54 protein-coding genes (1 of these 54 running past the window's edge) are annotated in these 55,961 nt (G+C 60.3%); 21 read left to right on the forward strand and 33 right to left on the reverse strand.

Translation table 11 applies throughout. The annotated features are described in order from the left end of the window. Positions 1–161: 161 nt before the first annotated feature. The 6 genes from AC07N8_RS05785 to AC07N8_RS05810 all read right to left on the reverse strand — a co-directional run bounded on the left by AC07N8_RS05785 (position 162) and on the right by AC07N8_RS05810 (position 7,877). Entirely contained in the window at positions 162–1,742 is a 1,581-nt protein-coding gene (locus AC07N8_RS05785; protein WP_493142774.1) for an aldehyde dehydrogenase (NADP(+)), read from the reverse strand. A gap of 21 nt (positions 1,743–1,763) precedes the next feature. After that, the gene (gene araD1, locus AC07N8_RS05790) at positions 1,764–2,759 is read right to left on the reverse strand and encodes an AraD1 family protein (protein WP_493142772.1); all 996 of its coding nucleotides are present in this window, start codon (positions 2,757–2,759) and stop codon (positions 1,764–1,766) included. A gap of 52 nt (positions 2,760–2,811) precedes the next feature. Beyond that, complete coding sequence (locus AC07N8_RS05795) at positions 2,812–3,987, reverse strand: L-rhamnonate dehydratase (RefSeq protein WP_007943924.1); 1,176 nt, start codon at positions 3,985–3,987, stop codon at positions 2,812–2,814. A gap of 584 nt (positions 3,988–4,571) precedes the next feature. Then, a complete protein-coding gene (locus tag AC07N8_RS05800) occupies positions 4,572–5,576 on the reverse strand; it encodes a 4-hydroxythreonine-4-phosphate dehydrogenase PdxA (protein ID WP_493142770.1) in 1,005 nt (334 codons plus the stop codon). Beyond that, positions 5,573–6,529: an amidohydrolase family protein gene (locus AC07N8_RS05805; protein ID WP_493142768.1), complete on the reverse strand. Its 957-nt coding sequence runs from the start codon at positions 6,527–6,529 to the stop codon at positions 5,573–5,575. Before AC07N8_RS05805 ends, AC07N8_RS05800 begins: the two co-directional genes overlap by 4 nt. Next, positions 6,522–7,877 carry an MFS transporter gene (locus AC07N8_RS05810; RefSeq protein ID WP_493142766.1) on the reverse strand — a complete coding sequence of 452 codons (1,356 nt, stop codon included), beginning with the start codon at positions 7,875–7,877 and terminating at the stop codon, positions 6,522–6,524. The genes AC07N8_RS05805 and AC07N8_RS05810 overlap by 8 nt, the downstream gene beginning before the upstream one ends. A gap of 381 nt (positions 7,878–8,258) precedes the next feature. Here AC07N8_RS05810 and AC07N8_RS05815 point away from each other — a divergent pair, with 381 nt between their 5' ends. The 4 genes from AC07N8_RS05815 to AC07N8_RS05830 all read left to right on the forward strand — a co-directional run bounded on the left by AC07N8_RS05815 (position 8,259) and on the right by AC07N8_RS05830 (position 12,399). Continuing rightward, the gene (locus AC07N8_RS05815) at positions 8,259–9,275 is read left to right on the forward strand and encodes a Bug family tripartite tricarboxylate transporter substrate binding protein (protein ID WP_493142764.1); all 1,017 of its coding nucleotides are present in this window, start codon (positions 8,259–8,261) and stop codon (positions 9,273–9,275) included. A 52-nt stretch (positions 9,276–9,327) separates the two neighbouring features. After that, complete coding sequence (locus tag AC07N8_RS05820) at positions 9,328–9,861, forward strand: tripartite tricarboxylate transporter TctB family protein (protein ID WP_483840668.1); 534 nt, start codon at positions 9,328–9,330, stop codon at positions 9,859–9,861. Then, positions 9,858–11,387 (forward strand): tripartite tricarboxylate transporter permease, encoded by a 1,530-nt coding sequence (locus tag AC07N8_RS05825; RefSeq protein WP_483840667.1) that lies wholly within the window; start codon positions 9,858–9,860, stop codon positions 11,385–11,387. Before AC07N8_RS05820 ends, AC07N8_RS05825 begins: the two co-directional genes overlap by 4 nt. Before the next feature lie 70 nt (positions 11,388–11,457). Next, complete coding sequence (locus AC07N8_RS05830) at positions 11,458–12,399, forward strand: LysR family transcriptional regulator (RefSeq protein ID WP_123433932.1); 942 nt, start codon at positions 11,458–11,460, stop codon at positions 12,397–12,399. Positions 12,400–13,047: 648 nt separating this feature from the next. Here the strand turns inward: AC07N8_RS05830 and AC07N8_RS05835 are convergent. The 4 genes from AC07N8_RS05835 to cysK all read right to left on the reverse strand — a co-directional run bounded on the left by AC07N8_RS05835 (position 13,048) and on the right by cysK (position 16,670). Beyond that, positions 13,048–13,911, reverse strand: a complete 864-nt coding sequence (locus AC07N8_RS05835) for a DMT family transporter (protein ID WP_493142762.1) — start codon at positions 13,909–13,911, stop codon at positions 13,048–13,050. 96 nt (positions 13,912–14,007) lie between these two features. Then, positions 14,008–14,172, reverse strand: a complete 165-nt coding sequence (locus AC07N8_RS05840) for a hypothetical protein (RefSeq protein WP_483840665.1) — start codon at positions 14,170–14,172, stop codon at positions 14,008–14,010. A 382-nt stretch (positions 14,173–14,554) separates the two neighbouring features. Then, positions 14,555–15,493, reverse strand: a complete 939-nt coding sequence (locus tag AC07N8_RS05845; protein ID WP_483840663.1) for an aspartyl/asparaginyl beta-hydroxylase domain-containing protein — start codon at positions 15,491–15,493, stop codon at positions 14,555–14,557. A 202-nt stretch (positions 15,494–15,695) separates the two neighbouring features. Beyond that, complete coding sequence (cysK, locus tag AC07N8_RS05850) at positions 15,696–16,670, reverse strand: cysteine synthase A (RefSeq protein ID WP_483840662.1); 975 nt, start codon at positions 16,668–16,670, stop codon at positions 15,696–15,698. Positions 16,671–16,767: 97 nt separating this feature from the next. Between cysK and AC07N8_RS05855 the strand changes: the two genes are divergently transcribed. The 3 genes from AC07N8_RS05855 (at position 16,768) to AC07N8_RS05865 (ending at position 20,168) form a co-directional block, all read left to right on the forward strand. Then, positions 16,768–17,874, forward strand: a complete 1,107-nt coding sequence (locus tag AC07N8_RS05855; protein WP_493142760.1) for a DUF748 domain-containing protein — start codon at positions 16,768–16,770, stop codon at positions 17,872–17,874. Positions 17,875–18,131: 257 nt separating this feature from the next. Continuing rightward, on the forward strand, positions 18,132–18,977 hold the full coding sequence (locus AC07N8_RS05860; RefSeq protein ID WP_008035065.1) for an AAA family ATPase: 846 nt from the start codon (positions 18,132–18,134) through the stop codon (positions 18,975–18,977). A gap of 12 nt (positions 18,978–18,989) precedes the next feature. Next, positions 18,990–20,168 carry a vWA domain-containing protein gene (locus tag AC07N8_RS05865; RefSeq protein ID WP_027925858.1) on the forward strand — a complete coding sequence of 393 codons (1,179 nt, stop codon included), beginning with the start codon at positions 18,990–18,992 and terminating at the stop codon, positions 20,166–20,168. A 103-nt stretch (positions 20,169–20,271) separates the two neighbouring features. Here AC07N8_RS05865 and AC07N8_RS05870 read toward each other — a convergent pair whose 3' ends face one another. Genes AC07N8_RS05870 through AC07N8_RS05885 form a run of 4 tightly spaced genes read right to left on the reverse strand, consistent with a single transcriptional unit; the run spans position 20,272 to position 23,979 of the window. Continuing rightward, positions 20,272–21,198: a 5-oxoprolinase subunit C family protein gene (locus tag AC07N8_RS05870; RefSeq protein ID WP_493142757.1), complete on the reverse strand. Its 927-nt coding sequence runs from the start codon at positions 21,196–21,198 to the stop codon at positions 20,272–20,274. Beyond that, positions 21,195–21,899: a 5-oxoprolinase subunit B family protein gene (locus AC07N8_RS05875; RefSeq protein WP_493142755.1), complete on the reverse strand. Its 705-nt coding sequence runs from the start codon at positions 21,897–21,899 to the stop codon at positions 21,195–21,197. The genes AC07N8_RS05870 and AC07N8_RS05875 overlap by 4 nt, the downstream gene beginning before the upstream one ends. Beyond that, on the reverse strand, positions 21,896–22,648 hold the full coding sequence (locus AC07N8_RS05880) for a 5-oxoprolinase subunit PxpA (protein ID WP_493142754.1): 753 nt from the start codon (positions 22,646–22,648) through the stop codon (positions 21,896–21,898). The genes AC07N8_RS05875 and AC07N8_RS05880 overlap by 4 nt, the downstream gene beginning before the upstream one ends. 44 nt (positions 22,649–22,692) lie before the next feature. Next, the gene (locus AC07N8_RS05885) at positions 22,693–23,979 is read right to left on the reverse strand and encodes an MFS transporter (RefSeq protein ID WP_027925862.1); all 1,287 of its coding nucleotides are present in this window, start codon (positions 23,977–23,979) and stop codon (positions 22,693–22,695) included. A 148-nt stretch (positions 23,980–24,127) separates the two neighbouring features. Here AC07N8_RS05885 and AC07N8_RS05890 point away from each other — a divergent pair, with 148 nt between their 5' ends. The 4 genes from AC07N8_RS05890 (at position 24,128) to AC07N8_RS05905 (ending at position 30,421) form a co-directional block, all read left to right on the forward strand. After that, positions 24,128–25,057: a LysR family transcriptional regulator gene (locus tag AC07N8_RS05890; protein ID WP_483840657.1), complete on the forward strand. Its 930-nt coding sequence runs from the start codon at positions 24,128–24,130 to the stop codon at positions 25,055–25,057. A 111-nt stretch (positions 25,058–25,168) separates the two neighbouring features. Beyond that, positions 25,169–27,091 carry an IucA/IucC family protein gene (locus tag AC07N8_RS05895; protein ID WP_483840656.1) on the forward strand — a complete coding sequence of 641 codons (1,923 nt, stop codon included), beginning with the start codon at positions 25,169–25,171 and terminating at the stop codon, positions 27,089–27,091. After that, a complete protein-coding gene (locus AC07N8_RS05900) occupies positions 27,081–28,292 on the forward strand; it encodes an MFS transporter (RefSeq protein ID WP_483840655.1) in 1,212 nt (403 codons plus the stop codon). Before AC07N8_RS05895 ends, AC07N8_RS05900 begins: the two co-directional genes overlap by 11 nt. A 14-nt stretch (positions 28,293–28,306) precedes the next feature. Next, positions 28,307–30,421 carry a TonB-dependent receptor gene (locus AC07N8_RS05905; protein ID WP_483840654.1) on the forward strand — a complete coding sequence of 705 codons (2,115 nt, stop codon included), beginning with the start codon at positions 28,307–28,309 and terminating at the stop codon, positions 30,419–30,421. Positions 30,422–30,500: 79 nt separating this feature from the next. On the opposite strand, the gene AC07N8_RS05910 is transcribed toward AC07N8_RS05905, so the two are convergent. From AC07N8_RS05910 to AC07N8_RS05920, 3 genes are read right to left on the reverse strand one after another with little or no spacing between them, the layout of a single operon-like run. Further along, positions 30,501–31,043 carry a DUF2937 family protein gene (locus tag AC07N8_RS05910; RefSeq protein WP_027925864.1) on the reverse strand — a complete coding sequence of 181 codons (543 nt, stop codon included), beginning with the start codon at positions 31,041–31,043 and terminating at the stop codon, positions 30,501–30,503. Between the two features lie 12 nt (positions 31,044–31,055). After that, entirely contained in the window at positions 31,056–31,832 is a 777-nt protein-coding gene (locus AC07N8_RS05915; protein ID WP_123433917.1) for a class II glutamine amidotransferase, read from the reverse strand. Between the two features lie 33 nt (positions 31,833–31,865). After that, a complete protein-coding gene (locus AC07N8_RS05920; protein ID WP_493142751.1) occupies positions 31,866–32,363 on the reverse strand; it encodes an MFS transporter in 498 nt (165 codons plus the stop codon). A 247-nt stretch (positions 32,364–32,610) separates the two neighbouring features. On the opposite strand from AC07N8_RS05920, the gene AC07N8_RS05925 reads away from it, so the two are divergent. Then, positions 32,611–34,665: a S9 family peptidase gene (locus tag AC07N8_RS05925; protein WP_493142749.1), complete on the forward strand. Its 2,055-nt coding sequence runs from the start codon at positions 32,611–32,613 to the stop codon at positions 34,663–34,665. A 217-nt stretch (positions 34,666–34,882) separates the two neighbouring features. After that, positions 34,883–35,356 carry a cyclic nucleotide-binding domain-containing protein gene (locus tag AC07N8_RS05930; RefSeq protein WP_007944003.1) on the forward strand — a complete coding sequence of 158 codons (474 nt, stop codon included), beginning with the start codon at positions 34,883–34,885 and terminating at the stop codon, positions 35,354–35,356. Here the strand turns inward: AC07N8_RS05930 and AC07N8_RS05935 are convergent. Further along, positions 35,353–35,643 carry a hypothetical protein gene (locus AC07N8_RS05935; protein ID WP_483840651.1) on the reverse strand — a complete coding sequence of 97 codons (291 nt, stop codon included), beginning with the start codon at positions 35,641–35,643 and terminating at the stop codon, positions 35,353–35,355. The two genes, AC07N8_RS05930 and AC07N8_RS05935, sit on opposite strands and share 4 nt — an antisense overlap. A gap of 95 nt (positions 35,644–35,738) precedes the next feature. On the opposite strand from AC07N8_RS05935, the gene AC07N8_RS05940 reads away from it, so the two are divergent. The 4 genes from AC07N8_RS05940 (at position 35,739) to AC07N8_RS05955 (ending at position 37,949) form a co-directional block, all read left to right on the forward strand. After that, positions 35,739–36,425 carry a spermidine synthase gene (locus AC07N8_RS05940; protein WP_027925870.1) on the forward strand — a complete coding sequence of 229 codons (687 nt, stop codon included), beginning with the start codon at positions 35,739–35,741 and terminating at the stop codon, positions 36,423–36,425. Positions 36,426–36,474: 49 nt separating this feature from the next. Beyond that, a complete protein-coding gene (locus AC07N8_RS05945) occupies positions 36,475–36,846 on the forward strand; it encodes a YajD family HNH nuclease (RefSeq protein ID WP_007898702.1) in 372 nt (123 codons plus the stop codon). A 163-nt stretch (positions 36,847–37,009) separates the two neighbouring features. Beyond that, positions 37,010–37,480 (forward strand): RNA methyltransferase, encoded by a 471-nt coding sequence (locus tag AC07N8_RS05950; protein WP_008153126.1) that lies wholly within the window; start codon positions 37,010–37,012, stop codon positions 37,478–37,480. Positions 37,481–37,571: 91 nt separating this feature from the next. Continuing rightward, positions 37,572–37,949 carry a YgaP family membrane protein gene (locus tag AC07N8_RS05955; RefSeq protein WP_483840650.1) on the forward strand — a complete coding sequence of 126 codons (378 nt, stop codon included), beginning with the start codon at positions 37,572–37,574 and terminating at the stop codon, positions 37,947–37,949. 113 nt (positions 37,950–38,062) lie between these two features. Here the strand turns inward: AC07N8_RS05955 and AC07N8_RS05960 are convergent, their stop codons facing one another. Further along, positions 38,063–39,292, reverse strand: coding sequence for a hypothetical protein (locus tag AC07N8_RS05960; RefSeq protein ID WP_493142745.1), 1,230 nt, complete (start codon positions 39,290–39,292; stop codon positions 38,063–38,065). A 95-nt stretch (positions 39,293–39,387) separates the two neighbouring features. Continuing rightward, positions 39,388–39,837, reverse strand: a complete 450-nt coding sequence (locus tag AC07N8_RS05965) for a YcgN family cysteine cluster protein (protein WP_483840648.1) — start codon at positions 39,835–39,837, stop codon at positions 39,388–39,390. A gap of 165 nt (positions 39,838–40,002) precedes the next feature. Here AC07N8_RS05965 and AC07N8_RS05970 point away from each other — a divergent pair, with 165 nt between their 5' ends. Beyond that, positions 40,003–40,596: a nitroreductase family protein gene (locus AC07N8_RS05970; protein ID WP_483840647.1), complete on the forward strand. Its 594-nt coding sequence runs from the start codon at positions 40,003–40,005 to the stop codon at positions 40,594–40,596. Positions 40,597–40,737: 141 nt separating this feature from the next. Here the strand turns inward: AC07N8_RS05970 and AC07N8_RS05975 are convergent, their stop codons facing one another. The 7 genes from AC07N8_RS05975 to AC07N8_RS06005 all read right to left on the reverse strand — a co-directional run bounded on the left by AC07N8_RS05975 (position 40,738) and on the right by AC07N8_RS06005 (position 47,841). Further along, positions 40,738–41,670 (reverse strand): D-2-hydroxyacid dehydrogenase, encoded by a 933-nt coding sequence (locus AC07N8_RS05975; RefSeq protein ID WP_493142743.1) that lies wholly within the window; start codon positions 41,668–41,670, stop codon positions 40,738–40,740. Positions 41,671–41,791: 121 nt separating this feature from the next. After that, the gene (locus tag AC07N8_RS05980; protein WP_007898694.1) at positions 41,792–42,085 is read right to left on the reverse strand and encodes a YcgL domain-containing protein; all 294 of its coding nucleotides are present in this window, start codon (positions 42,083–42,085) and stop codon (positions 41,792–41,794) included. Next, positions 42,082–43,215, reverse strand: coding sequence for a ribonuclease D (rnd, locus tag AC07N8_RS05985; RefSeq protein ID WP_483840645.1), 1,134 nt, complete (start codon positions 43,213–43,215; stop codon positions 42,082–42,084). The genes AC07N8_RS05980 and rnd overlap by 4 nt, the downstream gene beginning before the upstream one ends. 122 nt (positions 43,216–43,337) lie before the next feature. Further along, positions 43,338–44,000, reverse strand: a complete 663-nt coding sequence (locus AC07N8_RS05990) for a class I SAM-dependent methyltransferase (RefSeq protein ID WP_493142741.1) — start codon at positions 43,998–44,000, stop codon at positions 43,338–43,340. A gap of 73 nt (positions 44,001–44,073) precedes the next feature. Continuing rightward, positions 44,074–45,723: a phosphoethanolamine transferase gene (locus AC07N8_RS05995; RefSeq protein ID WP_483840643.1), complete on the reverse strand. Its 1,650-nt coding sequence runs from the start codon at positions 45,721–45,723 to the stop codon at positions 44,074–44,076. Between the two features lie 168 nt (positions 45,724–45,891). Beyond that, on the reverse strand, positions 45,892–47,274 hold the full coding sequence (locus AC07N8_RS06000) for a glutamine synthetase family protein (protein ID WP_483840642.1): 1,383 nt from the start codon (positions 47,272–47,274) through the stop codon (positions 45,892–45,894). A gap of 363 nt (positions 47,275–47,637) precedes the next feature. Then, the gene (locus tag AC07N8_RS06005; RefSeq protein ID WP_493142784.1) at positions 47,638–47,841 is read right to left on the reverse strand and encodes a hypothetical protein; all 204 of its coding nucleotides are present in this window, start codon (positions 47,839–47,841) and stop codon (positions 47,638–47,640) included. Between AC07N8_RS06005 and AC07N8_RS06010 the strand changes: the two genes are divergently transcribed. Together AC07N8_RS06010 and AC07N8_RS06015 are read left to right on the forward strand one after the other, a co-directional pair. Further along, on the forward strand, positions 47,786–48,970 hold the full coding sequence (locus AC07N8_RS06010; protein WP_493142738.1) for a cyanate transporter: 1,185 nt from the start codon (positions 47,786–47,788) through the stop codon (positions 48,968–48,970). The two genes, AC07N8_RS06005 and AC07N8_RS06010, sit on opposite strands and share 56 nt — an antisense overlap. A gap of 109 nt (positions 48,971–49,079) precedes the next feature. After that, on the forward strand, positions 49,080–50,015 hold the full coding sequence (locus tag AC07N8_RS06015; protein WP_483840640.1) for a LysR family transcriptional regulator: 936 nt from the start codon (positions 49,080–49,082) through the stop codon (positions 50,013–50,015). Between the two features lie 3 nt (positions 50,016–50,018). On the opposite strand, the gene AC07N8_RS06020 is transcribed toward AC07N8_RS06015, so the two are convergent. The 6 genes from AC07N8_RS06020 to AC07N8_RS06045 form a co-directional block, all read right to left on the reverse strand. Then, complete coding sequence (locus AC07N8_RS06020; protein ID WP_493142736.1) at positions 50,019–50,384, reverse strand: 5-carboxymethyl-2-hydroxymuconate Delta-isomerase; 366 nt, start codon at positions 50,382–50,384, stop codon at positions 50,019–50,021. A 56-nt stretch (positions 50,385–50,440) separates the two neighbouring features. Next, entirely contained in the window at positions 50,441–51,367 is a 927-nt protein-coding gene (locus AC07N8_RS06025) for a LysR substrate-binding domain-containing protein (protein ID WP_483840638.1), read from the reverse strand. Between the two features lie 72 nt (positions 51,368–51,439). Next, the gene (locus tag AC07N8_RS06030) at positions 51,440–53,551 is read right to left on the reverse strand and encodes a DUF6311 domain-containing protein (protein WP_493142734.1); all 2,112 of its coding nucleotides are present in this window, start codon (positions 53,549–53,551) and stop codon (positions 51,440–51,442) included. After that, complete coding sequence (locus AC07N8_RS06035) at positions 53,548–53,934, reverse strand: GtrA family protein (protein ID WP_483840636.1); 387 nt, start codon at positions 53,932–53,934, stop codon at positions 53,548–53,550. Before AC07N8_RS06035 ends, AC07N8_RS06030 begins: the two co-directional genes overlap by 4 nt. After that, positions 53,931–54,641 carry a class I SAM-dependent methyltransferase gene (locus AC07N8_RS06040; RefSeq protein ID WP_493142732.1) on the reverse strand — a complete coding sequence of 237 codons (711 nt, stop codon included), beginning with the start codon at positions 54,639–54,641 and terminating at the stop codon, positions 53,931–53,933. The genes AC07N8_RS06035 and AC07N8_RS06040 overlap by 4 nt, the downstream gene beginning before the upstream one ends. 3 nt (positions 54,642–54,644) lie before the next feature. Next, the gene (locus tag AC07N8_RS06045) at positions 54,645–55,613 is read right to left on the reverse strand and encodes a glycosyltransferase family 2 protein (protein WP_493142730.1); all 969 of its coding nucleotides are present in this window, start codon (positions 55,611–55,613) and stop codon (positions 54,645–54,647) included. A 277-nt stretch (positions 55,614–55,890) separates the two neighbouring features. Here AC07N8_RS06045 and AC07N8_RS06050 point away from each other — a divergent pair, with 277 nt between their 5' ends. Further along, positions 55,891–55,961, forward strand: the 5' end (the start) of a protein-coding gene (locus AC07N8_RS06050) for a YegP family protein (RefSeq protein ID WP_123433895.1). Its footprint extends 121 nt past the window's final position; only the first 71 of its 192 coding nucleotides appear in the window; the start codon lies at positions 55,891–55,893; its stop codon lies off the right edge, out of view.

Genomic DNA, 55,961 nt, shown 5'->3' on the forward strand with positions numbered 1-55,961 from the left:
CGCCCTGCTGAACGGGCAGAGCGAATACCAATCGAAAACCAGTTGAGGGCTTCCCCTCAACCATAGAATCTCCCACAGTTAACCTCAGCGCTCACAGATGTTGTGTTCACAGGAGATCCAGTGTGGGAGCGAGCCTGCTCGCGATGGCGTCGGTTCAGACACTACAAGGCCGACTGACTCACTTCCCCATCCACCAACCGCCGAATCCCCAGCGGATTAGCGTTCTGCAACGCCTCGGGCAGCAACGCCTCCGGATAATTCTGGAAGCACACCGGGCGCAGGAACCGATCAATCGCCAGCGTCCCCACCGACGTCCCCCGCGAGTCGGACGTAGCGGGGTACGGCCCGCCATGCACCATCGCCTCGCACACCTCGACCCCGGTCGGATAGCCGTTGAGCAAAATCCGCCCGACCTTTTCCTGAAGCAACTCCGCCAGCCAGCGGTACTCCAGCAACTCCTCGGCCTCGCCAATCAGCGTCGCCGTCAATTGCCCGCGCAATCCGTGCAACGCCGCCGCCAACTGCGCCCGATCTGCAACTTCAATGACGATAGTCGTCGGCCCGAAGACTTCTTCCTGAAGCAATCCATCGCCCTTGAGCAACAGACTGACATCCGCCTTGAATATCTGCGGCTGCGCCTGATTGCCCTCTTGCGGTCGGCCCGCCAGATGCATCACCCCCGGATGTTCATGCAACTCTGCGAGCCCTCGGCTGTAGCTGACCAAGGCACCGGCATTGAGCATGGTCTGCGCCGGTTGCTGGTTCATGCTCGCGCAAAAGGTTTCCAGGAAGGTGCTGAACTGCGGCGAACGCAAGCCAATGACCAGGCCGGGATTGGTGCAGAACTGACCGCAACCCTGGGTCACCGAACCGGCGAGTTGTGCGGCGATTTGCTCGCCGCGTTCCGCCAGCGCTTCGGGCAACAGGAACACCGGGTTGATGCTCGACATCTCGGCAAACACCGGGATCGGTTGCGGGCGGGTCGCGGCCATATGGCTCAGGGCATTGCCGCCCTTGAGCGAGCCGGTGAAGCCCACCGCCTGAATCGCCGGGTGCTTGACCAGCCACTCGCCGACGCCCCCGCCGTAGATCATGTTGAACACGCCCGCTGGCATTTCCGTGCGTTCGGCGGCACGGATGATCGCGTCCGCCACCCACTCGGCCGTCGCCATGTGACCGCTGTGCGCCTTGAACACCACCGGGCAACCGGCGGCCAAGGCCGACGCGGTATCGCCGCCGGCCGTGGAGAACGCCAGGGGAAAGTTGCTCGCGCCAAACACCGCGACCGGCCCTAAACCGATGCGGTACTGACGCAGGTCCGGACGCGGCAACGGCTGGCGATCCGGCAGTGCCCGGTCAATCCGCGCACCATAGAAATCCCCGCGACGCAGGACCTTGGCGAACAAACGCATCTGCCCGCTAGTGCGCCCCCGCTCCCCCTGAATGCGCCCGGCCGGCAGCGCGGTTTCGCGGCACACGGTGGCGACGAAATCATCGCCGAGCGCATCGATTTCATCGGCGATGGCGTCGAGGAACCGGGCGCGCTTTTCAGCGCTCAGGTTGCGATAGACCGGGTAAGCGGCGGCCGCAGCGTTGGCGGCGGCGTCCACTTCGGCTTCGGATGCCTGAAAGAAGGTGCCCGGTAGCGGTTCGCCGGTGGTCGCGTCGAGGCTTTGCAGTTGCAACGTGCCGTTGGCGCTGCGGTGACCGCCGATGTAGTTGTGTCCCAGTGGCAATGTCATGAAGGGTTCCTTTTGAAAGGCTTAAAGCGCACGCACCTGACCGATGGCCAACGGCTGGGCGCTTTCGCCGATACCGTTCACCAGTGGCGCACCAAACTCATCGAGGCTGATCTGGAAGCGATCGCCCGGCTGGGTTTTCACCCCGTCGGCAAACGACAGCGTGGCGGTGCCGAAGTAGTGCACATGGACATCGCCGGGGCGCAAGAACTGCGCGTATTTGAAGTGGTGGAATTCGAGGTTGGCGAGGCTGTGGCACATGTTGTCTTCGCCACTGAGAAATTCCTTTTCCCAGATCGTTTCGCCATTGCGCGTGATGCGGCTGGTGCCGGCCAGATGCCTGGGCAATTCACCGACACGCAGTTCGGGGCCGTAGGAGCAATAGCGCAGTTTCGAATGCGCCAGGTACAAGTAATTGCGTCGTTCCATCACATGGTCGGAGAACTCGTTGCCCAAGGCATAACCGAGGCGATACGGCAGGCCGTCGTCGCCGATCACGTACAGGCCGGTCAACTCGGGTTCTTCACCGGCGTCTTCGGCAAACGGTGGCACCGGAAAGTCCGCACCGGGGCGCACGACGATGCTGCCGTCGCCCTTGTAGAACCATTCCGGTTGCGCACCGACCTGCCCGGCGGCGGGTTTTCCGCCTTCCAGGCCCCACTTGAAGATGCGCATGGTGTCAGTCATGCCGGCTTCGACGGCGCCGCCCTGCTGGTGCATCTTGTCCCGTGCCGAGGCGCTGCCAAGATGGGTCAGGCCGGTGCCGCTGATCAGGCAATGGGCCGGGTCTTCGTGGTCCAGCGGTGGCAGGACTTTGCCTTGCAGTAGCAGTTGCGCGTAATCGGGGCCCGGTTCGGTGCCGCGCCGGGCGACCTCTTCTTGCAGACTGCGCTGGGCGCGGATTGCCGCGAGCGCCAGTTCACGGGTGCTGCCGGTGCCGTTGAGCACCTGGACCTGTGCACCCTCGACGAGGCCGACCTGGCGCTCGCCGGTAGTGTTTTCAAATTGAATCAGGCGCATGACGGCCTCCAGAAAGTCGGGGATGGCGCCGCCCGCAGGCGACACCTCAAGGTCACTCGATGATGTTGAAGTCGCTCAGGTATTCATCGGAGATTTCCAGGCCCAGGCCCGGTGTGTTGTCGTCGAGCTGGATGTAGCCGTTGACCGGTTGTGGCTCGCCCTTGAACACGTAGTAGAACAGTTCGTTGCCGACCTCGACGTCGAACACCGGGAAGAACTCGGCCATTGGCGAGGCGGTGGTGGACATGGTCAGGTGGTAGTTGTGCATCTGCCCGGCGTGAGGGATCACCGGCACCGACCAGGCTTCGGCCATGGCGTTGATCTTGCGCGCGGCAGTGATGCCGCCGACGCGGTTGGTGTCGTACTGGATCACGTCGACGGCGCGGCGTTCCAGCAGGTCCTTGAAGCCGTAGGAAGTGAATTCATGCTCACCGCCGGAGATCGGCATGATCCCCATTTTTTTCAACTCGATGTAGCCTTCGATGTCATCCGCGATCACCGGTTCTTCGAGCCAGCGCGGTTCGAATTCGGCGAGTTTGGGCAACATGCGGCGGGCGTATTCCAAAGTCCAGCCCATGTAGCATTCGAGCATGATGTCGATGTCGGGGCCGGCCAGGTTACGCAATGCACGCACTTGTTCGATGTTCTTGCGCATGCCCGCCGGGCCGTCTTTCGGGCCGTAGCCGAAGCGCATTTTCAGTGCGGTGAAACCCTGGTTCAGATAACCCTGGGCTTCTTCGAGGAACAGGTCGAGGTTGTCGTTGGCGTAGAGTTTTGAGGCGTAGGTCCAGATCTTTTCCTTGGTGCGCCCGCCGAGCAATTTGAACACCGGTTTGTTCACGGCTTTGCCCATGATGTCCCAGATGGCGATGTCGATGGCCGAGATCGCCGCCATGCCAATGCCTTTACGGCCCCAGGCGTGGCTCTGGCGGTACATCTTCTGCCAGATGTATTCGTTATCGAAGGGGTCTTCGCCAATCGCAATCGGTGCCAGGTAGGTGTCGATGATTTCCTTGGCCACACGCGGCGCCAGGGCGCAGTTACCGATGCCGACGAGGCCGGTATCGGTCTCGACTTCCACCACCAGCCAGCCGTGAAAACGGAACGAGCCCATGGCGTCGCCACGCTCGAACAGGATGTCACTGGCGTTGGTGCAGAAGTGCGCTTGAGGCGGAACGACTTTGCCTTTCCACTCAAAAACGCGGGTACGGATGGCTTTGATTTTCATGAATACAATTCCTTGCGCTGCCGGCTTCTTGTAGTTGTTGGGTCGCTGCGAAGAACCGCTCGGGTAGCGGGTTCCAGGCATTCGATGGAGCGACTTTAGCCAGCGCTCGGGGGTGCGGATAATCACTTATGCGTATCCGGCGATAACCTGGGGTGATCGCAAAAACGAGTTATCCGCTAGATCGGGTTATCAGCCTTAATGCAAAAAAAATGTGGGAGCGAGCCTGCTCGCGAAAGCGGTAGTACAGACACCCATTCAGTGACCGTCAGACCGCCTTCGCGAGCAGGCTCGCTCCCACAGGGGATTTGGGTAGATCTCAAAAATCCAGCAACACCATCAATCAGTGTGGGAGCGAGCCTGCTCGCGAAAGCGGTAGTACAGGCACCTTTTTAGTGACTGTCAGTCAGCCTTCGCGAGCAAGCTCGCTTCCACAGGGGATTTGGGTGGATCTCAAAAATCCGGCAACACCCTCAATCAGTGTAGGAGCGAGCCTGCTCGCGATGGCGGTAAGCCAGACACTCATTCAGTGACCGTCAGACCGCCTTCGCGAGCAGGCTCGCTCCCACAGGGGGATCAGTGTTGTGTCAGTAGTTGTTGGTACCCATCCGGCACGCGATTTCGAACGCCTGGCGGATCGCCCCGACGTTCGCCTTGCCTTGCCCCGCAATGTCGAATGCGGTGCCATGGGCCGGCGTGGTAATCGGTATCGGCAAGCCGCCCTGCACCGTCACGCCGCGGGAGAAGCCCATCAACTTGATCGCGATCTGGCCCTGGTCGTGATACATCGTCACCACCGCGTCGAAGGCACTGGCATCGCCCTGCACCTTGAGGAAAATCGTGTCCCCAGGGTACGGCCCTTCCGCCGCAATCCCCAACGCCTGGGCGGAGCGCACGGCGGGGCCGATGATGTCCAGCTCTTCCCGGCCGAATGAGCCGTTGTCGCCGTTATGCGGGTTCAGCCCGCACACACCAATGCGCGGTCTGGCCAGGCCGTTGCGCTTGAGCGCGGTGTCGATCAACTGAATGGCTTCCACCACCCGCGCCTGCGTGAGCATGCCCGGCACTTCAGCCAGCGCCACATGGGAAGTCACCCGCGACGTCCACAGGTTATCGAGCACATTGAACTCGCAGAAAGGCCCGTGGAAATCCAGCAACTCGGCGAACCAGTGCAGCTCATCGTTATGCGCCATGCCCGCCATGTGCAGCGAGGTCTTGTTCAGCGGTCCGAACAGCACGGAGTCGGTGATGCCGGCCTCGGTCAGGCGCAGGGCTTTTTCCAGGGTGTCGAGGCTGTAGCGACCGCCGATGATGCTGGCTTCATTGCGCGCAAACTCGCCAATCGTGTCGCCGCGAAAGTCATAGAACAGCGGCGTGTCATCAACGAATGACAGGTGCTCCAGCGATTCGACGCGACGGTACGGAAATTCCGCTCCGGCAATGCGCATGCCGCGACGCATTTCCGCTTCGTCGGCAATCAAAATCACATTGGCCTGACGGCGCACCTCGGGCTCGGCGAGCAGGCGTGCGATCAGTTCCGGGCCGATGCCGGCCGGGTCGCCCAGGACCATCGCGATGGTGGTTTTGTTCATGCTTCACTCCTCAAGGATTCAGGCCGCACCCGGTCAATGGCGCAAGGCTCGCAGCGATAGACCCGCTGCGCGTTGCTGTAGAAAAGTCGTTCCTGATCGGCGCTCGGAAAATCGGCAACGATGGATTTGAAACCGCTGTAGATGTCGTCGAACGAGCCGCACAGGCTGTCCACGGGGAAGTTGCTGGCAAACATCGCCCGGTCGCAGCCGAACATGGCGATGACTTCGCGCACGATCCAGGCGTTGTCTTTGGCGCGCCAACGCTGACCGCCCTGGCCCAGGCCGGAGATCTTCACCCGCACGTTCGGCCACTGCGCCAGCCGCGCCATCGCCAGGCGCCAACCGGCCAGGCCTTCGGCACTGCGGTCGTTGGGCAAACCGGCATGGTTGAGAATCAGCGTGATGCCGGGGAAATCCCGGGCCAGGCGTTCGGCTTCGTGCAGATTCCACCAAGGCGTCTGCAAGTCGAAATGCAGGCCCAGGCCTTCCAGCGCGGCGTAACTGCGGCGCCAGTGTTCGTCGCTCATCAGGCTGCGCACGTGCCCAACCTGCTCCGGTGCGATAGGACCGCCGGGCTTGTGGCGCACACTGCGCACACACTTGAAACCCGCTTGCTCGGACAGCACCGCGATGGCGTCCGGATGGTCGAGCCAGGCTTGCGCGACGATCGCATTCGGCACGCCGTAGCGAGCGGCCAGCCCCTCGATGAAACGGGTTTCGCCAATCGGGTCTCGCGGGTTCCATTCGGTTTCGACGTACACCGTTTGCACGACGTTATGGGCACCGGCATCGGCGAAGTAGTCATCGGGAAAATAACGCCGTTTGATCGCGCTGTAGTCGCCGTAGCGAAACGGGATATTGGCCTCGGGCGCGAGCCACGGATGGTCATTGATCGCCGGGTCCCAGAAATGGTGATGAGCGTCTACGATCGGGCCGTCCCACACCTTAGTCATGACGCACCTCATCCAGGCTGATAAACAATGTGGCCAACACGAAGACCGCCGAGCACGCCGCAAAGAACCCCAGCACCGGCGCGAAACCGCCGGCCATTTGCACAATGACGCCCACCAGAATCGGCACCGCGATACCGCCCGTGCTGCCGGCCATGTTCATCACGCCGCCGATCAAACCGACTCGCGCCGGCGCCGCCAGCAACGCAGGGAAGCTCCAGTAGAGGCTGCCCCACATCAGGAAAAATGCGGTCATGGCCAACAACGCCACCGCCGCAAACGGATCGCTCAGGGTCGGCAGCAACAGGAACGCGCCCAACGCCACGACGCCGGAGAACGCCAGCAGACTCTTGACCGCCACACCGCGGCTGACACCTTTGCGAATCAGGCCGTCGCAAAGGAAACCACCGGTCAATGAACCCAGCGCACCGCAGATGAAAATCACGAAGGTCGCCGCGCCAATGCCCTTGATATCGAAGCCGCGCGCCTGCGCCAGGTAACTCGGACCCCAGGTCAGCAAACCGAAATAGACCATCGCCCAACTCGCACGGCCGATCAGCAAACCCGTCAATGAACGGGCCGCGATGCCCAGGCCCTTGACCGGCGCACGGGCGGCTTCGGCAGCCGGCGTCGCGCGTCCGGCGTTGATCTTCTCCAGCTCCTGGGCATTCACTTGCGGATGCGTGGCCGGGTCATCGCGCAGATAACGCCGCGCCAGCCATGCCAGAACAAGCGTTGCAATCCCGGCGATCACGAACGCCAGGCGCCACGAATCCAGCGAAGCAATCAGGTACGCAATGATCAACCCGCCCAGTGCCACGCCCAACGGGCTGCCACTGTCCATCAGCACCGCGCCGCGACTGCGCTCGCTCGGCGCCAGCCACAGGGAAATCAGCTTGCCGCCGGAGGGAAACAAGGGCGCCTCGGCGGCCCCCAGTGCGACACGAGCGAACAGCAGTGACACACCGCCCGTGGCAAAGGCAGCGATGACCTGAAAAGTCCCCCACAACCCCGTGGACCAACTGATCACCCGGTGCGGACCGAAACGGTCAATCAGCCAGCCGCCGGGAATCTGCAACAACGCATACGCCCAGAAAAAACTGCTGAGAATCAGCCCTTGCAGGCTCGGCGACAGGGAGAATTCATGGGCGATGGTCGGCATCGCAATCGACAGCGACACCCGATCGATCAGGTTGACCATGGTCAACGCAAAGACGATCGCGAAGATCCGCCAGCGTACGCTGCTGGCTTTGCTCGCACCGGAGAGCGGGACGGCCGCTGCCGATGATTGAACACCTGCCGATTGAGCACCCGAGTCATGCAGATGCAGGGAAGCACTGGGACGAGCCATGGTGCGTACCTCGATTTATTATTCTTGTGGTGACGACATTGCCGCGGCGTGGCGGCGTTGGTGAGCACTATCGAAGGCCCAGTGATAACCGTCTAATCAAAACTTGAAATCAGGCGATAGCCTCGAGTTATGGCATGCCCTGCTTTCAGGCAGCTTTCAACGGATAGCAGCCTTTTCGACTTTCCTCGAAAACCGCTCTGGCGCAAAGGCTGGAGCGTTAACGGCCACTTTCACTGCCCAGACCTATAACCCCAGGCTATCGGTGTATGTATTGTTTTGACTAGACGTGGAGCCGGCGGCTTCACACACTCAGGCCAGGCTTGCAGCAATCGAGCATCGACAAGCCACTCATAACAACTACAAAAACGAGGCCCTTCCATCATGCGAAATGCATTCGTCCGTCGCACCTCCCGTTTGTTTCTCGGCTGCACACTGATCGCCACTGGCGCCCTTCCCGCTCTCGCCAACGCTGCCTGGCAGCCGGACAAGAACGTCGAAATCGTCGTCGCCGGTGGTCCCGGTGGCGGCACTGACCAACTCGGTCGCCTGATCCAGTCGATCATCACCACCCACAAGTTTCTCGATGTGAATACCATCGTCCTGAACAAGGGCGGTGGCAATGGTGCCGAAGCCTTTCTCGACCTGAAAATGAACAAGGGCGACGCCGAAAAACTGGTGATCGGCACCAACAACATCTACCTGTTGCCGCTGGTGTCCAAGCTTGGTTACCAATGGCAGGAACTGACGCCAGTCGCCGCCGTGGCCGAAGATGATTTCATTCTCTGGAGCTACAAAGACGCACCGTGGAAGGACGCCAAGGGCTTCTATGCCGCGGTCAAGGCCGACCCGTCGAACCTGCGCATGGGCGGCAGCCAGTCCAAGGATGTCGACCAGACCCTGACCCTGCTGTTGAACCAGACCAACGACGCCAAACTCGTCTACATCCCGTTCAAGAGCGGCAGTGAAGCCGCGACCCAACTGGCCGGCAAACACATCGCCGCCAACGTCAACAATCCCAGCGAAAGCATCAGCCAATGGCGCGGCGACCAGGTCGAGCCACTGTGCGTGTTCAGTAAAGAGCGCATGAGCTACACCGAGAAAGTCGCCGGGGATAAATCCTGGGCCGACGTGCCGACCTGCCACGAAGAAGGCCTGGGCATCGACCAGTACCGCTTCCCGCGCACCGTGTTCATGCCTGGCGACGTCACTGCCGAGCAGCGCGCGTTTTATGTCGAGCTGATGCGCAAAGTCACCGAGACGCCGGAGTTCAAGGCGTACGTGAAACAGAACGCGCTGGTGCCGACCTTCCTCGAAGGTGAGCCGCTGACCGCCTACATTGAGAAAGACACCGCCCGCGTGACCCCGGTGTTCAAAGAAGCCGGCTGGCTGAAAAACTGAGTCGCCAACGGCCGTCCGCACGCGTGCGGCCGTCCCCTGCTGGAGGTGTTTCATGTCCCAATCTTCGGATTCACCGGCGCTGGTCGGCACCCGCTGGGTCGAACTCGGCCTGACACTCTTCACCGCGCTGATCGGCGCGGTGGTGATGTTCGGCAGCGTCGAACAAGGTATCGGCTGGGGCGATTCCGGCCCTGAGCCGGGTTACTTTCCCTTCTACATCGGTCTGCTGCTGAGCGCCGCCAGTGCCGGCAACGGTGTGTTGACCGTGGTGCGCTGGCAAGCCCTGAGCGTTTCGTTCGTCAGCCGCAGCGCGTTCAAGCAAGTGTTGTCGGTGTTCATCCCGATTGCGCTGTTTGTCGGCGCCATGCCGTTCACCGGTATTTACGTGGCCTCAGCCTGTTTCATCGCCTGGTTCATGTGGCGTGACAAGGTCCGCGTCAAACCCTATGGCAAGCTGATGATCGGCACGGTGTCGCTGGGCGCGGTGCTCGCCAGCTATCTGATTTTCGCGCTGTGGTTCAAGGTCCCGCTGGATGCCGGCCCGATGGGCGACTGGATTGCCCTGGCCGGGAGAAATTTCAAATGAGCGAGTTCGATTCCCTGCTGCAAGGCATGAACCTGATCCTGACCCCGGGCCACATCGGCCTGATGGTGATCGGCGTGCTGCTGGGCATTCTGGTCGGCGTCTTGCCCGGCCTCGGCGCCCCTAATGGCGTGGCGTTGCTGCTGCCGCTGACGTTCACCATGTCGCCGGTGTCGGCGATCATTCTGCTGTCGTGCATGTATTGGGGCGCGCTGTTCGGCGGCTCGATCACCTCGATTCTGTTCAACATTCCCGGTGAGCCTTCATCGGTGGCGACGACGTTCGACGGTTACCCGATGGCCCGTGAAGGCCGCGCCGCCGAAGCCCTGACCGCCGCATTCAGTTCAGCGCTGATTGGCGCGCTGGCCGGGGTGTTGTTGCTGACGTTTCTGTCGACAAAAATCGCCGCGTTCGCCATGTCGTTCAGCTCGCCGGAGTTCTTCGCGGTGTACCTGTTGGCGTTCTGTACGTTCATCGGCATGAGCAAGAACCCGCCGCTGAAAACCGTGGTGGCGATGATGATCGGGTTTGCCATGGCGGCGGTCGGCATGGACACGGTGTCCGGCAACCTGCGCCTGACGTTCGACCAACCGATCTTGATGACCGGCATCAGTTTCGAAGTGGCGGTGATCGGTCTGTTCGGTATTGGTGAAATTCTCTGCACCGTCGAGGAAGGCCTGGTGTTTCGCGGCGAGCATGCGCGCATCACACCAATGATCATCCTGCGCACCTGGGCCAAGTTGCCGCGCTACTGGTGGACGATTGTGCGCAGCACGCTGGTTGGTTGCTGGATGGGTATCACCCCTGGCGGCCCGACTGCCGCGTCGTTCATGAGCTACAGCCTGGCGCGGCGATTCTCGAAGAACCGCGAGAACTTCGGCAAAGGTGAACTCGAAGGCGTAATCGCCCCGGAAACCGCCGACCACGCCGCCGGCACCAGCGCCCTGCTGCCGATGCTGACCCTGGGCATTCCCGGTTCAGCCACGGCGGCGGTGATGCTCGGTGGCTTGATGATCTGGGGCCTGCACCCGGGGCCGACGCTGTTCGTCGAGCAGCATGATTTTGTCTGGGGCCTGATCGCCAGCATGTACCTGGGCAACGTGGTCAGCCTGATCGTGGTGCTGGCCACCGTGCCGCTGTTTGCCTCGATCCTGCGGATTCCGTTTTCGATCATTGCGCCGATCATCATCATGGTCTGCGCCATCGGCGCTTACTCGGTACACAACTCGTTCTTCGACGTGGTGCTGATGCTGGGCTTTGGTGCGTTGGGTTATCTGTTCAAGAAACTCGGCTATCCGATTGCACCGCTGGTACTGGCGGCGGTGTTGGGCGACAAGGCTGAAGATGCGTTCCGTCAGTCGATGCTGTTTTCCGACGGTCACTTGGGGATCTTCTGGTCCAACCCGTTGGTGGGCAGCCTGACCACGGCGGCGCTGCTGATGCTGTTCTGGCCGCTGATTTCCAAGGCGCTGGGCGGCCTGATGGGCCTGCGCAAACCCCACGTCGCCAAACCCAAATCGGTGCTGTGACACAGCAATGCTGGCAACGCCTGACATTTGTTGTCAGGCTTGCCGCAGACTTCCTTGCGAGCCACGGCCCATGACCCGAATTCCTGCTGCCAATGTGATCCACAGTCGACTGCGCCTGCGCCAACTGCGGTTGATGCTGGCGTTGCAGGAGTTCGGCTCGTTACGCCGCGCCGCCGACCACATCGGCATGACCCAACCGGCCGCGACCAAAATGCTCCACGAAGCCGAGGACTTGCTCGGCGTCGAACTCTTCGAGCGCCTGCCCCGGGGCATGCGCGCTACCCCGTTCGGGGAAACCGTCATTTACTACGCGCGCATGGTGTTCGCCGAACTCAGCGGCATGCGTGAGGAATTGGTAGCGCTGGAGTCCGGCAACCTTGGCCGCGTCGCGGTCGGTGCGATTCCGGCACTGGCCTCGGGGCTGTTGACCCGCACCATCGCAACCTTGAAACAGAGCCATCCCCGGTTGTCCATGAGCATCCAGGTCGACACCAGCGACGTGCTGGTGCAAGCGCTGTTGCAGGATCAGCTGGATATCGTGTTGGGGCGGATTCCGGCCGGTGCGCGGGCCGAGGAGTTGCTGTTTGACAGCCTCGGTGAAGAAGCCTTGTGCGTGATCGCCGGGGCGAAAAATCCATTGGCGCAGGAGAAACAGCTGAGCTGGGCGGAACTGCAGCACATGACCTGGGTGCTGCAACAGCATCCCAGCCCGATGCGCGCCATCATCAATCAGGTGTTTCACAACGCGCGGGTCGACATCCCCAGCAGCATTGTCGAAACCACGTCGATCATGACTTTGCTCTCGTTGGTGCAGCAGACCGACATGCTCGGTGTCACGCCGGTGTCGGTGGTGGAGGACTATCCTGGTCGGGATTTGCTGGCCATTTTGCCGATCAAGTTCGAAGCACGGCTGCCGCCTTATGGGCTGATCACCCGGCGTCATCGCATTCAATCGTCGGCCATGCAGGCGTTCATGAATTCGGTGCGGGCCGAGCACGCGCTGGCTAAATAACCTATTTTTTTGGGTTGGGGGTACATATCCGTTTTTGGGTAACGGCGGCTATTGGTTCCGCCCTTACGGCGGGTTACTTGGAAGAGCGCCAAGTAAAGCGCCAGCGCCCCTGACGTACGGCCTTCCGACGGGGCAGATCAAGATCAAAAGCCAAAGCGAGGCGGCCTGATAGCCGACCTGTTGTCCGTCAAGCAGTGAACACCAATGTCATGCCCGCCAGAAAATTTGTGGGAGCGAGCCTGCTCGCAAAAGCGGACTTACATTCAACATTGATGTCGATAGACACAGCCTCTTCGCGAGCAGGCTCGCTCCCACAGGGGGAATGCGTACGATCAAAGAGCCAGGCCGGCCGGTAGGCCGCCTCGCGGTGCTGTGGCGGTAGTCGCCCCCTCGAGAGGCCGAGTGGAGGTTCTGTGTAGTGGGCACCGCGGCAAGGATGCCGCGGTAGCCGCCCCCGGCCATGGATGGCCGATGGCGGCGGGCCCACGGAGCAGGACCGGAGCGAGGGTATGCCGAGCCATAGCGAGGCATCGAACGAAAGGGGCAAGAGCGCTTTGGTTACTTTCGCGCTTTTCGAAAGTGACTCGCCGTAAGGGCGAAACCAATAGCCACCGTAACCAAAGAAACGGATATGCCCCCGACCCGTTCCTACGCTGTTTTACGGAACACGAAGACCAGACCGACGATGATCAGCAGCATGCCCAGCAGGCTCAACGCCGCCAGCTTGTTGCCGAAGATCAGGTAGTCCATCACCGCCGTCACCGCCGGCACCAGGTAAAACAGACTGGTGACATTCACCAGATTGCCCCGGGCGATCAAGCGGTACAGCAACAACGTCGCCAGCACCGACACCACCAGCCCCATCCACAACACCGGCACGATAAACCCGGTGCTGTGTTCAAAATGAAACGGCTGGAACGGCACAAAGATCCCGCACAGCAACAACCCGGCGAGGTATTGCACCGGCAAGGTGCCGAGGGGATTGTCGGTGATGCGTTTCTGCATGATCGAGCCGAACGTCATGCTCGCCAGCGCCAGCAATCCGTAGAGCATGCCGGCCATCGACATGCCAGCCAGGCCGATGCCCTGATACACCACCATGATCAATCCAGCCAGACCCAGCCCCAGACCGAACATCCGGCTGAGGGAGCGCTGACGCTCCATCAGCACCACGGTCAGGATCGGTTGCACGCCCATGATCGTCGCCATCACGCCCGGGGTGACTTTCAGGTCCAGGGCCAGTAGATAGAAAATCTGGTAAGCCCCCAGCAGCACTACGCCCGTGGCCATCGCATACAACATCGGCTTGCCGCCCTTGGGCAACTTCAGCTTGAGCAACGGCACCAGCAGCACCAGGCCGCACAAGGCGATGGCGAAGCGCACCAGCAAAAAAGCAAAGGGCGACGCGTGCGCCAGGCCCCATTTGGAGAAGATCGCCCCGCTGCTCCACAGCAGGACGAACAGGCTCGTGGACGCCGCCGCGAGCGCGGATTGTTTCGAAAGGACAAACATGAATGCCACCTGTAGTCAGGCAAAAGCCAACTCAGCCGAAGCTGAAATTCAGTAGTTTTTTCTGGCGGGCAAAGGGCAACAGCAAAAAGAAGCTGATCAGCCCGAAATGCCAACGCCCGGCGGTGCTGCGACTGCGTACACCGGCGTGCTACGGACAGGTGGGGGGTAATGGCTGATCTGCGCAGGCTGCTGATTCCCGCACGGCATGACGCCAGCGTTGACCGCTGAATCGACTACCGCGTTGATGAGGGATGCAGGCATGGGCTGATCTTTTTTGATGAGGTTGACGGTGGGGTGGAAATCACCGTGCGCCGACTATAACCAGCGACAGACATGGATTGCAATGACTTGGACAAAGGGCCAGTAACGACAATCAGGTTTGATGAAGTAACGTGGTAATTCTCTCCAAAAAACACTCGGAGGAAAGATGGGTAAATTGAACGGGAAACATCCAACAAGAAAACGCTCATCCTCACCAGCAAAAAAGCAGGCTGCTGTAGAACTCACTGCCAGTCAGCGGCGTCTCTTACAGATACTTGTCACGGGCACCGAAGGCGACGAACCGAGCCTGCTCGCAGGACGCCCTTGAAAAACGGCGAAAAAAAACCGCTCCAAGGAGCGGTTTTTCATTTCCTGACGGGCCTCAGCCAAACAACCAATACCCCAATAACGTCAACACCAGCACCGCCAACACCGGCCGCAGTACGCGGTAGGCCTTGGGATGACGACGTTTCCACTGTTTAACCACCCCACTGACCTTATCGCTGGAGTTCTTGCTCCAGGCATATGCCCGGTTGATCCCGCCAACACGTTCATCATCAAGGTTTTGAGGGGCCGTGGCACGACCGAGCCAACCGCTGATCGAGCGGTTGATGTGGGTCATGATGCGATTACTCAGTGGGCGTTCAATGTCGCAGAACAAAATCACCCGGGTTGTCCCGGTTTCGTTCTTGACCCAGTGCACATAGGTCTCATCGAACATCACGTCTTCGCCATCGCGCCAGGCGTAGACCTGGCCGTCAACGAAGATGCGGCAATCATCGGAGTTGGGGGTCGACAGGCCCAGGTGATAACGCAATGAACCGGCAAACGGATCACGGTGCGGATTGAGGTGGCTGTCACCTGGCAGTAACGCAAACATTGCACCCTTTACGTTGGGGATGCTGTTGACCAGTTCCACTGTCTTCGGGCACAGGGCTTCTGCCGAGGGCAGTGCCTTGTCGTACCACTTGAGGTAAAAACGCTTCCAGCCTTTCTTGAAGAACGAGCCGAAACCGGCGTCGTTGTTCTTCTCGGCAGCGCGGATATAGCCCTCGTCGAACAGGTGCATCGCTTCGTCGCGGATAACTTCCCAGTTGTCCTTGAGCACGTCCAGCTCCGGAAACTTGCTGCGGTCCAGATAGGGTTTGGACGGGACACCGGAGAACAGGTACATCAGGGCGTTGTAGGGCGCGAACAGCGCCGAGTGATTGACGAATTGCCGCAATACCGGCAATCGCGCCTTGCCGCGCAAATGGACATAGAGGGTGCTGCCAAGAAACAGCAACAACACCGACGCTTTCGCGGCAAAGGAAAAGCTCATCAACGACTCCTTGATATTCAGGCTCACGCACTACGCCATTTACCCGACGTGGCAGTCGGCCATGATAAACATTACCGACCTCGGGAAAAACCCGCCTGATACAACATTCAGAATTAAGGATTACGCAACAAAGCACTTCTTAACATAAGGTTCCTGAACAAGGGCTGACCTGAAATCAGCCCCGCCGCTTCATCAGTTACGCTTATTGCTGATTCTCCTGTTCGGTAAACAAATCGCTGAACAACATGCTCGACAGGTAGCGCTCGCCGGAGTCCGGCAGGATCACCACGATGGTCTTGCCCTGCATTTCCGGGGTTTCTGCCAGGCGTACAGCAACAGCCATGGCAGCGCCACACGAGATACCGCACAAAATCCCTTCTTCCTGCATCAAGCGCAGGGCCATGGCCTTGGACTCGTCGTCAGTCACCAGCTCGACCCGATCAACCATCGACAGGTCCAGGTTCTTAGGCACAAAACCGGCACCGATACCCTGGATCTTGTGCGGGCTCGGCTTGATTTCTTCACCGGCGATGGCCTGGGTAATCACTGGAGAACCCGCAGGCTCAACGGCCACCGAAATAATCGGTTTGCCTTGGGTATTCTTGATATACCGCGAAACACCGGTAATGGTTCCACCTGTTCCGACGCCTGCCACCAGCACATCGACCGCGCCATCGGTATCGTTCCAGATTTCCGGACCGGTGGTTTTTTCATGGATGGCCGGGTTGGCCGGATTATCGAACTGCGCCGGCATGAAGTACTTGGCCGGGTCGCTGGCAACAATTTCGCCGGCTTTTTCGATCGCGCCTTTCATGCCCTTCGCCGGCTCGGTCAGCACCAGTTCGGCGCCCAGGGCCTTGAGCACTTTGCGGCGTTCGATACTCATGGACGCCGGCATGGTCAGCATCAGCTTGTAACCACGGGCAGCGGCGACAAATGCCAGGCCGATCCCGGTATTGCCCGAGGTCGGTTCGACAATGGTCATGCCAGGCTTGAGTTTGCCGGTGCTTTCGGCGTCCCAGATCATGTTCGCGCCGATCCGGCACTTGACCGAATAACCAGGGTTACGTCCTTCGATCTTGGCCAGGATGGTCACGCCGCGCGGGGCGATGCGGTTGATCTGCACCAGCGGTGTATTACCGATGGAGTGGGCGTTGTCAGCGAAAATACGGCTCATGGCTGGGTCCTTGTACAGCATTGAATAAGCCCACAAAGGTATGCCTGTTGCCGGTGGTCGTCCAGTTCGACCGAACGTCCTGAAGCGGGCGCAGTCAATGGCTTTACATCGCCAGAGAATTGCCACCATGAAGCGTCGATACAGCTGGCCCCTGTGGACCCTCGCCGGCCTCGTTGTGCTGCTGATAGCCCTGCACATCGCCCTGCCCTACATGGTGCGCGACTACCTGAACGACAAACTGGCGAACATGGGTGATTACCGGGGCCAGGTCACCGATGTGGACCTGGCCCTGTGGCGCGGCGCCTACAAAATCAACGGACTGAAAATCGTCAAGGTTGACGGCAAGGTGCCGGTGCCGTTCGTCAATGCACCGCTGATCGACCTCTCTGTCAGCTGGCATTCGCTGTGGTACGACCATGCGGTGGTGGCGCGGGTGCAATTCTTCAATCCAGAGGTGAACTTCGTCGACGGCGGCGCCAACAAGCAAAACTCGCAAACCGGTCAGGGCACTGACTGGCGTTCGCAACTGAGTAAGTTGGCCCCCTTCACGCTGGACGAAGTGCGGATCTATGACGGCAAACTCAGTTTTCGCAACTTCAATTCCAAACCTCCGGTGAACATGAACGCCACGCAGGTCAATGCCAGCATCTATAACCTGACCAATGTGGTCGACAAACAAGGCAAGCGTGACGCCCGTTTCGAAGGCAAGGCCCTGCTGCTTGGGCATGCGCCACTGGAAACCACTGCCACATTCGACCCTTTAAGCAACTTTGAAGACTTTGAATTCCGCCTGCGTGCGAAGGACATCGAACTCAAACGCATGAATGACTTCGCCTCGGCCTACGGAAAATTCGACTTCAATGCCGGTCATGGCGACGTGGTCATCGAAGCTCAAGCGAAAAAAGCCCGATTGACGGGCTACATAAAGCCGCTGTTGAAGGACGTCGACGTGTTCAATTGGCAGCAAGACGTGGAAAACAAGGACAAAGGGATTTTCCGCTCCATCTGGGAAGCCATCGTCGGCGGCTCCGAAACCGTGCTGAAAAACCAGGGCAAAAACCAGTTCGCGACCCGAGTGGAACTGAGCGGCAACGTGCATCGCCAGGACATCAGTGCGTTTCAGGCGTTTTTGCAGATTTTGCGCAATGGTTTCATCCAGGCGTTCAACGCACGGTATGAGCGGCCGAAGCCTGAGGCGGGCTAGGGTTTGCGTGTGAAGGTGTAGCGACCGGTTTTTTCTGCCGCCCGTGTAGACGTCGATTGCTGCTGCAAGAAATCCCATCCCAGGCAGGCTAATACTCGCCAGCTCCGAAACCGAGTCAAGATGTGACGCCCCATTCAGAGACTGAATAAGTCGTCTGCGTTCACAGTCGACGGGGCAGCGCGGTATAGTCGGGCATCACCATTATTGCGTCCCGCCCTGCCCCGTTCAGGTCGGCGTCACCGTTCGAGGATTAGCAGATGAAGTTCGAAGGCACCCAGGCCTACGTCGCCACCGATGACCTGAAGCTGGCGGTCAACGCCGCCATTACCCTGGAGCGTCCGCTGCTGGTCAAGGGCGAGCCGGGCACGGGCAAGACCATGCTGGCCGAACAACTGGCCGAGTCCTTCGGCGCCAAGCTGATCACCTGGCACATCAAGTCCACCACCAAGGCGCATCAGGGCCTGTACGAGTACGACGCGGTCAGCCGCCTGCGTGACTCGCAACTGGGCACGGAAAAGGTCCACGACGTTCGCAACTACCTGAAAAAGGGCAAGCTCTGGGAAGCCTTCGAATCCGAAGAACGGGTGATTCTGCTGATCGACGAGATCGACAAGGCGGATATCGAGTTCCCGAACGACTTGCTGCAAGAACTCGACAAGATGGAGTTCTACGTTTACGAGATCGACGAGACCATCAAGGCCAAGAAGCGCCCGATCATCATCATTACCTCCAACAACGAGAAAGAGCTGCCGGACGCTTTCCTGCGTCGCTGCTTCTTCCACTACATCGCCTTCCCGGATCGCGTCACGCTGCAAAAAATCGTCGATGTGCATTACCCGGACATCAAGAAAGACCTGGTCAGTGAAGCGCTGGACGTGTTCTTCGACGTGCGCAAGGTGCCGGGGCTGAAGAAAAAGCCATCGACTTCCGAACTGGTGGACTGGCTCAAGCTGCTGATGGCCGACAACATCGGCGAAGCCGTACTGCGCGAACGCGATCCGACCAAGGCCATCCCGCCGCTGGCCGGTGCGCTGGTGAAGAACGAACAGGACGTGCAATTGCTTGAGCGCCTGGCGTTCATGAGCCGTCGCGGCACCCGCTAAGAGGCTGATGCCATGCTGCTCAACCTGTTCAATGAAATGCGCGCCGCCAAGGTGCCAGTCTCGGTGCGCGAGTTGCTGGACCTGATCAACGCGCTGAAACAGCGCGTGACCTTCGCCGACATGGACGAGTTCTATTACTTGTCCCGGGCGATTCTGGTGAAGGACGAAAAACATTTCGACAAGTTCGACCGGGCGTTCGGGGCTTACTTCAATGGCCTGGAAAAACTCGACGACCACCTTCAGGCCCTGATTCCTGAAGACTGGTTGCGCAAGGAGTTCGAACGCTCCCTGACTGACGAAGAACGCGCAGCGATCCAGTCCCTTGGCGGCCTCGACAAGCTGATCGAAGAGTTCAAGAAACGCCTCGAAGAACAGAAAGAACGCCACGCCGGTGGCAACAAGTGGATCGGCACCGGCGGCACCAGTCCCTTCGGCTCTGGCGGCTTCAACCCGGAAGGCATCCGGGTCGGCGATGCCGGCAAGCGTCAGGGCAAAGCGGTCAAGGTCTGGGACCAGCGCGAGTACAAGAACCTCGACGACTCGGTGGAACTGGGTACGCGCAACATCAAGGTGGCCCTGCGCCGCTTGCGCAAGTTTGCGCGTCAGGGTGCAGCCGAAGAGCTGGACATCGATGGCACCATCGACCACACCGCCAAAGACGCCGGGCTGCTGAACATCCAGATGCGGCCGGAGCGGCGAAACACCGTCAAGCTGTTGCTGCTGTTCGACATCGGCGGCTCGATGGACGCGCATGTGAAGATTTGCGAGGAATTGTTCTCGGCCTGCAAAACCGAGTTCAAGCACCTGGAGTACTTCTACTTCCACAACTTCATTTATGAATCGGTGTGGAAGAACAACATGCGTCGCACCTCCGAACGCACTTCGACTCAGGACTTGCTGCACAAGTACGGCGCCGACTACAAAGTGATTTTCATCGGTGATGCCGCCATGGCCCCTTATGAAATCACCCAGGCAGGCGGAAGCGTCGAGCACTGGAACGAAGAAGCCGGATATGTGTGGATGCAGCGGTTCAAGGAGAAGTACAAGAAACTCATCTGGATTAACCCGTATCCGAAAGATACGTGGGGCTATACGTCTTCGACCAACATTGTGCGGGACTTGATCGATGACCAGATGTATCCACTGACCCTTCGGGGGTTGGAGGAAGGGATGCGGTTTCTTTCCAAGTAATCTTTGTTGTCAGTGCCGGCCTCTTCGCGAGCAGGCTCGCTCCCACATGGGGTCTTGTGTACGACATAGATCCATTGTGGGAGCGAGCCCGCTCGCGAAGCTTTTAGCTTTTCAGGAATCGATGTAGATACTCGACCTGCTCGCGATGCGCCACCTCCTGCACCACCGGCCGCAACCGCACCTTCGCCCCCGGCAAGCACTGCGCCAGCCGCGCCAACGCCAGCGGCGTCAACGCCCCCAGTCGCGGATAGCCGCCAATGGTCTGCCGATCATTGAGCAACACAATCGGCTGTCCGTCCGGCGGCACCTGCACCGCGCCGAGCGGGATGCCTTCGGAAATCATCGGTTTTCCCTGGTACTGCAACGCCGTACCCAGCAGGCGAATGCCCATTCGATCCGCGCGGCTGTCGAGGGTCCACACACTGTTGAACGCGTCGAACGCACTCTGCCCGCCGAACTCGCCGATCTGTGCGCCCAGCACCAGATCCAGCGGCGAATCATCGGAGAAGTCCGGTCGATTTTCCGCCGGTAACTCCCGCAACAGGAGCAGCGCACTCCCGGCATAGCTCAACTGCGCACCTTTGGCCAACGCCCGGCCCCGCCCATCCAGACCGCCCAGTTCCTCACGCACGACCGTCGAACGGCTGCCCAGGACGCTTGGCGCATCAAATCCGCCCGGCGCAGCGAGATAAGCCCGAGCCCCGAGCAGCGGTTGGGTGAATTGCAATAGCTGGCCTTTATGCAGCCGAAAACTGCGCCATGGCGCCAGCGCCTGGCCGTCGATTTGAGCTCCCAGATCGGCCCCGGCGAGCGCCAGCACGCAATCCTCTTCGGCCACCACGGTGAAACCGCCGAGGGTGATTTCAATCACCGGCGCATTCAGGTCATTGCCCAACAGCCAGTTAGCCCAGGACATTGAACGCCAATCCAGCCCGCCGCCCTGGGTCACGCCCAGATGCCGCACGCCAAAACGACCGGCATCCTGCAGCAGGCACAGCGGTGTACTTGCCTCTATTGATAAGCGGCTCATGCCTGCGCCTCCAATGGCGTGTCGTCACCGCCCAGATGGATGAATTCAGCATGGCTAACGGCTTCAAAGCGCACCGTGTCGCCCGGTTGCATCAGGCTGTAGCCATCGCGTTCCCGGTCGAACAGTTTGCTCGGGGTACGACCGATCAGGTTCCAGCCGCCCGGGGATACCACCGGATAGGCGGCGGTCTGGCGCTCGGCAATGCCGACGCTGCCGGCCGCGACTTTTTTGCGCGGGGTATTCAGGCGTGGCGCGGCGAGCACTTCCTCGACCAATCCCATGAAGGCGAAACCCGGCGCGAAGCCCAAGGCAAACACCTGGTACTCGCGTCCGCTGTGACGACGGATCACCTCCTGCACCGCCAACCCGCTGCGCTGCGACAACAGGCTCAGCTCCGGGCCGACACTCAGGTCATACCAGACCGGCAGCACATGGCATTGACCGCCGGTGCGGGTATTGGGCGATAGATCGATCAACGCCTGGGCGATCAATTCCCGCGCCTGCGCCGGGTTCAGCGCGGTCAAGTCGTAATGCACCATCAACGTCGTATAGGACGGCACCAAATCGATGAGATGCCCGCCGAACGCCGCCCGCAGATTTTCGCTGGCCGCTAGCATCCACGGCATGTTGGCCTCGCTGATCTCATCGAACAGACGCACCATCAGGCAATCCAGCGCCACCACTTCCACCCGCAGTTTCATGGTGCGCTCTGCAGATCAAGGGCTTCGCGGATCCGTCGCACGGCGGCGACCGAGCTGGCGTTGTCGCCGTGCACGCACAGAGTATTGGCTTGCAAATGCAACGCGCTACCATCGCTGGCGGTGAGGTGGTCGCCACGGGCGATGGTCAGCGCCTGTTCGATGATTTTCTCGGGGTCATGATGCACAGCGCCCGGCAGTTGCCGTGAAACCAGCATGCCCGCACTGTCGTAGGCGCGGTCGGCGAAGGCTTCAAACCACAAGGTCACGCCATATTCATCGCCCAGTTGCTGCGCGGCGCTGTTGTCACGGGTGGCCATCAACATCAGCGGCAAGCTGCGGTCGTACGCCGCTACGGCCTGAAGCACCGCACGCAATTGCGCCGGGTTGGCCATCATGTCGTTGTACATCGCGCCGTGGGGTTTGACGTAGCTGACACGTCCGCCCTGGGCCCGACAAACACCGTCGAGGGCGCCAATCTGGTAATGCAGGATGTCCTGGAGTTCCTGGGCGGTGTACGCCATGGAGCGCCGGCCGAAACCGACCAGATCCTGATAGGCCGGGTGCGCGCCGATCTGCACGCCGTTGCTCAGCGCCAGGCTGACGGTCTTGCGCATGATGCTCGGATCGCCAGCGTGAAAGCCGCAGGCAATGTTGGCGCAATCAATGAAGGGCATGACCTCGGCGTCCAGACCCATGGTCCAGTTGCCGAAACTCTCGCCGATGTCGCAGTTCAATAGCAGGCGGTTCACGGTGAACACTCCTGTAGGCATTGTTCTTGTCAGATGTAGGCAGATTACTGCGCATCCAGTTGTTTGCCACGGGTTTCCGGCAGGCTCAGCGCGGCGAGGATCACTACGCCGTAAGACACCGCCGCAAACGCCCCGATACCGACGCTCAATGGCACCTTCTGGCTGAGCAAACCGATCAGCAGCGGAAACAGTGCCGCCAGTGCCCGACCAATGTTGTAGCAAAAACCCTGGCCCGAGCCGCGAATCCGCGTTGGGAACAGTTCAGTCAAAAACGCCCCCATGCCACTGAAGATCCCCGAGGCGAAGAAACCCAGCGGGAAACCCAGCCAGAGCATCACGCCATTGCTGACCGGCAGTTGGGTGTAGAGCAACACGATGGTGAACGAACCCACAGCGAACAGGATGAAGTTCTTCTTGCGGCCGAGAATGTCAGTCAAGTACGCGCTGATGACGTAACCGACGTAGGAACCGACGATCACCATCGCCAGATAACCGCCGGTGCCGAGTACGCTCAAGCCCCGTTCGTTCTTCAGAAACGTCGGCAACCATGAAGTAATCGCGTAGTAACCGCCCAGTGCACCGGTGGTCAGCACCGAAGCGCGAATCGTGGTGAAGAGGATGCCCGGGGCAAAAATCTCGTAGAACTTTGCCGGGTTGCTCGGTTCCTGCCTGGCCTTGGCCTCGCGATAGATTTCCGGGTCCTTGACCAGGCGACGCACGAAGATCACAAAAATCGCCGGCACGATGCCGAGAATGAACAGCGCACGCCAGGCGTCTTCCGGTGGCAACACCGAGAACAGCAGCGCATACAGAATCGCCGTCAGCCCCCACCCCAGCGCCCAGCCCGATTGCACCATGCCCACCGCTTTGCCACGGTCCTTGGCGCGAATCACTTCGCCCATCAGCACCGCGCCGGCGGTCCATTCGCCGCCGAAACCGAAGCCCATCAGGGTGCGGCTGATCAGCAGTTGCTCGTAGTTTTGCGCGAAGCCGCAGAGGAAGGTGAAGAAGGCGAACCACAGCACCGTCAGTTGCAGGGTGCGCACACGACCGATGCGGTCCGAAAGTATCCCGGCCACCCAACCGCCAATGGCCGAGGCGATCAGGGTGCTGGTGTGAATCAGCCCGGCTTCGCCGGTGGTGATGCCCCACATGGCAATCAGGGTCGGCACCACGAAGCTGAGCATCTGGGTGTCCATGCCGTCCAGGCCATAGCCGATCTTGCAGCTCCAGAAGGTGCGGCGTTCCTGCTGATTGATGTTGCGGTACCAGTCGAATGGTCCCGGGCGAGCCGTGGTTTTGGGGATGTCGAGCGTGTCGGGCGCACTCATGGCAAATCTCCGCGCTAGTTTTTATTGGTATTGTTCTGAGCCCCGACGACGCCTATCGTGGGAACCGGATGCGCCGATTTTTGGGTTCCTGGCCCTGTCGCGTCCAACTAATAAAAACCGGGCTTAGGCATAAGAAAAAGTTGATCCCATGAATCTGAAGTTTCTCGAGACCTTTGTCTGGGTCGCCCGACTCAAGAGTTTTCGCCTGACCGCCGACAAGCTCTTCACCACCCAGGCCTCGATATCCAGCCGCATCGCCGTGCTCGAAAACGAGTTGGGGGTGAAGCTGTTTTTGCGCGATTCACGCGGCGTCAGCCTGACGCCCGAGGGCCTGAAGGTGCTCGACTATGCCGAGCAGATGATGGACACCATGCAGGCGCTCAAACAGTCGATCGAGACCCGTTCGAGCAAGGTCGGACGGGTGCGGATCGGCGTCATGGACACAGTAATCCACACCTGGCTGAGCCCGCTGGTGGCACAAATGACGGACCTTTATCCGTTGGTGGAAATCGAACTGGTGGCCGATACCTCGCTCAACCTCTGCGATCAGCTGCAAAAAGGCTTTCTCGATCTGATTTTGCAAACCGACCTGATGCGCCAGGAAAGCGTGCGCAGCCTCGAGCTGGCGAGTCATCCCATGGGCTGGATCGCGGCGAGCAATTCTCTCTACAACCGCGAGTACTCTGGCATTGCCGATCTGGCGCGCGAGCGGATCATTACCTATTCGAAAAACTCCCATCCGCATCAAGAGGTGCTCGCCCTGATGCAGGCCAATGGCGTGATGACGCCACGCCTGAACTGCGTGAACTCGGTGTCGGCGATTACCCGCCTGTTGCGCGATGGTTTCGGCATTGGCGCGCTGCCGCCGGTGCTGGTGGCCGAGGAACTGGCACGCGGGGAACTGACGCTGCTGGGCATTGATCAACGACCACCGGATTTGCAGGTGGTGGTGTCGTGGCGCACGGGCGTTGAGTGGGTCGAGGAGATTGTGGCGTTGTGTCAGCACGTCGTGGAGCGCTATGCGCAGAAAGTGGGCGAGCATTACATCGTCTTGAGCACCCCGGCAGCCAGAATCTGAAGGAAATTTCCTATTTTATAAATCTGAACCACTATCATTTGCGTTATTTTTTCAAGGAGGTATTCTCTGCGCGCTTTCAGCTAACCAACTGTCCACAAGGAACCGGACTTGATGCGCGCCTACACGCAAAAACAGCAGCTATTGCTCGCTCACTGGAGCGAAGCCCTCGGCACTCAGGCTTTCCAGTCCCACCGGATCACCCTCGACCATTTGAGCAATGCGCTGGAGCCCGCCGCCCAGCGCTGCTTTCAACGCCTGATCCAGGCGCTGTTTCGTGAAGGTCTGATCAACCCCGACGCTTGCGAATACGACGACAATAGCCATTGCTGGCTGCCGCTTGGCGATGGCTCGCACCTGTGCTTCGAGCACCTGTCTGGCACCCGAATGAACAGCTGGGACGTGCGCGGCAGCATCGTCCTGCATACCCCCGGCAGACTGCCCCACAAAATCCAGCTGCCCAGCGAATTGCTCGCTCACCTCAGCACTCAACTCAACCCGCAAGCCTCACCGCAGGTACTGGAGCGTCTGGCCCTGGAACTGGATGACAGCTTCAGCAACGACACCCTGTGCCTGGCGTTCCACCATGGATGGACCGAACGCCTGAGAGAGCAGATCGACACCGAACACGACGACAACCTGCTCGCCTGGCTCAAAGCCGGCACCTGCCATCAGAACCCTACGTCACTGCTTGAGCAGTGGGGCACTCTCGGCCATCCGTGGCACCCGAACTACAAGACCAAGCTGGGTTTGAGCGCAGCTCAAGTCATCGCCTTCTCGCCGGAATTCGAAGCGAGTTTTCCGATTGTGCTGTGCGCCCTGCATCGCCAGTACGCACACGTCGAAGTGCTGTCGGGTACCGCCGATTACTGGGATTGGTGGCAAGGTCACTTCCCACAGGCCGCCGAACAATTACAGCGCCATTTGCAGCAACTGGGCCTGGACGTAAAGGACTACCTCCCGCTCCCGTCGCACCCATGGCAAGCCCATGAAGAATTGGCGAATTCGTTCGCCAATGAGATCGCCGACAACCTGCTGATCGTCACTGACATCGTCGCTTTTACCGGCCACCCGACCATGTCCTTTCGCACGGTCCTGCCGGACGCCAGCCGCGTTGCTCCGATGGTCAAACTGCCGGTGGCTTTGCGACTGACCAGTGTGCAGCGTACCGTGTCCCCGCGCTCGGCCCGCATGGGGCCGCGCATCAGCCAACTGATACTGAAGATCCTCGATCAGGAGCCGCAGATTCAGCGTTTGCTGAACATCGTCCCGGAGCGCATCGGCGTGCACTACGCGCCGCAACCGGCCGATGACGAGCGCTCCCGGCATGCAGCTGTGCTGTATCGCGACAACCCTCTTACCCTGCTGCAAGAAGGCGAGTTGGCGGTGCCGGTCGGCAGCCTGTTCGCCGTCAACGAATTCGAACAACCGTTGCTGCGTGATTGGATAAGACTGGCTCAGGGTCGTGACGACAGCGAGGCTATGCTGGCGTTCTTCGATGATTACCTGTCGATTGCCGTACCGAGTCTGTTGGGTATTTACCTGATGTATGGCGTAGCGTTCGAAGCGCACCAGCAAAACAGTTTCATGGTGATGGGTGCTGACGGGCAGTTGAATCGGCTGCTATTGCGTGACTTTGGCGACGTTCGTATCGATCGCAAAACCCTGCACGGCAAGGGCCTGGATCTCCAGTTGCACGATCCGAAAATGACCCTGTATGACGACTCCGGTTTTGTCCGCGACAAACTCCTGCACACCACGTTCATGTGCCACCTTGGTGAGCTGACTTTGCTCTGTGCCCGCCACTGGAATGTGCCAGAAAATATCCTTTGGGAGCGATTGGCAGCGCACGTTGCACAGTGCTTCGAGACCTTGCGCGAGCGCGTTGAACCGGCACGTTGGGAAAGCGAGCGCCAGGCCTTGCTGGAACAGGATTGGCCCGCCAAATCGTTCCTGCGCATGCGCCTGCTCGACAGTCACGCCGACATCGTCGGACGCCTGAGTAACCCGCTACGCCCGATCACACATGCTCGCTGATAGTCGCGCCTTGCGACTGCTGATCGTTATCCAGTTGGTTTCCATGGGTGCCATGGAAATGAGCGGCCCGTTCTGGCCCCTGCAGATCCAGCATCTGCTCGGGCCGGAGGGCGCCGGCTACACCGCGCTGTTATCCGCGATGGTTTATGCCGGTCCCATGCTGGCCGCCATGTTCCTGACGCCCATGTGGGGCCGGTTGGGTGATCGTACCGGACACAAACCGATGATTGTTCGGGCGTTGCTGGCACTCGCGCTGTGCCAAGGGTTGGCGGCCATCACCCCCGACCCGTGGCTGCTGGTGGGCATTCGCGTGATGCAAGGCGCGCTGGCCGGGTTTCTCGCCGCCGCGCAAGCCTATGCCTTGGCCTGCTGCGACAGTTCCAGACGGGGTCACACCCTGGCCCGTCTGCAATCGGCGACTGCCGTCGGCTCGTTGATTGGCCCGGTACTGGGCGGCTGGTTGATGGACGTCTCGGGATTTGCCCTGCTCTGTTATGGCGCGGCGGCGATTTGCCTGCTGTGCACCCTGGGGAGTTTTTTCCTGCCGGCCGACAAGGCTCGGACCTCGGAGAAAAAACCGGTTGAACCGGTTGCCCTGCCCAAAGACTGGCTCCGTGGAATCCTGCTGGTGATCGTGTTGATTCAGGCCGCGAAGATGATCCCGCAGCCGTTCTACGCGCTGTACGTCGCGAACATTTTGCATGCCCCAAGCTGGCTGATCGGCGCCACCTACGCGGCAAGTGCCGCGACCCTGGCCATTTCCGCACCGCTGTGGGGACACCTGTTCGACCGCTGGCAGCCGGCCTACACCTTGCGCGTCATCGAAGGCGTGGCCTGGCTGTGTGCCCTGACGCTGGCGGCTACGGCATTGGCCAACGAATGGCTGGGGTTTCTCGTCAGTCGACTCATCTGGGGCATCTGGCAAGGCGCCCTGCTGCCGGTGGCTTATGCACTGATCGCCAACACCGTAACCGCCACCCAACAGGGCTTTGCGCTGGGCCTCGGCAACAGCGCGGCCAAGGCTGGCGCTCTGCTCGGTGCCGTTCTCGGCGGAGTCGGCATGGGGCTGGTCGGATTGGCCCACAGTTTCTGGCTGGTGGCGCTGACCTACGCCGTAGCCGCCATCGGGATCCGCTGGGTCCGATCATTCAACGCCAAACCTGACCGCTCGACCTTATCTACCCACACTACTCACAACTAAAAAAAGTCCTCATCATGACCCGAACCAAACTCTCCCTGCTGATCCCGCTGCTCGGTACCTTCAGCGCCCAGTCCTGGGCCGACGAGGATACCGAGCAGCAACCCGGCACTTTGAACATGCAAGCCACCGTCGTCTCTGCTACTCGCAGCGAAGCGAGCATCGCCTCGATTCCAGGTTCGGTCCAGGTGATCGACGAACAGCAGATCCGCGAGCAGAGCGGCGCGGGTCGCCGGGTCTCCGACATCCTCGGGCAATTGGTCCCCGGCCTTGCGCCGTCCAGCGGCGGCATGAGCAACTTCGGCCAGACCCTGCGCGGGCGCAACATGCTGGTATTGATCGACGGCGTATCGCAGAACGCCACGCGCGACAACTTCCGCCAGCTCAACAGCATCACACCGGCCAGCGTCGAACGCATCGAAGTGGTCTCCGGCGCCAGCAGCCTCTACGGGGCCGGTGCTTCAGGCGGCATCATCAATATCATCACCAAGCGCAATCAGGGCCAGGACATTGCCTACAGCAGCAAACTGGGCCTGACCAGCGGCAACAACCTCAACAGCAAAGGCTTCGCCTACGAAGCCTTTCAGAGTGCGACCGGGCGCAAGGATGCCCTGGACTGGTACGTCTCCGCCGACCTGATCCAGCGTAACGATCAGTACGACGGCAACGGCAACCGCATCCCTCAGGACACCTCTCAGGGCAGCAGCATGGACACCGAAACCTATGACCTGCAAGGTCGTTTCGGTTACGAACTGGATGCCGACAAAAAACTCAGCCTGTCACTGCAGGACTACAAGGATCAGCAGGACACTGGCTACACCAAAGACCCGAAAAACCTGCAGCAAGCCGTGGCGGTCCAGGGGTTGAAACTGGATGACCAACCCTATACCCACAATCAGGCGGTCAACCTCAATTACACCGACAAGGACTTCTACGGTCAGGGCCTGCAACTGGAAAGTTACTGGCGCCGCGCCGATGCACTGTTCTTCCCGGACCTGTCGCGGGGCAAGGCCGGGATTTCCGACAACAACAGCATCCAGGATGTCTACGGCCTGCGCGCAGCCATCGACACGCCGCTGCCGGCCATCGGCAGCGCCACGGGCAACCTGGTCTGGGGCGCCGACTACGATAATGAGCGCTCCCGCCAACGAGGTGACCAATACACACTCAAAGGCCTGACCTACACCAAGACCGGCACCACCTACGAGCTGGGGCCGGACATCGAAACCACCACCAAATCGCTGTTCGGGCAGATGTCTTGGGACATCGGTGACTGGACCTTGCGTGGCGGTGTGCGCCGTGAATGGATCGAAAGCGATGTCTCTGACAGCATCGCTTATGGTCAGATCGTCCAGACCGGTATACGCGCAACGTTGCCCGGCGACACCCTCAAATACGACGCCACGCTGTACAACCTGGGGGCGGTCTACCACCTGAGTGAAAACCAGGACGTATTCGCCAATTTCAGCCAGGGGTTTTCGCTGCCGGATATCCAGCGCTTCATGCGGGATGTCAGCAGCACCTTCGACATCCAGAGCCTCAACGCCCAGGCCATCAAAGTCGACAGCTACGAGCTGGGCTGGCGCGGTGACTGGGACCAGTGGCAGGCTGACGTCACGGTGTATGAAAACACCTCGGACGTGACCCAGTTCTACGATGCCACTGATCGTGTATTGCGCCTGATCAACCAGAAAGAACGCGTTCGCGGCATCGAAAACAACCTGACCTACCGTGTGACCGATCAATGGTCGGTGGGTGGCACTTACGCCTGGGCCAAAGGCGAGACCGAGCAGAACGGCAAATGGATCGATCTGCCGGCCACGCGTATCTCACCGGCCAAGACCACGCTGTTCGTCGGCTACACCGAAGACGACTACACCCTGCGCCTGCAAGGCATGCATTTGGCCAGTTACGACGCTGCCGCCAAGGACAACAACGGACGCGACATCGAAGGTTATACGCTGGTGGACCTGCTCGGCTCCGTGCAACTGCCGGTCGGTCGCCTTGAAGGCGGGATTTTCAACCTGACCGACCGCACCTACGTGAACCTGTTCACCCAGGCCAATGCCAGAGCGCCATACGCCAACGCCGAAGGCCGCACGCTGAGCATGAGCTACTCGGTCGACTGGTAAAAACAGGTGCCGGTTTGCCAGTGATGCGATCTGCCACACATACCGTGTCGCGGCAATCGCCGGCAAACCGGCAGCGGAGTTACAAACCGCGCACATCCCGATCTTCGATCGGCCGGCTCTGGCGCAGGCGTTTGCCACCCAGCACCACCCAGTCGATCAAGCGGAACAGGCATTCAATGCCGAACGACAGCAGCAACGCGCCGCTCATGCCCCAGATCATGGCTTCCGGTGTCAGCAGGATCTGATAGCTGTAGCCATTCCAGGTTTCCTTGCGGATGTCCGGGTCGGCGGCCAATACCACTTGCAGGAAGCGGATGTACCACGGGCCTTGCATGGCCTGGAATTGCTTGTCCAACGCCAGTTGGCGGGTCAGCAAGTTGCTCAGGCTGTCGGCATCGCTGCGAAAAATCGGGTCTTCGCTGGCGCGGTAATGGGCGACCAGCGCCTGCATGTCGCCCTTGAAGAACTCGTTGGCGGTACCCTGGAAACCGCTCAAACCGGTCTGCGCCTCAATCAGGTGTGCTTCGACCCGCTTGGCGTAATCATTGATAAAACCCGGCACCTGGACACCGATCAACAGGCCCGCCGCAAACAACACCAGCCGTAGATAACTGAGCAACATCGGGGGAGATCCTTATTCGGTCTTGCCCTGGCTGACGCATTCGCCGCGTCGCCAGAGGCTCCATTGGCCCGGTTCGTAGCGGGTCCAGGTTTCGTTTTCGGTCAGGGGTTCGGTGGCAATCACCGTCACCACGTCGTTGGGCGTGGTTTCGGCCTGGAAGTCGACGATCACATCGACATCCTTCAAGCGCGCCGGGCCGAAAGGCGCTCGGCGGGTGATCTGGGCCAATTTGGTCGAGCAATAGCAGAACAGCCAGTCACCGTCGCTGAGCAGGCAGTTGAACACGCCTTTGCTCCGGTATTCGGCGCAGGCCGCCACCAGGTCTGGCAGCAGCTTTTCAACCTCGACCGGCTCCGGGAACGCAGCGCGAACGCGGTTGAGCAAATCGCAGAACGCCGCCTCGCTGTCGGTATCGCCGACGGGACGGTAGAAGCTGGCGGTCGGTTGAAAGTCGGCGAGTTGGCCGTTGTGGGCGAAACACCAGTTGCGCCCCCACAGCTCGCGCACGAACGGGTGGGTATTGGACAGGCAGACCTTGCCGACGTTGGCCTGGCGGATGTGCCCGATCACCACTTCACTTTTGATCGGATAGCGCTGCACCAGGTTCGCGACTTCAGACTCGCAACTGGCAGCCGGGTCCTGAAACAGACGCAGACCGCGACCTTCATAGAACGCGATCCCCCAACCATCACGGTGCGGCCCGGTACGGCCGCCGCGCTGCATCAGCCCGGTGAAGCTGAACACGATATCGGTCGGCACATTGGCGCTCATGCCCAATAACTCACACATGCTCGGATTCTCGATGAAAAGGCAGGGGCAAGGTTACAAACGCGGCTCGACGCGCAATCGCTGCGGATTGCTCGGCACCGGTGGGCGACCGTAACGATCATCGCCGGCACCGCCGAAAGGATGATCATCGTCCGGGTCTTCGGCTTTGGCCGCTGCCTTGGCGGCGGCTGCCTGTTCCTTGCGAGCGTTGGAAGCGCGCTCGATGGGGAAGCGGATCGCCACCATGACCAGATAAAGGCCGAAGGCGATCATGCCGTACATCAACAGATCGGAAATCGCCCGCCAGGCGTTGTTGCCGACCTTGAACAGCAGGTCGAGCGCCGTGATGGCGATGGCCGGCGCGACTTTATCTTTCACTGGATCGATGATGGTCGGGCTGAATAGCAAGACAGCCACCAGCAGCCGCAGCGGCTCGCGCAGCCAGCGCCACATCCAGCGGGTCAAGCGCATCCACACCAACAGGCAGCCAAAAGCGGCAAAGGCGTAGAAGCCCCAAGCGATCAGATAGTCGTTCTCGGTCATGGTGTCCATGGCAAGGCAGGCAAAGAGGCGCTTATAGTAACGACTTTTCGCCCATCAGGCTTGCCCCAATACCTGTCGGTCAAGATACAGAACCTGTGGGAGCGAGCCTGCTCGCGATAGCGGTGTGTCATTCAACATTTATGTTGAAGGTGATGGCCTCTTCGCGAGCAGGCTCGCTCCCACAGGATTTGCAGAGGCCTCCAGATTTGCATGCCTGCTGCAGGCGCCCAATTTCGTACTTTGTCGAGAGCCATCCATGCCCTTATCCGCCAACGTTTCCGCCGCTCCGATTGCCCACAAGGCTGACGGCGATGACCCGTATGCCTGGCTGCAGGAGCGCGACACCGACGCGGTGCTCGACTACCTCAAGGCTGAAAACAGCTATCAAGAGGCGTTGACCGCCGATCAGGCCGGCCTGCGCGAGACCCTGTTCGAAGAGATCAAGGGCCGGATTCTCGAAACCGACCTGTCGCTGCCCTCCCCGTGGGGCCCGTACCTGTATTACACGCGGACCACCGCCGGTGACGAATACGCCCGGCACTACCGCTGCCCGCGCCCGGTCGATGACAGCCTGCAACTTGATGAAAGCCGGGAACAGTTGCTGCTGGACCCGAATGAACTGGCCAACGGCGGCTTCTTTTCCTTGGGGGCGTTCAGCATCAGCCCGGACCACCAGCGTCTGGCCTACAGCATCGACTCCACGGGCGATGAGATTTACACCCTGTTCGTGAAGGAATTGTCCGACGGTCGCGTCAGCGAACTGGAGTTCCAGGACTGCGACGGCAGCATGACCTGGGCCAATGACAGCCTGACCCTGTTTTTCGGCGAACTGGACGACACCCATCGCCCGCACAAACTGTTCCGCTATCGACTCGACGGTACAGCCGCCGAAGAAGTGTTCCATGAACCGGATGGACGTTTCTTCCTGCATTGCTACCGCTCCAGCTCCGAACTGCAACTGCTGCTGTCCCTGGGCAGCAAGACCACCAGTGAAGTCTGGGCACTTGATGCCGCCGTGCCGCATCAGGCCTTCACCTGCCTGGCACCACGGGTCGAGGACCATGAATACGACGTCGACCACGGCGCCCTCGACGGCCAATGGGCCTGGTTCATTCGCACCAACCGCGACGGCATCAACTTTGCCCTGTACAGCGCCGTCGACACCGGCGAGGCGCCGACCGAAGCCGACTGGCAGAACCTGATCCCCCACAGCGACAGCGTGATGATCGAGGGCATGAGCCTGAACACCGGCGCCATGACCCTGAGCCTGCGTGAAGGCGGCTTGCCGATCATCGAAGTTCACCCACAAGGCCTGGCGCCTTATCGCGTGCAATTGCCGGACGCGGCCTACAGCCTGCACGTCCAGAACAGCCTGGAGTTCGTCAGCGACAGGATCCGCCTGCGCTACGAAGCCCTGAACCGACCGGCGCAAATCCGCCAGCTGGAACTGAACAACGGCGAGCAGAAAGTGCTCAAGGAAACCCCCGTGCTCGGCCCGTTCGACGCCGATGCCTACGTCAGTCAACGCCTGTGGGCCAGCGCCCCGGACGGTACGCAGGTGCCGATCAGCCTGGTGGTCAAGCGCGAACATCTGGGCCAACCCGTGCCGTTGTACCTCTACGGCTACGGCGCCTATGGCGAAAGTCTCGATCCGTGGTTCTCCCATGCCCGCCTGAGCTTGCTGGATCGCGGCATGGCCTTCGCCATCGCACACGTGCGCGGCGGCGGTGAATTGGGCGAGGCCTGGTATCGCGCCGGCAAGCAGGAACACAAGCACAACACCTTCAGCGACTTCATTGCCTGTGCTGAGCATTTGATCGCCAACGGCTTCACCACCGCGCCGCAACTGGCGATCAGCGGCGGCAGTGCCGGTGGCTTGCTGATTGGTGCAGTGCTCAATCAGCGGCCGGAGTTGTTCGGTGCGGCGATTGCCGAAGTGCCGTTCGTCGACGTGCTCAACACCATGCTCGACCCGGACCTGCCGCTGACCGTCACGGAATACGACGAATGGGGCAATCCGCAAGAGCCGGACGTTTATGATCGGATCAAGGCCTACGCCCCGTACGAAAACGTCACTGCGCAAGCCTATCCGGCGACCCTGGTGATTGCCGGCTACAACGACAGCCGTGTGCAGTATTGGGAAGCGGCCAAGTGGGTGGCGAAGTTGCGCGCGACCAAAACCGACAGCAACACCCTTCTGCTCAAGACCGAACTGGGTGCCGGGCATGGCGGGATGAGCGGTCGATATCAGGGATTGCGTGACGTAGCGCTCGAATACGCATTTTTGTTCAAGGTTTTGGGGATTGCCTGAGGAACTTGGCCCGGTGTGCTGGTCTTAAGACCAGACCCCGGGCCCCGGCATTTACTCCATCCCCTGTGGGAGCGAGCCTGTTCGCGAAAGCGGTGTGTCATTCAACACGGATGTTGAATGTGATGGCCTCTTCGCGAGCAGGCTCGCTCCCACAATGGAACACCAGTAAGCCCAAGGCCCCGAACAGCAACAGACACAAGAAAAAGACCGTGACGACATGTCAGAACCGACCTTACTGAACAACGAAATTCGCGACTGGCTGATGGACTGCGGCCTGTTCGACCAATTGCTGCCCGTCGACTTCGCGGCGGCCTCGGGCTATTTCAGCATCAGCACCGTGGCGCAGGGCGAGGAGATTTTCCACGAGGGCGATGCCGGCAGCTTCATGTGCATCATTCACACCGGCCAGGTCGCGGTGCAAAAAACCAACGGTGACGGGCAACTGGTGACCATGGCTACGTTGCGCAGTGGTCGCTCGTTCGGCGAAATGGCGGTGCTGGATGGCGAACGACGTTCAGCCAGTTGCGTGGCCGCCAGCAATTGCCAGTTGCTGAACCTGGGCAAGGACTCGCTGGAAAAGATGATCAATGACGCGCCGAAAATCGCCGCCAAGATCATTCGCGCCCTCGCCGTCTCCCTCTCCAAACGCTTGCGCATGGCCGACGGGCAACTACTTTCGCAGCAGGTTTAACCGCCCGGCGATTTGGCTTTCGACGGGTTTTGTTCGATCCCCGGCACGGGCTGGTCCTTCGTCGGCGGGCTGGGCATTTCTATCGGCACCAGCGGCGGCCCACCACTGCCCGGCCCGGCTTTGGGCATGGACGGCGCGCTGATTTGCGGATACGGCGTCGGTGTCGCGGTGCCGGGCGCCCCAGACGTAGGCGCGGGGCTGACAGGGATGGGTTGCAGCATTTGCGCCTGCACCGCAGTAATCGAGAGCGCGGCCAGAGCAATGGCCGTTAGAATAGTGCGCTTCATCAATGGCTCCGTTGGCCTTGTTGTCACTTTCAGGCTACTCCCAACTGCGTCTGTTTGCCCTCACCGTTTATGCCAATCCTTCTCAAGAGAGCCCCATGAAACGTTTCGTTCTGCTCGACACTGCCCCCATCCCTGAAAACGGCGGTGCCCTGTGCCTGTTCGAATACGGTGAGGATTTCGTCATCAAGATCCAAGGTGGCGATGGCGGGCAACTGATGAACACCCGCATGCACGGCTCCGAGGATGCGTTGGCCGAGATTCCGTGCCGCAAGGTGGCCGGCCGGCCGAATTCACGGGTGCTGATCGGCGGCTTGGGCATGGGCTTCACCCTCGCCTCCGCGCTCAAGCATTTGGGCAAGACGGCCGAAGTGGTGGTCGCCGAGCTGGTGCCTGGAGTGGTGGAGTGGAACCGTGGACCGCTGGGCGAGAAAGCCGGCAACCCGCTGCTCGACCCACGCACCGTGATCCGCATGGAAGACGTGGCCAAGGTGTTGCAAGCCGAGCCGCAAGGCTTCGACGCGATCATGCTCGACGTCGACAACGGCCCCGAAGGCCTGACTCAACGAGCCAACAGCTGGCTCTATTCCGCCGGCGGCCTGAGCGCCTGCGCCAAGGCCCTGCGGCCAAAAGGCGTGCTGGCGGTGTGGTCGGCCAGCGCCGACAAGCAGTTTTCCGACAAGTTGAAGAAGGCCGGTTTCAAGGCCGAAGAAGTCCAGGTCTTCGCCCACGGCAACAAGGGCACGCGCCACACGATCTGGATTGCCGAGAAGCTCAAGGGCTGAGCTAAACTCACGTCATAACCGTCATTAGTCTTTTTACAAAGGTGAACCCATGAGTTCGTCCACCCCGACCAACACTTCGAAGTTGGACCGCATCCTCGCCGACAACCAGCGCGACAAGGAAATGGGCTACCGCGACAAGGCCCTGAAGATGTACCCGCACGTGTGCGGCCGCTGCGCCCGTGAGTTTTCCGGCAAGCGCCTGAGCGAGCTGACCGTGCACCACCGTGACCACAACCACGACAACAACCCGCAGGACGGCTCTAACTGGGAGCTGTTGTGCCTGTATTGCCACGACAATGAACACTCGCGGTATACCGATCAGCAGTATTTCGACGAAGGCTCGCTGAGCACGCCGAAAATCGCCAAGGCGACGCATAACCCGTTTGCGGCGTTGGCTGGGTTGATGAAGAAAGAAGACTGAAGATCTTCCGTGCCTTCACTGGCCTCATCGCGAGCAAGCTCGCTCCCCTGTGGGAGCGAGCCTGCTCGCGAAGGCGATCGCCCAGACACCACCAATCTCAAACTGAACACCCCTCCCCCAATCCCCGTATAATCGCCGTTTTTTCCCCGAAGGCACCCCGCTCGTGGCAGACAAACGGTACAGCTGCATTGGTTTGTATAACCCCAAATCACCGGAAAACGTCGGCTCGGTCATGCGCGCCGCCGGCTGCTATGGCGTGGCGTCCGTGTTCTACACCGGCAAGCGTTATGAACGCGCCGCCGATTTCGTGACCGACACCAAGCGCGTCCACTACGACATCCCGCTGATCGGCATCGACGACCTGAAAAAAATCCTGCCGCTGGGCTGTGTGCCGGTGGCCGTGGAACTGGTCGAAGGCGCCCGCTCCCTGCCGGAATACACCCACCCGGATCGCGCCCTCTACATTTTCGGCCCGGAAGACGGCTCGCTGGATAAAGAGATTCGTGACTGGTGCGAAGACGTGGTCTACATCCCGACGACCGGTTGCATGAACCTGGCGGCCACCGTCAACGTCGTGCTCTACGACCGCATGTCCAAAGGGCTCAACACCCGTTCCGGGGCGAAATTTCGCTGATTCGACGCACATCCGATGGAACAAGCCGCCCGCCTCGGCAGTCAGCTTAACTATCCACGACTGAAGCAGCCTTTCTGCCAGGAGAAAGATCATGAGCGAACTCAAACGCGTAGAACGCATTGAATCCACCCCGTTCCAGAGCCGTTCCGAGCACAACGTTTACGGTTGGGAGCGCGCAGGCTCCGTGGCCGGTGGCGTGGTGATGATGGGCAAGGGCCTGCGTCGCGGCGGGATTTTCGGATTGATTCAGGTGGCGATCGGCGGTGTGGTACTGGCCCGCGGGATTACCGGGCACAGTTCGGTCAAAAGCATGATCGAGAAGAGCCGCCAGGACATGGACAACGTGCGGGCGAAGATCGAGCGCGCCGGGGAAGAGTTGCGCAAGCTGAAGGCGAATGCCGAGGCAGCGACCAACACGGCTACGGTGACGGGGAATGATTCGTTGAAGTCGCCGAAGACTGGGGTTTGATCCAAGAGATGTAGTGGGGCTTAGGGCATCATCGCGAGCAGGCTCGCTCCCACATGGGGTCTTGTGTACGACATTGATCCTGTGTGGGAGCGAGCCTGCTCGCGAAGGCGGTGTTACTGAAGCAGCTCGGTATCGAGGACCTTGGAAGGCTCGCCAATCACGCTCTCGGCGAGTTGGACAAACTCCTTGGTATCGACACTCTCCAGATGCATCGCCCCGCGCAACACATCATCCAGCGAACGCTTGTTACGCGTCTTCAAGCGGATCTCACGGTCCAGCTCCTGTAGCACCACCACCGCTTTCGACACCTGCGCCGGGCTGATCTGGTCGCCGCGCAAGGTCGTGACTTTCTGGCTGTCCTTGAGCAGCTTGCCATGCAGGCTTTCATACCGCTCATCGCTCATGCCGCCGGCTCGGCGCACCAGTTCGATGGCGTAATACTCGGCAAACCCTTCACTGATCCATTCGCTGCGCTGTTTATCGTTGATCCGCGCGAATACCTGCGCCAGTTCACGTACCAGCGTGCTGCTGCCGCTTTCGCTGACCAGCGGCAGACGCGTGTTCAGATAGATCGACTCGTGCGCGGCCTGGCTGCCGCGCCACATCGGGTCGTTGGCGCCGACAATCAGCAATTTGCCCGGATGACGCGGGAACACGGCCTGCACTTGCGGCCAGACGAAGGTCAACAGGGTCAGCACGTCCATGCGGCGCATGCCCTGGCCCTGAGGCGAAGCGACGGTGACTTCGGTCTCCCCCAGTCGCGTGCGACGGCTGCCGAGGTGGCCGGCGAGCATCCAGCCGGTGGGCCGGTCGAATAGTCGGGACACGTTATCGATGCGGAATTTGTTCTTGCCGATTCGCGGCCAGGCGGTTTCGACGCTTTTCCAACCGCTGGGCAACTCGAACTCAAGGCGTGAAACCAGTTCGATGCCGTCCTCTTGATCGAGTTTGGCAGGCGGCACCAGATCGTCACCGCGCATCAGCGCCCAGGTTGGCGTCATGCGCGTGTCGAAATTGCCGTTTTTGCGCCCGTGGCTGATGCGCACGCGGTAGGTCAGGCTGGCCTTGTCGGCGGCGGGATGCCAGATACCCCGCGCCGATTTGCCCGGCGTGAGTTGCCATTGGCCGTCGGCCTTGAAGTCGCTGTAGTGGCTGCCGTCGCCCAGATCAAAATCCAGGCTGCGCACCGCCGAACCCTGGGCCAGCGTCAAGCGCACCTCCGCCTGATCGCTTTGCGGCAACAGACGCACGTGGTAATCCAGATCGACTTTCTTCGCCGCCCACACGGACGAGCTCAGGGCCAGTAGCCCCACTGCCAACGCCAGCCGCAATCCCACAGCCATACACACTCCTTGTGGCGAGCGAGCTTGCTCGCGCCGGGCTGCGTAGCAACCCCAAATTCTTGTCATCCCCATTACAGGGTAACTAGCTACGAGTATTAACCCGCGCGGAATATCAGGTGATCTTCCCAGTCATCTTCAGGCACGCTGCCTTCGGCCAGCATGCGCCCGGATTGTGAAATTCGTTGGCGGTGCACCTCATCGCGATCGCCGCACACCAGATGGTGCCAGAGCGGCAAGTCCTTGCCTTCACTGACCAGGCGATAGCCGCAGGTCGGTGGCAGCCATTTGAACTCGTCGGCCTTGCCCGGCGTGAGCTGGATGCAGTCCGGGACAAAATCACGCCGGTTAGGGTAATCGGTGCACTGGCAGGTTTTCAGGTCGAGCAGTTTGCAGGCGATGCGCGTGTAATAGACGCTGTTGTCGTCTTCATCTTCGAGTTTTTGCAGGCAGCACAGGCCACAGCCGTCGCACAGCGACTCCCATTCCTCTTGATCGAGTTGATCGAGGGTTTTGCGTATCCAGAACGGTTCGACTTTGGCGGCCATGGCTCAAGCATCAACATCAGGTGGTGAAAAGGCCGCCAGTCTAGTGCCAAGGTCCTTGTGGGCCAAGCATTGGCGACTGCCGGTAGAAGGGACTTGTCAGTTTTTGCGCCGCCCAGTAGGGTTTTGCGTCGCTCCCTCACTTCAAACGTAGCAAGGAATCTCTCGATGAGTGCCAATCCACGCGTTGCCGACTATGCCATTCACCCGCAGTTCACCGATCGCTGGTCGCCGCGCGCGTTCACCGGCGAAGCGATTTCTGAAGAGACTCTGCTGAGTTTCTTCGAAGCCGCGCGCTGGGCACCGTCGGCCTACAACTCGCAGCCTTGGCGGTTTCTCTATGCACGTCGCGACACGCCAAACTGGGAGCGTTACCTGGGGCTGCTCAACGAATTCAACCGCAGCTGGGCACAACACGCCTCGGCGCTGGTGATCGTGATGTCGAAAACCACCTTCGTCGCGCCGGGCGCGACCGAAGAAACCCCGGCGCTGTGGCACACCTTCGACACGGGTTCGGCGTGGGGTCACCTGGCGTTGCAAGCGAGCCTCAGCGGCTGGCACACCCACGGCATGGCCGGTTTCGATCAGGAGCTGACCCGCAAGGAGCTGAACATTCCCGAGGGTTATGCCCTGCACGCCGCCGTCGCGGTGGGCAAGCTGGGGGATAAGGCGACGCTGGCGGATTACCTGCAAGCGCGTGAAGAGCCGAGCCCGCGTCGCCCGTTGAGCGAGTTGGCGGCTGAAGGCGACTTCACCCTCTAATCAACACCGCGAAACCAATGTGGGAGCGAGCCTGCTCGCGAAGGGGCCGTCACATTCAGCATCAATGTTGAATGTAAGACCGCTTTCGCGAGCAGGCTCGCTCCCACAGGTTTTTTTGCACACTATTCAAGTCAGCGGTGTTCAGTAACCGCGCTCGAAATCCACTTCCCCGCGCAACGCTTCACCCGCCTCATACGCTCGCAGGTTCTCGACAAACAAATTCACCATCATCGATGGCGAGGTCGGTGCCGAACTGTGGCCGGTCAGCAGCAACCCCCAGGCTGTCCAGAACGGATGACGTTGCGGCAGCGGCTCCTGACGGCAGACGTCAATCACCGCGCCCGCCAGATGCCCTTCTTTCAAGGCTTCGACCAGGTCGGCGTCGACCACCGCCACGCCGCGACCGACGTTGATGAACAACCCGGTCGGCTTGAACTGCTTGAACAGTGCCGCGTCGTACAGGTCGTGGGTGTTCGGGGTATTGGGCAGCAGATTGATCACGTAATCCACTTCGCCGACCAGGCGCGGCAAGTCCGTCAGTGCGCCGACTTCGATAAACGGTGCCTGCTCGCGAGCTTCGCTGGCAATGCCGTACAACTCGACGCCAAACGGCAGCAGAAACTTCGCCACGGTCTGGCCGATGTCGCCGGTGCCGACGATCAATACTTTGCGACCCGCCAGGCTTTGGCCCTGGCGACTGTCCCATTTGCGCTCGACCTGACTGACCAGCCGCGCCAGCACTTCGCGTTCGTGGCCGAGCATGTAGGTCAGCACGTATTCGGCCATCACCTGACCGAAAATGCCGACCGCGCGGGTCAGGCGATAGTGACGTGGCAAGCCGTCGGCCAGCAGCGGCGTGATGCCCGCCCAGGTCGATTGCAGCCATTGCGGCTCATGGCCCTGACGCAACAGGGTGGCCAGCAGATCCGGTTGACCCAGCCAGACCGGGCAATCAGCCGCCAGACGGGCCAGTTCAGCGGAGTCGCCACTGGTGAGCACTTCCAGCTCAGGCGCCGCCTGACGCAGCAATTGTGCATACACCGGGTGGTCGTGTTCAGCAATCAGAACGCGCATGTTTCAAACCTTTCAAAAGCCGTGCAGACGACCGCCGAGCGAGTATGGCTCCCTCGTCGCGGTCATCGCCAAAAATCATTCCAGTGTTTCACACCGACTCTGAACAGAGCCTGTCTGCCGCTTACATCGGGTCGTTGCGGCGCAGCAATTCTTCCGGCAAGTGTTCGATGTATTCGTCTTCGGCCGGTGGCATCTGCAGGTGGTAGCCCTGCTTTTCGAGGTTTTCCAGGACCACGGTGATGTCCTCGCGCGAAAGCTTGCGCTCGGGGGTCAGCACCAGGTCGAAGGCGTGGTGCGGTTTGCCGAAAGCGGCCATCAATGATTCCGGGACGCGCTCCAGTGCATCGCTTTTGAGCACATAGAGGTACATCTCGTTTTTCTTCAGGCTTCGGTAGATCGAGCAGATACGTTTCAAGGCTGTTCTCCGGCGGTGGCCAGGCTGTCGAGCAACGCCTGGCCCATCAATTCGCGGCGCCAGCCACGCAGCGAATCAGGCAATTGGTAAGGACCATTGGGGAAGCCGCTCTTGAGCAGCGCTTCCAGGGTTTTCTTGCGCAGCATCAATTCCGGCGCGATGTTCAAGCGTTCGGCTTCGGCCTGGCCAATGGCGCGCAGCTGTTTGACCAGCACGGCAGCATCCACCGGCAGCGGCTCCGGCACGGCGGGTGGCCATTGATCGGGCGACACACTGGCGGCACGTTTGATCAGATCCAGCAGAAACTCGCCATCCTGACGCACGGTGCGTGGGTGCATGTCTTCGATTTTCGCCAGCGCGCCGAGGTTGTCCGGCTGAGTCCGGGCCAGCGGCCACAGGGAGTGCTCTCGGACAATGCGGTTGCGCGGCAGATCACGGGCACGGGCCTCACGCTCACGCCAGGCGCACAGTTCACGCAGCACGGCGAGTTGGGCGCGGGACAGCTTCCAGGCCAGCTTGGCATCGCGATAGACCTCGTACGGGTCGACCTCGCGGCGCAGGTTGGCCACCAGCTCGGCGCCATCGTCCAGCACCCAGTTGTATTTGTCGTCAGACAGCTTCGGACGAAGCTGTACGAAAACTTCCGCCAGGTGCAAGGCATCTTCGGCGGCGTAGCTGATCTGGGTGTCGGACAGCGGACGCTGCAACCAGTCGGAACGGGTTTCGCCCTTGGGCAGGTCGATGCCGAGCACCTCTTGCACCAATCGCGAGTAACCCATGGAGAAACCCAGGTTCAGGTAGGCAGCCGCCAGTTGCGTATCGAACAACGGCGCCGGCAGGCTGCCGGTCAGTCGCAGCAGGACCTCGAGGTCTTCACTGCACGCATGGACGACTTTGACCACCGCCGGGTTTTCCAGCAACGCGGCCAAGGGCTGCCAATTGTCGATGGTCAGTGGGTCTATCAGGTAAGCGCGTACGCCATCGCCGATCTGCAGCAGGCCTGCAATCGGGTAAAAGGTGTCGACCCGCATGAATTCGGTGTCGAGGGCAACGAATGGCAGCTGCTGCCACTCGGCGCAAAACTGACCGAGGCTATCGTTGTCGCGAATCCAGTGAATATCGATGGCCACACGGCTCTCCCTTGAAGAATGGCGCGCAGTATATATCGCCCCCGGCGATTTCCGCGCATCACTGAACAAGAGCTTTAGCGAAAAGACCTGCCCGACAGCAAGAAATGTCTGACAAGCGGAGACTAACTGGTCTTACTGAGTACGTAGACCCGCATCCACGTGCAGCCCGGCAGGACGTCCTGATGGCTCAGCACCCGGAAACCGGCATGCTTGAAGTCCGCTTCGATCTCAGCCTTGCTGACCGGCTGCGGGGCGTGAGAGGCCTCGGGCTCTGGTCGACGCAGATTGAAATAGCCGTCGACCCGGGTCGCCACAATCACGGTATCGCGGCTGACCCGGTGGAATTCCTGGAGCATGGCCAACCGATGTTCGGCGCAAGTGATGTGCTGAAACAGTTGCAGGCAAAAAATGCAGTCCACCGCGTTGGCGGACAAGCCAAGGCTGAAGGCTGAACTCTGGAAGGTCTTGATCCGCTTGAGCAGGCTCTGCGGATGGTGAGTCTGCGCATGGTTGAGCATGTCCTGGGACGGGTCCGACGCGAGGATCACGCGGTTGGCGTGCTCGGCCAGCACTGGCCAGAAGCGCCCGGCACCGCAGGCCACGTCAAGGATCAACCCCGGTTCGCCCGCCACCTTGAGCGCATTGCGCACCAGGTTTTCCTCGCGCCAGAACGCCAGGCGCCCCATCAGGCTACGCGGTTGCGGCTGACGGCAGACGCGGGCGTGTTCCTGATCGTAGCGCCGGGCGAACTCAAGCTCGATGGCGGATGTGGGTTGCGCAGACATGTGCAATTGACTCTTGGTGATAACTCTCTAATGGCCGCAGGTTAGCGGCCAGTCCCTGAAAAAATTGAAGCGTTCATTCCTTGGCCAATACGCCGTCGACCACCGCACCGCGACAGCCGGCAAACATATCCAGATTCTGGTTGTAGACCTTGCTGTTGACTTCCAGCAGCCCCAGCATCGAATGGAACAGGTTGTCCTGGCTCAATGGTTTATCGCGACTCAGTTGCAGACAGTGAGTGTCCACCGAGAACGACTTCTGATAACTGTCGGAGAACCAGGCCAGCATGGCCACGTGCTTCTGTTGTTCGGGCGCCAGCATGTAAGGCGTGCCGTGCAGGAACAGGTTGTATTCACCCAAAGATTCGCCGTGGTCGGATAAGTAGAGCATCGCGGTGTCGACTTTCTCCTGGTTCTTGCGCAACAGATCGATCAGGGTCGACAGCACGTGGTCGGTGTACACCAGCGTGTTGTCGTAACCATTAACGATACTTTCGCGACTGCAATTGTTCAGCGCGTTACTTTCACAAACCGGCGTGAAATGTTCGAACTCTTTGGGGTAGCGCTTGAAGTATTCAGGGCCATGACTGCCCATTTGATGCAAGACCAGCACGGTGTCCTTATCGAGTGTGTCGATAAATTGTTGCAATCCTTGCAGCAGGATTTCGTCGCGGCATTCACTGTTGGCGCACAACACCGGATCTTTCAGGTTGCTCACGTCGTCAATCGTGACCCGATCGCACGTGCCTTTGCAGCCCGACTGGTTGTCACGCCAGATCACGTCCAGGCCGGCCCGTTTAAGCACGTCCAGCAGGCCCTCTTCATTCTTCGCCTTGCTGGCGTTGTAGTCCTTGCGGCCCATGTTGGAGAACATGCACGGCACGGACACGGCGGTTTCGGTGCCGCAGGAATGCACATCGGTGAACGCGATCAAGCCGGCTTCTTGACTCAGCTTCGGGGTGGTGTCGCGGCCATAGCCCAGGATGCCGAAGTTCTCGGCCCGGGCGCTTTCGCCCACCACCAGCACGGTCAGGGATTTGCGGCCATGGGATTGCCAGACCGGGTTCTTCTGCGCGTCTTCGCCGATTTTCACAAAGGGTTGATGGGCGGAGGCAACCTGTTCACGCAAATAACCAGCGGAGGCACCGATGTAGTTGCTCGGTACGACCATCAGGCGCAATTCATGGTGATTACGGAACAAAGAGGACAAGCCCTGATAGTTAATCAGGGCCACGCCGCCGATGACGGTAGCCGAAGCAACACCTACCAGCACCTTACTTAATAACTCATGGTGCCAGCGACGATAACTGATCGGTGTTTTCCACAATAACCACGACGGCAAAACACCCAGGAAAAAGATATAAGCCAGCAACTTCAGCGAGAGTAAGTCTCGAACTTCTGTCGCATTGGTTTGCGCAAAGTTACGCAACATGCCGGTATCAATCAGTACACCGTATTGACTCATGAAGTAGGCCACCCCGGCACTGATCATGAAGATCAGCGTCAGGACCGGCTTGAGCACACGCTTGAACGCCAGAAAGGTCAGCACAATGTTGAAAGCCGCCAGAATCATCGCCCCGAATGCCACGCGCATGACGATGCCTTTACCATCGGCCGCAGTGATTTCAAACAAGTGCTGCCACAGCACAAAATTGAAGGCAGTCAACAAAAAGGCGCTGGCAATCAGTGTCACCCATTCCGGGCGCACGGCTTTAATCTTCAACATGGTGATCGGCTGTTCCTGAAAAGAAGTGCCTGCGGCAAATGTGAAAATTTCATTGACCGCGACAACACTAATGTTAGGCACCCAACCATCAATTTTTTGTGAAAAAGAAGCCAACGATTAGTTGGCTAATAAAACCAGCGACAAACGTTTTGATTATTTGAGAATGATTCAGGCCTGGTTCAGGTACCAACGCCAATCCTGCTCGCCGACTTCGCCCATGAACTGTCGATACTCGGCGCGCTTAACGGCCAGGTAGACGCCCAGAAAAGGTTGTCCGAACGCTTCACGCGCCCAGGTCGACCCCTCCAGCGCCCGCAACGTGGTCAGCCAATCGGTGGGTAACAACTCCGTGGCCTGGGCGTACCCGTTGCCCTCCACCGGCGCACCCGGATCGAGTTGTTCGCGGATACCGCGATGAATACCGGCCAGAATCGCTGCGGCTGCCAGGTACGGGTTGGCATCGGCGCCGCAAATACGGTGTTCGATGTGCCGGGAAAACGCCGGCCCACCCGGCACGCGCAAACTCACCGTGCGGTTGTCCACGCCCCAGGTCGCCGCCAGAGGAGCGTAGCTGTTGGTCTGGAATCGGCGGTAGGAGTTGGCATTCGGGCAGAACAACAGCAACGAATCGAGCAAGGTGCTGAGCATGCCGCCGACCGCTTGCCGGAGCAACGGCGTGCCGTCCGCGGCTTCGCTGGCAAACAGGTTGTTACCCTCTCTGTCCGCCAGGCTGACGTGCATGTGCATGCCGGTGCCCGCCAGGTCGTCGAAGGGTTTGGCCATGAAGCACGCCGTCATCCCGTGCTTGTGGGCCACGCCCTTGACCAGCCGCTTGTAACGCACCGCTTCGTCCATCGCCTGCAGGGCATCGGTGCGATGTTCGAGGGTAATTTCCACCTGCCCCGGCGCGTATTCGGAAATCGCCGTACGCGCCGGAATGCCTTGCAACTTGCAGGCGCTGTAGAGATCGGCCAGAAACGGTTCGATCTGCTCCAGTTCACGCAGGCCATAGACTTGCGTCGTGCGCGGCCGCCCGCCATCGACATCGCGCGCCGGTTGCGGCCGTCCGTTGCTGTCGCGCTGCTGATCCAGCAGATAAAACTCCAGCTCCGCCGCCATCACCGGGTAATAACCATCGGCCTGCAAGCCTTCGATCACTTTCGCCAACAAGTGCCGGGGATCGGCGATCGTCGCCGGCATGCCTTCTTTCGGGTGCATGCTGACTTGCACCGCCGCTGTCGGAATCAACCGCCACGGCATGCGCGTCAGGCTGGCGCTGATCGGATAGGCACGGCAGTCAATGTCGCCGACGTCCCAGACCAGTCCGGAGTTTTCCACGTCGTCGCCATTAATGGTCAGGCCCAGAATGGTGCTCGGCAGCGGCCGGCCACTTTCATACACCGCCAGCAGTTCATCGCGATGCAGCAACTTGCCCCGTGGCACGCCGTTGTTGTCGAGGATGAACAGCTCGAACATTTCAATGTCCGGGTTCTGTTCGAGAAAGGTCAGGGCTTCTTGCGGGGAGGCGAACGAGGTCGTGGCACAACTCATGGGTATTCTCTTTTTCCGCGTCAGGCAAGCGCGCAGGCGTTGCCGATGTGATCCAGCGCAAGGCGCAGGACCTGTCAGAACAATCAACGGGAAATGCAGAAATCCGGGGGACGTGCGTGACGACAGTGCCACAGCGCCCAGAAGTCCAACTCGGAGGGAAGTGCGACGGGACAATCGCCCATAGGTAAAACCGCAGAGGACAGATGAGCGGCAGCGTCACACGGGCGGTCAGGTCTTTAAATCGGGATTTGAAGAACCTTGGTTGCGGGTTGGCTAAACAATCACCCTCGCAACACCCTGAATCCCCTGTGGGAGCGAGCCTGCTCGCGAAGGCGTCGTGTCAGTCGCCCTTTGTATCGACTGTCACACCGCCTTCGCGAGCAGGCTCGCTCCCACAGGGACGGTGGTGTGGCCGAGGTATTTAATTTTTAAATAGTGCTGCGGATTATCTGATTTGCCGCCGTCAGCCTTGGCGCGCCTAATCGGGGCCTTGTTTTGGAAGGCCTGCTTGATGGAAAACGTTCGTGCAACCACCCGCCCTGCCCTTTGGCTGATGTTCAGCATCATGCTCGTTGCCCTTAACCTGCGTCCGTCGATGGCGGCGGTCGGGCCTCTGCTGTCGTCGATTCGCGCGGACATTGCGCTGAGTTTCAGCATGGCCTCGCTGCTGACGATGCTGCCGGTCATGGCCATGGGCCTGGCGATGTTTTTCGGCTTGCGGGTCAGCCAACGCTTCGGCGAGCAGCGCACGGTGGTGCTGTCGTTGTTGATCATTGGCGTGGCCACGGCGTCGCGGCTGTTTCTCGACTCGGCCGCCGAACTGATCCTCAGTGCGGTGCTGGCGGGTATCGGTATTGCACTGATCCAGGCCCTGATGCCGGCGCTGATCAAAGCCCGGTTCCGTGACAACGTCGCCCTGTGCATGGGGCTCTATGTCACGTCGATCATGGGCGGCGCGGCAATTGCGGCCTCGTTTGCGCCGCTGGTCATGAATCAGAGCGGCAGCTGGCGCATCGGCCTGGCGGTCTGGGCGGCGCTGGCCGTGGTGGCCCTGCTGCTGTGGTCTGGCCAGCGCAGCGAATCAACCGCACGCCCGACGCAATCAACCCGCCAACCGAGCTTCTTCGCCAGTCCCCGCGCCTGGTTACTCGCGATCTTCTTCGGTCTGGGCACTGCGTCCTACACCTGTGTGCTGGCGTGGCTCGCGCCGTACTACGTGGAACAGGGCTGGAGCGAACAGAACGCGGGATTGCTGCTGGGCTTTTTGACGGCCATGGAAGTGTTGTCCGGGCTGGTGACGCCTGCCATCGCCAATCGCAACCGTGACCGACGTCTGGTGCTAGTGGTGTTGCTGGCGTTGATCATGGCCGGTTTCTGCGGGCTGATTCTTTGCCCGCAACAGCTGAGACTGCTCTGGCCGTGCCTGCTGGGGCTGGGCATCGGCGGGCTGTTCCCGATGAGCCTGATTGTGTCGCTGGATCACCTCGATGACCCGCAACGCGCCGGCGCCCTGACGGCATTCGTGCAAGGCATCGGGTATTTGATCGCTGGCCTCTCACCGCTGATGGCCGGGATGATTCGTGACCAACTGGGCAGTTTCGAATGGGCCTGGTGGGCGCTGACCGGGGTCGTGGGGTTGATGATCCTGATGGTCCTGCGCTTCAATCCGCGGCATTACCACCAACACATCGACTGATCGGCGCAGAAACTTCCTACAAGGCATTCTCCTGGCACCATCGTTCCGTTAGGATCTTTCGCACACGTTTGCGCACTGATCGCGCACGGAACACAGCGAGACAGAACGGATGCTGAACAGTAACTTGCTTAGAAAGCTCGACATGCAGGACCTCATGGTGTTTGTCGCCGTGTACGAGCAAAGCAGCGTCACCGGTGTGTCGGAGGCGCTCTGCGTCAGCCAGTCCACGGTGAGTTACTGCCTGAAAAAGCTGCGAACCAGTTTTGAAGACGAGTTGTTCATCAATACCCGCACCGGTATGCGCCCCACCTACAAAGCCAGCACCATGTACGCGCATGTGCTGAAAATCCTCGAAAGCATCAACTTGTGCCACGCCGGCGCCCAGGCGTTCGACCCGACCTTGCAAGCGGTGACGTTCAATATCTGCGCGCCGGAGTACTTCGAACAGCTGATTCTGCCGCGCCTGCTCAAGCGCTTCGATTTCGCCGACCTGCCGGTGATGGTCAACATGCACAAGTTCGAAACCGACATCCCGGTCGACGAATTGCGCGATGGCCGACTCGACCTGGTGATCTGTTTCGGCCCGAATTTCCATCGCAGCCACACCGACTTCAAATCCCGGCTGTTACTGGAAGATGACCTGGTCTGCGTGTTCGACAAGCGTGCCACGCCGCTGGAGCCGCGGTTAAGCCTGCAAGCCTTTGTGCAACGCCGGCATGTGTTTCCAACCCCGTGGACGTCCAGCACCAACATGGTCGACGGCTGGCTGGCACAACAGGCGCACAAACGGCAGATTGTCGCGCGGGCCAACAGCTACAGCGCAGCACTGAAGTTGATCACCGGCACCGACTACATCCTGACCCTGCCTCGCCGCCTCCAGCAATTGCTGGCCAACGAGGCGATCTTCAATCATTGCGAAGCCCCCAACGGCCTGCCGGGTTTCACCCTGGACATGCAGTGGAGTCAAAGCGCCGATCAGGACAGCGCCAACACCTGGCTGCGCGAGCAGGTGATCGACGTCTGTGCCGAGCAGGCACTGGCCTGAGATTCAGAGGTTGATGGCGGTCTTGGTGTAAGACTCGCGATCGATATCGAGGATTTCCACGCACACCTGCACTTCGACGCCGGTTGGCCATTCACACAGGTCCTGGACCACCGCCAGCAGGCTTTCCGACAGTTGCTGCTTGATCTGCGGTGGGCGACCGCTCAACAGCGCCAGTTTCACATGCACAAATGCCCGTTCATTCAACGCGGTGCCGACCTTGAACGTCTCGACCTTCAGCGCCCGGCTCTTGATGTCGGATTCCGCCGCAAACTGACCGGAAGCCACCAAGGCATTATTGAGCCGGATCAACGCCACGTCGGCATTCAGCCCGGGCAGGTTCGCGGTGTATTCCATGTGCACGTGTGGCATGAGGGGCTCCAGGTAGAGGGCAGAAAGATCCTACGTATAACACAGCGCCGTCTGACTCACTCCGACAGCGGCAAGGGTGGACGTTCACTCATGAACACCTCCAGGCGCGAACGCAACCAGCGTTCGGCGGGGTCGGTATCGACATGGCTGAGCCAGACCATCGACAGGTCCAGGGTCGGGGTCTTGAACGGGAACGGTTCCTTGAACAGCAAACCGGTGGCTGCCATGGCGTCGGCCGTGTAATCCGGCAGGCTGGCAATCAGATCGGTGCCCGCGAGCAAGGCCGGCAACGAGCTGTATTGCGGTACGGACAGCACCACCTGGCGTGTCCGGCCAATCTCGGCCAGCCACTCATCGGCGTAACCACTGACGTTCGCCGTGTGGGAGACCAGCACATGAGGGCGTGAGCAATATTCATCGAGCGTCAGCGGTGTGTCGGACGCATCGGCGCGCAGGATGCTTGGCAGAATGTGGCGCAACAATTTGCGCTTGGCGTTGGCCGGCAGTCCGCGGGTCTGGCTGATGCCGACCGTGATGTCGCCGGACGCCAGCAAGTCCGGTATGCGCCAGTAATCGACGTGCTGGACCACGAACACCACTTTCGGCGCTTCCTGGCGCAAGGCGCGCAGCAACGGAGGCAGCAGGCCGAACTCGACGTCATCCGACAGCCCGATGCGAAAGGTCATGGTGCTGCTGGCCGGGTCGAAACTGTGGGTCAGGCTCAACGCCACCGACAACGAATCCAGCGCCGGCGACAGGTACTGGATCAACTCCTCGGCGCGGGCCGTCGGTTCCATGCGGTGGCCGACGCGGATGAACAGCGGATCGTTGAACATCGCCCGCAAGCGGTTGAGCGCCGAGCTGATGGTCGGCTGACCGAGAAACAACTTCTCCGCCACCCGCGTCACGTTGCGCTCGAGCATCAACGTCTCGAACACCACCATCAGGTTGATGTCCGCCTTGCGCAGTTCGTTACGATTCATTCCTTGCCCCCGGTCCCCAACACTTGAGGCAGTGTAGAAAGGCCCGAGGGAGGCGTCTATGTCCAGCGGACATCAATTGACGGTCAAGGTCTTCAATCCGAGTGCGAGTACCCGTGCGTCCTGCCCTATCCCGAACTGTTTGGGGGTGACGGCATCGGCAAATTGAAATTGCAGCCTCAGTACCCCCTGACTCGATACCCGTTGCTGCATCTCGTGCGTGATCGGCACGTCGATAATGTTGCCATCGGCCTGTTCAAGCCGAGTATTTAGCGCCGGCATGCCATTGATGCTGATGACGACACTTTGCCCTGCATGCCCTGGCGGTAGAAACGCCGTGGCCTCCAGGCGCAAGGAATGCACCGGCGCCGGAACCCGGAACATGACTTCAGCCTCGGGACCTTCGGACCAGGTGCCCCAGAGCTCCGAATCGGACCAGCCCCTGGCCAGCATCGCCCGCCCCTGGCTGCCATAGGCAAAGACGGTTTTCTGTCCGGAACCGAGGGAGGGAATCAGCTCCAGCGGGTTGACTTGCGGTGTGGCCTGCAAGCAAGTGCTGCAGTGTTTCCAGCCCGGTGCCAGCACCGTAAAACCGTCAATCCGGGTAAACAGGTCCGATTGGGTATCCACATTCGTCACAGCCTGGAGCAGCGCACGCTCATCGAGCAGGTACAACGAATCGGCATCATAATTTCCCGAGGCCATTTCACGCGCCGTCTCCTGCTCGGATTTGATCCAGTTGACCGTGTCCATCCGCCCCAGGTAAACGGCGTTCGTCGCCAAGCCGTGGGCACCGGCAAAATCAGCCACCGCCATCCAGTGCGGGGAGAGGTTCTGCGGAACAATCCAGCGGACATTCTTGTAGTGGGCGGCGGCGCTTTCCCAGAACGGATCCACCATGGGCGAGGCCCACTTCGCGGCCGGCGCCACCATCAACTGCTTGCGTACCCCTTCCCAGCCGGCGTGGGTGTCCAGAACCTGAATCAGCAACGCCAGCGACATCAGACTCACGGCGGTTCGAGGCGAGTTGGCCCGGATCACCAGGAAAAGGATGGTGAAGATAATCGCGTAGTAGACCGGCCAGAACATCCGTCCGGATGCACGGAAGACATTGGCGATAGAGATCACTAGCGGGGGCAATGGATAGGTGAATTCGAGCGACCCCATTGCCACATGGTTTGACAGCGAAAACAGGGTCAGCCCTGCCAGCGCCAGAAACAGCAGCGGGTGCCGCCCCAGCCGTTGGCGAAAACCGGTTTTACCCTGCAGCAACCCCGCCACGGCACAGATGCCCAGCGTGATCAGCCCCAGGCCGAGAAACAAAAACCCTTCGCCATCACCGAACCCTTGGACACCGGGTACATCCTTCAATACATACGACCACTGCCCCGGATCGATCAATGACAACAGGTTCATGGCGTACATGCCAAAACCGTCCGATATCGCGCCACTGCCCACCGAAAAATAGCCTGCCTGCCAACAGCAAAAACTGACCAGCGAAAACAGCCCGATCAATTCGATGGCAACAGACTGCAGCGTCAGTTTTTTCCTGAAATAACCGGCCGTGAGGTCGGCAATCCAGATCACGGCCACCATCGCCAGAAAATACGCATGGATCAACGCGGCCGCCGCCAGCAATGCGCCCCAGGCCAGACGTCGACGGCGCAAATCCGGGTGCAGCCCCAGGTACAACGAAGCCAGCACCAGAAAATGACCACCGAGGGACAAGTGGAACGGCATGCGCATGATCATCGGCGGTGCGAAGAGAAACAGCGCCGTCCCCACGGCACGTACACCCACATGGGAAGAAACCAGCCCCAACAGTTTCCATGCGAACCAGGCCTGCAAGACAAAACAGGCCAGGAACCACAACCCGAAATACTGGAAAGGCATCGGCAACAGCGAGGCGAACGGTTTGAACAAGAGGGCCAACAGCGGATTGGAATCAGAGAAAATGATGCCATTGCCCAATTCCAGCCCATAGGAAGGATTGAGCCCGACAGGAAAGGACCACGGCGACTGACGGAAAAACGCCCAGCCCAGATAATGCGTCGCCGGATCACCGTTCCCTAGCCACGCAATGTTTTGCGGGTTCAGCGCCCTCGGCCCGACCACGATGAAAAAAGCCACAACACCGATCAACAGGGGCAGCAGGTTGAGCGGCAGGCGTTTAACAAGATCCTTCATCGGTACGTCCAAAAGTTATGCAGTACAAAGGTGAAGGCCGGAATCGTCAGCGCCACGGCGCCAATCCCCAGCAAATAATGCAGCCCGGCCATCTGCGCAGCCCAGGCCACCAGCATCGCCAGCAGAAAACCGGCAACGGACACCATCATGAAACGCAGCAGTGTCCGACCGTGCAATCGCGCGGAAAAACTCCAGGTGGTATTGATCACGTAGGACACCACGGTCGCCACGGCAAACGCCACGCCATTGGCCAGCGGCGGCAATGGCGACACGTAATTGATGAACAGCACGGCCACCAGCGCATGCAGGGCCGTGACGAACAGCCCGGTCACGGCAAAGCGCAGGCCACGCTTGATCAGGGCGGATTTTTCAGCTGACGTCACGGCTTCTGCGCCAGGACAAACACCGTCAACCCGGCCAGACGATTGGCGTTCATGAACGGCAACTCGATGCTGCACAAGGACTTCAACAGCGTATTCACCAGCGGGTGATGGCGCTTGAGTTGCGAACGCGGCGGCGAGGGTTGCGCGCCCTTGGGCAGCAGTCGCAACGTGGCGGCAATCGGGAACACCAGGCCGAAATAATAAGCGCCCTGCTGCACCGTCAACCCGGCGTCCCGGGCCACGGTTTCCAGTTGCGCCAGGGTGTAGCGGCGCTTGTGTTCGAGAAACTCGTCGTGCCCGCTCCAGAGAAACCGGAACGCCGGCACCGTCATCAGGAACCGGCTGCCAGAGGGGACTTTGTCGACATAGGCCTTGAGCAACCCGACGTCGTCGTCGACATGCTCCAGCACGTCCATCAGCAACACCAGGTCGGCGTCCACCGCATCGATTTCGCGACGGTAATGCACCGGTTTGCCGGCGGTGCTGGCGTCCGAGTCGGCGTCGTAACTGATGTCCACACACCACGCTTCGCTGGCCGAGGAATGACTCAGCAGATGGTGAGTGAAGAACCCGGAGCCTGCGCCCACATCGAGAATCTTCTTGAACGGAGTGCTGCCGAGCAACCGCATGGTCGCCGCCGCTTTCGACGCGTAATACCAATGCTGATCGATGCTTGAACCGAGAATGTCGGTTTCCTTGAGATCCACGGTTCAGTCCTTGGGGTCATAGACACGCCGCACCAGATACACCGGCCGGCGTTTCGATTCGATATAGGTTCGGCCCAGGTATTCACCCAGCACACCGATGCCAATCAATTGCAGGCCACCCAGAAAGGTCACGGCGACCATCAGCGAGGCGTAACCCGGAAGGTCGATACCGGAAATCAGGGTGCGCAATATGATGAAGATGGCGAACGAGAAGGAAATCAGCGAAACGAGCAGCCCGAGGTAGGTCCAGATCCGCAGCGGTTCGGTGCTGAAACTGGTGATGCCCTCCAAAGCGAAGTTCCACAAGCGCCAGCCGTTGAACTTGGTCGCTCCGGCCGCCCGCTCCGGGCGCTCGTAGTTGACGTGAGTGGTGCGAAAACCGACCCAGGCGAACAGGCCTTTCATAAAGCGCCGGGACTCGGGCAAGGTCTGCAAGGCATCGATCACGCAGCGGTCCATGAGCCGGAAGTCACCGACGTTTTCCGGCAGGTGCTGCTCGGCAATTTTGTTGTGCAGGCGGTAGAACCAGTTGGCTGAGGTCTGCTTGGCCCAGGAATCGGTTTTACGACTCACACGATGGCCCAGCACCACTTCATAGCCTTCACGCCAGCGAGCAATCATCTCGAGGATGACCTCGGGCGGGTCCTGCAAATCAACGTCGATCGGCACCACGACCTGGCCGGTGGCGGTCTGCAAACCCGCGGTCAACGCCGCTTCCTTGCCGAAATTACGGCTCAGATCAACGATGCGCAGGCGCGGGTCCGTCAGTTGGCGTTCCAGCAATAGATCCAGCGTCGTGTCGGTGCTGCCGTCATTGACGAACACCAGCTCCAGACCGATCAGCGCCTCGTCCTTGAAGACGTCATTGATCCGCGCGAGGAACAAGTCGACGGTGGCTGCTTCATTGAACACCGGGATGACGAGCGATAACGCCAGAGGCCCGGCCAGTTGCGTTCCGTGCTGATGAGTCAATTGATTGCTCTTTTTTATAGTGGTTTTTCTACAATCCGGGGTCGTCGCCGGTTTCTCGACGCCATGAGCCGAGTCGTATTAAGCAGGACCAAGGGTGGTGATGCAAGGGCGAATCCGAGGGGGTTTTGGCCATTTCCACCGGCCCGCCGGCGCCGGCAGAAATATTTTCAAATGCCCGGAAACAAATGCCCGGTGGCCAAAAAACCCAGCTCCGCTAGGCTTGCCCCCGACGCGTCACACAGGTTGTCGCAATAACCCATCGCATGGAGCGAGCAGTATGTATTTCGAGATTTACAGGCAATCCAGGGGCACCCCGAGCACCGGCAAAGGACAATGGCGCTGGCGGTT

Source organism: Pseudomonas sp. GW821-FHT10C09, assembly GCF_059415465.1.

What these genes read in the sequence shown, in the direction of transcription:
- AC07N8_RS05785 (WP_493142774.1), bottom strand. Translation starts at nt 1,742, where the DNA reads ATGACATTGCCACTGGGACACAACTACATCGGCGGTCACCGCAGCGCC.
- araD1 (WP_493142772.1), bottom strand. Translation starts at nt 2,759, where the DNA reads ATGCGCCTGATTCAATTTGAAAACACTACCGGCGAGCGCCAGGTCGGC.
- AC07N8_RS05795 (WP_007943924.1), bottom strand. Translation starts at nt 3,987, where the DNA reads ATGAAAATCAAAGCCATCCGTACCCGCGTTTTTGAGTGGAAAGGCAAA.
- AC07N8_RS05800 (WP_493142770.1), bottom strand. Translation starts at nt 5,576, where the DNA reads ATGAACAAAACCACCATCGCGATGGTCCTGGGCGACCCGGCCGGCATC.
- AC07N8_RS05805 (WP_493142768.1), bottom strand. Translation starts at nt 6,529, where the DNA reads ATGACTAAGGTGTGGGACGGCCCGATCGTAGACGCTCATCACCATTTC.
- AC07N8_RS05810 (WP_493142766.1), bottom strand. Translation starts at nt 7,877, where the DNA reads ATGGCTCGTCCCAGTGCTTCCCTGCATCTGCATGACTCGGGTGCTCAA.
- AC07N8_RS05815 (WP_493142764.1), top strand. Translation starts at nt 8,259, where the DNA reads ATGCGAAATGCATTCGTCCGTCGCACCTCCCGTTTGTTTCTCGGCTGC.
- AC07N8_RS05820 (WP_483840668.1), top strand. Translation starts at nt 9,328, where the DNA reads ATGTCCCAATCTTCGGATTCACCGGCGCTGGTCGGCACCCGCTGGGTC.
- AC07N8_RS05825 (WP_483840667.1), top strand. Translation starts at nt 9,858, where the DNA reads ATGAGCGAGTTCGATTCCCTGCTGCAAGGCATGAACCTGATCCTGACC.
- AC07N8_RS05830 (WP_123433932.1), top strand. Translation starts at nt 11,458, where the DNA reads ATGACCCGAATTCCTGCTGCCAATGTGATCCACAGTCGACTGCGCCTG.
- AC07N8_RS05835 (WP_493142762.1), bottom strand. Translation starts at nt 13,911, where the DNA reads ATGTTTGTCCTTTCGAAACAATCCGCGCTCGCGGCGGCGTCCACGAGC.
- AC07N8_RS05840 (WP_483840665.1), bottom strand. Translation starts at nt 14,172, where the DNA reads ATGCCTGCATCCCTCATCAACGCGGTAGTCGATTCAGCGGTCAACGCT.
- AC07N8_RS05845 (WP_483840663.1), bottom strand. Translation starts at nt 15,493, where the DNA reads ATGAGCTTTTCCTTTGCCGCGAAAGCGTCGGTGTTGTTGCTGTTTCTT.
- cysK (WP_483840662.1), bottom strand. Translation starts at nt 16,670, where the DNA reads ATGAGCCGTATTTTCGCTGACAACGCCCACTCCATCGGTAATACACCG.
- AC07N8_RS05855 (WP_493142760.1), top strand. Translation starts at nt 16,768, where the DNA reads ATGGCTTTACATCGCCAGAGAATTGCCACCATGAAGCGTCGATACAGC.
- AC07N8_RS05860 (WP_008035065.1), top strand. Translation starts at nt 18,132, where the DNA reads ATGAAGTTCGAAGGCACCCAGGCCTACGTCGCCACCGATGACCTGAAG.
- AC07N8_RS05865 (WP_027925858.1), top strand. Translation starts at nt 18,990, where the DNA reads ATGCTGCTCAACCTGTTCAATGAAATGCGCGCCGCCAAGGTGCCAGTC.
- AC07N8_RS05870 (WP_493142757.1), bottom strand. Translation starts at nt 21,198, where the DNA reads ATGAGCCGCTTATCAATAGAGGCAAGTACACCGCTGTGCCTGCTGCAG.
- AC07N8_RS05875 (WP_493142755.1), bottom strand. Translation starts at nt 21,899, where the DNA reads ATGAAACTGCGGGTGGAAGTGGTGGCGCTGGATTGCCTGATGGTGCGT.
- AC07N8_RS05885 (WP_027925862.1), bottom strand. Translation starts at nt 23,979, where the DNA reads ATGAGTGCGCCCGACACGCTCGACATCCCCAAAACCACGGCTCGCCCG.
- AC07N8_RS05890 (WP_483840657.1), top strand. Translation starts at nt 24,128, where the DNA reads ATGAATCTGAAGTTTCTCGAGACCTTTGTCTGGGTCGCCCGACTCAAG.
- AC07N8_RS05895 (WP_483840656.1), top strand. Translation starts at nt 25,169, where the DNA reads ATGCGCGCCTACACGCAAAAACAGCAGCTATTGCTCGCTCACTGGAGC.
- AC07N8_RS05900 (WP_483840655.1), top strand. Translation starts at nt 27,081, where the DNA reads ATGCTCGCTGATAGTCGCGCCTTGCGACTGCTGATCGTTATCCAGTTG.
- AC07N8_RS05905 (WP_483840654.1), top strand. Translation starts at nt 28,307, where the DNA reads ATGACCCGAACCAAACTCTCCCTGCTGATCCCGCTGCTCGGTACCTTC.
- AC07N8_RS05910 (WP_027925864.1), bottom strand. Translation starts at nt 31,043, where the DNA reads ATGTTGCTCAGTTATCTACGGCTGGTGTTGTTTGCGGCGGGCCTGTTG.
- AC07N8_RS05915 (WP_123433917.1), bottom strand. Translation starts at nt 31,832, where the DNA reads ATGTGTGAGTTATTGGGCATGAGCGCCAATGTGCCGACCGATATCGTG.
- AC07N8_RS05920 (WP_493142751.1), bottom strand. Translation starts at nt 32,363, where the DNA reads ATGGACACCATGACCGAGAACGACTATCTGATCGCTTGGGGCTTCTAC.
- AC07N8_RS05925 (WP_493142749.1), top strand. Translation starts at nt 32,611, where the DNA reads ATGCCCTTATCCGCCAACGTTTCCGCCGCTCCGATTGCCCACAAGGCT.
- AC07N8_RS05930 (WP_007944003.1), top strand. Translation starts at nt 34,883, where the DNA reads ATGTCAGAACCGACCTTACTGAACAACGAAATTCGCGACTGGCTGATG.
- AC07N8_RS05935 (WP_483840651.1), bottom strand. Translation starts at nt 35,643, where the DNA reads ATGAAGCGCACTATTCTAACGGCCATTGCTCTGGCCGCGCTCTCGATT.
- AC07N8_RS05940 (WP_027925870.1), top strand. Translation starts at nt 35,739, where the DNA reads ATGAAACGTTTCGTTCTGCTCGACACTGCCCCCATCCCTGAAAACGGC.
- AC07N8_RS05945 (WP_007898702.1), top strand. Translation starts at nt 36,475, where the DNA reads ATGAGTTCGTCCACCCCGACCAACACTTCGAAGTTGGACCGCATCCTC.
- AC07N8_RS05955 (WP_483840650.1), top strand. Translation starts at nt 37,572, where the DNA reads ATGAGCGAACTCAAACGCGTAGAACGCATTGAATCCACCCCGTTCCAG.
- AC07N8_RS05960 (WP_493142745.1), bottom strand. Translation starts at nt 39,292, where the DNA reads ATGGCTGTGGGATTGCGGCTGGCGTTGGCAGTGGGGCTACTGGCCCTG.
- AC07N8_RS05965 (WP_483840648.1), bottom strand. Translation starts at nt 39,837, where the DNA reads ATGGCCGCCAAAGTCGAACCGTTCTGGATACGCAAAACCCTCGATCAA.
- AC07N8_RS05970 (WP_483840647.1), top strand. Translation starts at nt 40,003, where the DNA reads ATGAGTGCCAATCCACGCGTTGCCGACTATGCCATTCACCCGCAGTTC.
- AC07N8_RS05975 (WP_493142743.1), bottom strand. Translation starts at nt 41,670, where the DNA reads ATGCGCGTTCTGATTGCTGAACACGACCACCCGGTGTATGCACAATTG.
- AC07N8_RS05990 (WP_493142741.1), bottom strand. Translation starts at nt 44,000, where the DNA reads ATGTCTGCGCAACCCACATCCGCCATCGAGCTTGAGTTCGCCCGGCGC.
- AC07N8_RS05995 (WP_483840643.1), bottom strand. Translation starts at nt 45,723, where the DNA reads ATGTTGAAGATTAAAGCCGTGCGCCCGGAATGGGTGACACTGATTGCC.
- AC07N8_RS06000 (WP_483840642.1), bottom strand. Translation starts at nt 47,274, where the DNA reads ATGAGTTGTGCCACGACCTCGTTCGCCTCCCCGCAAGAAGCCCTGACC.
- AC07N8_RS06010 (WP_493142738.1), top strand. Translation starts at nt 47,786, where the DNA reads ATGGAAAACGTTCGTGCAACCACCCGCCCTGCCCTTTGGCTGATGTTC.
- AC07N8_RS06005 (WP_493142784.1), bottom strand. Translation starts at nt 47,841, where the DNA reads ATGATGCTGAACATCAGCCAAAGGGCAGGGCGGGTGGTTGCACGAACG.
- AC07N8_RS06015 (WP_483840640.1), top strand. Translation starts at nt 49,080, where the DNA reads ATGCTGAACAGTAACTTGCTTAGAAAGCTCGACATGCAGGACCTCATG.
- AC07N8_RS06020 (WP_493142736.1), bottom strand. Translation starts at nt 50,384, where the DNA reads ATGCCACACGTGCACATGGAATACACCGCGAACCTGCCCGGGCTGAAT.
- AC07N8_RS06025 (WP_483840638.1), bottom strand. Translation starts at nt 51,367, where the DNA reads ATGAATCGTAACGAACTGCGCAAGGCGGACATCAACCTGATGGTGGTG.
- AC07N8_RS06030 (WP_493142734.1), bottom strand. Translation starts at nt 53,551, where the DNA reads ATGAAGGATCTTGTTAAACGCCTGCCGCTCAACCTGCTGCCCCTGTTG.